Annotated in this window: 50 protein-coding genes, 3 tRNA genes and 1 pseudogene (1 of these 54 running past the window's edge); 35 read left to right on the top strand and 19 right to left on the bottom strand. The window is 53.3% G+C overall.

The features are described 5' to 3' along the window. Window positions 1-11: 11 nt before the first annotated feature. The 9 genes from Q4551_RS02845 to Q4551_RS02805 all read left to right on the top strand — a co-directional run bounded on the left by Q4551_RS02845 (window position 12) and on the right by Q4551_RS02805 (window position 10,920). A complete protein-coding gene (locus Q4551_RS02845) occupies window positions 12-266 on the top strand; it encodes a hypothetical protein (RefSeq protein WP_303431684.1) in 255 nt (84 codons plus the stop codon). 259 nt (window positions 267-525) lie between these two features. Next, window positions 526-2,103, top strand: coding sequence for a SulP family inorganic anion transporter (locus Q4551_RS02840; RefSeq protein ID WP_303431683.1), 1,578 nt, complete (start codon window positions 526-528; stop codon window positions 2,101-2,103). A 43-nt stretch (window positions 2,104-2,146) separates the two neighbouring features. Next, window positions 2,147-3,253 (top strand): YncE family protein, encoded by a 1,107-nt coding sequence (locus tag Q4551_RS02835; RefSeq protein WP_303431681.1) that lies wholly within the window; start codon window positions 2,147-2,149, stop codon window positions 3,251-3,253. A gap of 285 nt (window positions 3,254-3,538) precedes the next feature. Then, window positions 3,539-5,665: a TonB-dependent siderophore receptor gene (locus tag Q4551_RS02830; protein WP_303431679.1), complete on the top strand. Its 2,127-nt coding sequence runs from the start codon at window positions 3,539-3,541 to the stop codon at window positions 5,663-5,665. A gap of 135 nt (window positions 5,666-5,800) precedes the next feature. After that, window positions 5,801-6,934 carry an HmuY family protein gene (locus tag Q4551_RS02825; protein WP_303431678.1) on the top strand — a complete coding sequence of 378 codons (1,134 nt, stop codon included), beginning with the start codon at window positions 5,801-5,803 and terminating at the stop codon, window positions 6,932-6,934. 2 nt (window positions 6,935-6,936) lie between these two features. Then, window positions 6,937-8,043 (top strand): hemin-degrading factor, encoded by a 1,107-nt coding sequence (locus Q4551_RS02820; protein WP_303431677.1) that lies wholly within the window; start codon window positions 6,937-6,939, stop codon window positions 8,041-8,043. Then, on the top strand, window positions 8,043-9,026 hold the full coding sequence (locus tag Q4551_RS02815; protein ID WP_303431676.1) for a hemin ABC transporter substrate-binding protein: 984 nt from the start codon (window positions 8,043-8,045) through the stop codon (window positions 9,024-9,026). Before Q4551_RS02820 ends, Q4551_RS02815 begins: the two co-directional genes overlap by 1 nt. A 2-nt stretch (window positions 9,027-9,028) precedes the next feature. After that, window positions 9,029-10,141, top strand: a complete 1,113-nt coding sequence (locus tag Q4551_RS02810) for an iron ABC transporter permease (RefSeq protein WP_303431675.1) — start codon at window positions 9,029-9,031, stop codon at window positions 10,139-10,141. After that, the gene (locus Q4551_RS02805; protein ID WP_303431674.1) at window positions 10,138-10,920 is read left to right on the top strand and encodes a heme ABC transporter ATP-binding protein; all 783 of its coding nucleotides are present in this window, start codon (window positions 10,138-10,140) and stop codon (window positions 10,918-10,920) included. The genes Q4551_RS02810 and Q4551_RS02805 overlap by 4 nt, the downstream gene beginning before the upstream one ends. A 97-nt stretch (window positions 10,921-11,017) precedes the next feature. Here Q4551_RS02805 and Q4551_RS02800 read toward each other — a convergent pair. The 8 genes and pseudogenes from Q4551_RS02800 to Q4551_RS02765 form a co-directional block, all read right to left on the bottom strand. Then, window positions 11,018-11,233: pseudogene (locus Q4551_RS02800) on the bottom strand (integrase core domain-containing protein); the annotation flags it as partial. A gap of 6 nt (window positions 11,234-11,239) precedes the next feature. Continuing rightward, window positions 11,240-12,181, bottom strand: a complete 942-nt coding sequence (locus Q4551_RS02795; RefSeq protein ID WP_303431673.1) for a hypothetical protein — start codon at window positions 12,179-12,181, stop codon at window positions 11,240-11,242. Between the two features lie 118 nt (window positions 12,182-12,299). Next, a complete protein-coding gene (locus tag Q4551_RS02790) occupies window positions 12,300-12,713 on the bottom strand; it encodes a hypothetical protein (RefSeq protein ID WP_303431672.1) in 414 nt (137 codons plus the stop codon). Between the two features lie 148 nt (window positions 12,714-12,861). Next, window positions 12,862-13,842 carry a DUF4917 family protein gene (locus tag Q4551_RS02785; protein ID WP_303431670.1) on the bottom strand — a complete coding sequence of 327 codons (981 nt, stop codon included), beginning with the start codon at window positions 13,840-13,842 and terminating at the stop codon, window positions 12,862-12,864. Between the two features lie 123 nt (window positions 13,843-13,965). Further along, window positions 13,966-14,400 (bottom strand): 4-fold beta flower protein, encoded by a 435-nt coding sequence (locus Q4551_RS02780; RefSeq protein ID WP_303431669.1) that lies wholly within the window; start codon window positions 14,398-14,400, stop codon window positions 13,966-13,968. A gap of 69 nt (window positions 14,401-14,469) precedes the next feature. Next, a complete protein-coding gene (locus Q4551_RS02775; RefSeq protein WP_303431667.1) occupies window positions 14,470-14,886 on the bottom strand; it encodes a hypothetical protein in 417 nt (138 codons plus the stop codon). A 113-nt stretch (window positions 14,887-14,999) separates the two neighbouring features. Continuing rightward, window positions 15,000-15,398, bottom strand: coding sequence for a GFA family protein (locus Q4551_RS02770; RefSeq protein ID WP_303431666.1), 399 nt, complete (start codon window positions 15,396-15,398; stop codon window positions 15,000-15,002). 326 nt (window positions 15,399-15,724) lie between these two features. Further along, window positions 15,725-16,168: a transposase gene (locus Q4551_RS02765; RefSeq protein WP_303431665.1), complete on the bottom strand. Its 444-nt coding sequence runs from the start codon at window positions 16,166-16,168 to the stop codon at window positions 15,725-15,727. Between the two features lie 370 nt (window positions 16,169-16,538). On the opposite strand from Q4551_RS02765, the gene Q4551_RS02760 reads away from it, so the two are divergent. Beyond that, entirely contained in the window at window positions 16,539-18,716 is a 2,178-nt protein-coding gene (locus Q4551_RS02760; RefSeq protein WP_303431664.1) for a malate synthase G, read from the top strand. Between the two features lie 634 nt (window positions 18,717-19,350). Further along, window positions 19,351-20,280, top strand: coding sequence for an SDR family NAD(P)-dependent oxidoreductase (locus Q4551_RS02755; protein ID WP_303431662.1), 930 nt, complete (start codon window positions 19,351-19,353; stop codon window positions 20,278-20,280). Between the two features lie 230 nt (window positions 20,281-20,510). Here the strand turns inward: Q4551_RS02755 and katG are convergent, their stop codons facing one another. Further along, entirely contained in the window at window positions 20,511-22,697 is a 2,187-nt protein-coding gene (gene katG / locus Q4551_RS02750; RefSeq protein ID WP_303431660.1) for a catalase/peroxidase HPI, read from the bottom strand. A gap of 316 nt (window positions 22,698-23,013) precedes the next feature. On the opposite strand from katG, the gene Q4551_RS02745 reads away from it, so the two are divergent. Continuing rightward, the gene (locus tag Q4551_RS02745; protein WP_303431659.1) at window positions 23,014-23,952 is read left to right on the top strand and encodes a 2-dehydropantoate 2-reductase; all 939 of its coding nucleotides are present in this window, start codon (window positions 23,014-23,016) and stop codon (window positions 23,950-23,952) included. Window positions 23,953-24,152: 200 nt separating this feature from the next. After that, window positions 24,153-25,265: a hypothetical protein gene (locus Q4551_RS02740; RefSeq protein WP_303431658.1), complete on the top strand. Its 1,113-nt coding sequence runs from the start codon at window positions 24,153-24,155 to the stop codon at window positions 25,263-25,265. An 11-nt stretch (window positions 25,266-25,276) separates the two neighbouring features. Here Q4551_RS02740 and Q4551_RS02735 read toward each other — a convergent pair whose 3' ends face one another. Next, entirely contained in the window at window positions 25,277-27,103 is a 1,827-nt protein-coding gene (locus Q4551_RS02735; RefSeq protein ID WP_303431657.1) for a sodium:proton antiporter, read from the bottom strand. 270 nt (window positions 27,104-27,373) lie between these two features. Then, window positions 27,374-27,565: a hypothetical protein gene (locus Q4551_RS02730; RefSeq protein ID WP_303431656.1), complete on the bottom strand. Its 192-nt coding sequence runs from the start codon at window positions 27,563-27,565 to the stop codon at window positions 27,374-27,376. Between the two features lie 299 nt (window positions 27,566-27,864). On the opposite strand from Q4551_RS02730, the gene Q4551_RS02725 reads away from it, so the two are divergent. Genes Q4551_RS02725 through dinG form a run of 3 tightly spaced genes read left to right on the top strand, consistent with a single transcriptional unit; the run spans window position 27,865 to window position 32,465 of the window. Then, complete coding sequence (locus Q4551_RS02725; RefSeq protein ID WP_303431655.1) at window positions 27,865-29,511, top strand: ExeA family protein; 1,647 nt, start codon at window positions 27,865-27,867, stop codon at window positions 29,509-29,511. After that, entirely contained in the window at window positions 29,511-30,368 is an 858-nt protein-coding gene (locus Q4551_RS02720; protein ID WP_303431653.1) for a general secretion pathway protein GspB, read from the top strand. Before Q4551_RS02725 ends, Q4551_RS02720 begins: the two co-directional genes overlap by 1 nt. 6 nt (window positions 30,369-30,374) lie before the next feature. Next, on the top strand, window positions 30,375-32,465 hold the full coding sequence (dinG, locus tag Q4551_RS02715) for an ATP-dependent DNA helicase DinG (protein WP_303431652.1): 2,091 nt from the start codon (window positions 30,375-30,377) through the stop codon (window positions 32,463-32,465). A gap of 59 nt (window positions 32,466-32,524) precedes the next feature. On the opposite strand, the gene Q4551_RS02710 is transcribed toward dinG, so the two are convergent. The 4 genes from Q4551_RS02710 to Q4551_RS02695 form a co-directional block, all read right to left on the bottom strand. Then, complete coding sequence (locus tag Q4551_RS02710; RefSeq protein WP_303431651.1) at window positions 32,525-33,202, bottom strand: hypothetical protein; 678 nt, start codon at window positions 33,200-33,202, stop codon at window positions 32,525-32,527. 142 nt (window positions 33,203-33,344) lie between these two features. Beyond that, window positions 33,345-33,977, bottom strand: coding sequence for a histidine phosphatase family protein (locus tag Q4551_RS02705; protein ID WP_303431649.1), 633 nt, complete (start codon window positions 33,975-33,977; stop codon window positions 33,345-33,347). A 69-nt stretch (window positions 33,978-34,046) separates the two neighbouring features. After that, entirely contained in the window at window positions 34,047-34,949 is a 903-nt protein-coding gene (locus Q4551_RS02700; protein ID WP_303431648.1) for a carbon-nitrogen hydrolase, read from the bottom strand. After that, a complete protein-coding gene (locus tag Q4551_RS02695; protein ID WP_303431647.1) occupies window positions 34,942-35,964 on the bottom strand; it encodes an agmatine deiminase family protein in 1,023 nt (340 codons plus the stop codon). The genes Q4551_RS02700 and Q4551_RS02695 overlap by 8 nt, the downstream gene beginning before the upstream one ends. A 215-nt stretch (window positions 35,965-36,179) precedes the next feature. Here Q4551_RS02695 and Q4551_RS02690 point away from each other — a divergent pair, with 215 nt between their 5' ends. Further along, on the top strand, window positions 36,180-37,430 hold the full coding sequence (locus Q4551_RS02690; RefSeq protein ID WP_303431646.1) for a lipoprotein-releasing ABC transporter permease subunit: 1,251 nt from the start codon (window positions 36,180-36,182) through the stop codon (window positions 37,428-37,430). Continuing rightward, complete coding sequence (locus Q4551_RS02685; protein ID WP_303431645.1) at window positions 37,423-38,118, top strand: ABC transporter ATP-binding protein; 696 nt, start codon at window positions 37,423-37,425, stop codon at window positions 38,116-38,118. The genes Q4551_RS02690 and Q4551_RS02685 overlap by 8 nt, the downstream gene beginning before the upstream one ends. 2 nt (window positions 38,119-38,120) lie before the next feature. Here the strand turns inward: Q4551_RS02685 and Q4551_RS02680 are convergent, their stop codons facing one another. Then, window positions 38,121-38,732, bottom strand: a complete 612-nt coding sequence (locus Q4551_RS02680) for a DUF2062 domain-containing protein (RefSeq protein WP_303431644.1) — start codon at window positions 38,730-38,732, stop codon at window positions 38,121-38,123. Between the two features lie 57 nt (window positions 38,733-38,789). Here Q4551_RS02680 and Q4551_RS02675 point away from each other — a divergent pair, with 57 nt between their 5' ends. From Q4551_RS02675 to murB, 8 genes are all read left to right on the top strand, one after another. Next, window positions 38,790-41,267: a DNA internalization-related competence protein ComEC/Rec2 gene (locus tag Q4551_RS02675; RefSeq protein ID WP_368501355.1), complete on the top strand. Its 2,478-nt coding sequence runs from the start codon at window positions 38,790-38,792 to the stop codon at window positions 41,265-41,267. A gap of 181 nt (window positions 41,268-41,448) precedes the next feature. Then, window positions 41,449-42,084: a MotA/TolQ/ExbB proton channel family protein gene (locus Q4551_RS02670; RefSeq protein ID WP_303431643.1), complete on the top strand. Its 636-nt coding sequence runs from the start codon at window positions 41,449-41,451 to the stop codon at window positions 42,082-42,084. Next, window positions 42,081-42,503 (top strand): biopolymer transporter ExbD, encoded by a 423-nt coding sequence (locus Q4551_RS02665; RefSeq protein ID WP_303431641.1) that lies wholly within the window; start codon window positions 42,081-42,083, stop codon window positions 42,501-42,503. The genes Q4551_RS02670 and Q4551_RS02665 overlap by 4 nt, the downstream gene beginning before the upstream one ends. After that, a complete protein-coding gene (msbA, locus tag Q4551_RS02660; RefSeq protein WP_303431640.1) occupies window positions 42,493-44,283 on the top strand; it encodes a lipid A export permease/ATP-binding protein MsbA in 1,791 nt (596 codons plus the stop codon). The genes Q4551_RS02665 and msbA overlap by 11 nt, the downstream gene beginning before the upstream one ends. Beyond that, a complete protein-coding gene (lpxK, locus tag Q4551_RS02655; protein WP_303431638.1) occupies window positions 44,276-45,268 on the top strand; it encodes a tetraacyldisaccharide 4'-kinase in 993 nt (330 codons plus the stop codon). Before msbA ends, lpxK begins: the two co-directional genes overlap by 8 nt. Next, window positions 45,261-45,473 (top strand): Trm112 family protein, encoded by a 213-nt coding sequence (locus Q4551_RS02650; protein WP_303431637.1) that lies wholly within the window; start codon window positions 45,261-45,263, stop codon window positions 45,471-45,473. Before lpxK ends, Q4551_RS02650 begins: the two co-directional genes overlap by 8 nt. Continuing rightward, a complete protein-coding gene (locus Q4551_RS02645) occupies window positions 45,473-46,000 on the top strand; it encodes a low molecular weight protein-tyrosine-phosphatase (RefSeq protein WP_303431636.1) in 528 nt (175 codons plus the stop codon). Before Q4551_RS02650 ends, Q4551_RS02645 begins: the two co-directional genes overlap by 1 nt. Before the next feature lie 17 nt (window positions 46,001-46,017). Further along, window positions 46,018-47,022 carry a UDP-N-acetylmuramate dehydrogenase gene (gene murB, locus Q4551_RS02640; protein WP_303431721.1) on the top strand — a complete coding sequence of 335 codons (1,005 nt, stop codon included), beginning with the start codon at window positions 46,018-46,020 and terminating at the stop codon, window positions 47,020-47,022. Window positions 47,023-47,064: 42 nt separating this feature from the next. Here murB and Q4551_RS02635 read toward each other — a convergent pair whose 3' ends face one another. Then, window positions 47,065-47,805, bottom strand: a complete 741-nt coding sequence (locus tag Q4551_RS02635) for a UDP-2,3-diacylglucosamine diphosphatase (protein ID WP_303431635.1) — start codon at window positions 47,803-47,805, stop codon at window positions 47,065-47,067. After that, on the bottom strand, window positions 47,805-48,302 hold the full coding sequence (locus Q4551_RS02630; protein WP_303431634.1) for a peptidylprolyl isomerase: 498 nt from the start codon (window positions 48,300-48,302) through the stop codon (window positions 47,805-47,807). Before Q4551_RS02630 ends, Q4551_RS02635 begins: the two co-directional genes overlap by 1 nt. Before the next feature lie 194 nt (window positions 48,303-48,496). Between Q4551_RS02630 and Q4551_RS02625 the strand changes: the two genes are divergently transcribed. Both Q4551_RS02625 and cysS read left to right on the top strand, forming a co-directional pair. Then, entirely contained in the window at window positions 48,497-50,167 is a 1,671-nt protein-coding gene (locus Q4551_RS02625) for a glutamine--tRNA ligase/YqeY domain fusion protein (protein WP_303431633.1), read from the top strand. Between the two features lie 7 nt (window positions 50,168-50,174). After that, entirely contained in the window at window positions 50,175-51,545 is a 1,371-nt protein-coding gene (gene cysS / locus Q4551_RS02620; protein WP_303431632.1) for a cysteine--tRNA ligase, read from the top strand. 132 nt (window positions 51,546-51,677) lie between these two features. Here cysS and folD read toward each other — a convergent pair whose 3' ends face one another. After that, a complete protein-coding gene (gene folD / locus Q4551_RS02615; RefSeq protein WP_303431631.1) occupies window positions 51,678-52,532 on the bottom strand; it encodes a bifunctional methylenetetrahydrofolate dehydrogenase/methenyltetrahydrofolate cyclohydrolase FolD in 855 nt (284 codons plus the stop codon). A 236-nt stretch (window positions 52,533-52,768) separates the two neighbouring features. Here folD and Q4551_RS02610 point away from each other — a divergent pair. From Q4551_RS02610 to lon, 7 genes are all read left to right on the top strand, one after another. Further along, window positions 52,769-52,845: transfer RNA gene (locus Q4551_RS02610), tRNA-Pro, on the top strand. A gap of 26 nt (window positions 52,846-52,871) precedes the next feature. Continuing rightward, window positions 52,872-52,948 (top strand) — tRNA-Arg (locus Q4551_RS02605). Window positions 52,949-52,970: 22 nt separating this feature from the next. Next, window positions 52,971-53,046: transfer RNA gene (locus Q4551_RS02600), tRNA-His, on the top strand. Between the two features lie 280 nt (window positions 53,047-53,326). Then, window positions 53,327-54,637: a trigger factor gene (gene tig / locus Q4551_RS02595; protein WP_303431630.1), complete on the top strand. Its 1,311-nt coding sequence runs from the start codon at window positions 53,327-53,329 to the stop codon at window positions 54,635-54,637. A gap of 119 nt (window positions 54,638-54,756) precedes the next feature. Continuing rightward, window positions 54,757-55,383, top strand: coding sequence for an ATP-dependent Clp endopeptidase proteolytic subunit ClpP (clpP, locus tag Q4551_RS02590; RefSeq protein ID WP_303431627.1), 627 nt, complete (start codon window positions 54,757-54,759; stop codon window positions 55,381-55,383). A gap of 86 nt (window positions 55,384-55,469) precedes the next feature. Next, entirely contained in the window at window positions 55,470-56,768 is a 1,299-nt protein-coding gene (gene clpX, locus Q4551_RS02585) for an ATP-dependent Clp protease ATP-binding subunit ClpX (protein WP_303431625.1), read from the top strand. Between the two features lie 119 nt (window positions 56,769-56,887). Next, window positions 56,888-57,671: the beginning of an endopeptidase La gene (lon, locus tag Q4551_RS02580; RefSeq protein WP_303431623.1), read on the top strand. It continues 1,607 nt past the right edge of the window; only the first 784 of its 2,391 coding nucleotides appear in the window; it begins with the start codon at window positions 56,888-56,890; its stop codon lies beyond the right edge, outside the window.

Genomic DNA, 57,671 nt, shown 5'->3' with positions numbered 1-57,671 from the left:
TGGTTTGGAATATGGAACTCGTTGAACGGATCAATCTTGTTATAAAACAAGAGGGGTACACTCGTCCGATGCTTGAAAAAGCGACTGGGATCAAGGCAAAGCGTTGGGAAAACATGAGTAGCAAGATAGCCAAGCCCTATGCGGAAGAGCTGGAAGCCTTGGGAAAATTATGGCCAGAATACGCTTATTGGCTGATTACTGGTTCAGAAATACCGGAAGCCGGGCAGATCAGTCCCATGACCAAAAGATCCACCACCCAGGGGTAAATAGGTATCACTCCGTTTCGTCGGCTTTGGTGAACTTTGGTGAAGGGGAGTAACGAATGGGGTTGTTGCCTTTTGATGGATTGTGTTGGATATATTGGATTGTATGGCGATTGATGCGCATATTACCTTTGGAGTGACACTCTTTGTTTGGCGACGATGGCTGAATGGATATGAGCGCATTGCTGTCGATCGATCCTGAATTTGGCGCCTTGTGCTGGTATAGTGCGCGGCTTTCCGGTTCCTGGGGGTATCCAATACCATGTCTTTCTTTCGTGAGTTTGCTGAAACATTCTCTCCCAACATCAAAACGGATGTGTTATCCGGTCTGACGGTGGCTTTGGCGCTGGTGCCTGAAGCGGTGGCGTTTGCTTTTGTTGCCGGTGTTCATCCTCTGGTGGGGTTGTACGCCGCGTTTATGGTGGGTCTGATTACGGCTTGTATCGGTGGTCGTCCCGGGATGATTTCCGGTGCAACCGGTGCCTTGGCGGTGGTGATGGTGGCGCTGGTGGCCGATGCCGAACGCATGTATGGCGATGGCATGGGGCTGCAGTATTTGCTGGCAGCGGTGGTGCTGATGGGGGTTATCCAGATCGCGGCCGGGGCGTTGCGACTGGGCAAGTTTATCCGCCTGGTGCCTCATCCTGTCATGCTGGGGTTTGTGAATGGCCTGGCGATTGTGATTTTTCTGGCGCAGTTGCCACAGTTGCAAATCAGCACCCCCGAAGGTAAATGGGGCTGGTTAAGCGGTGAATGGTTCAGTGGCATGCAGTTGTACGTGATGCTTGGCCTGATTGCGCTGACCATGTTTATCACCATCAACCTGCCCAAGTTGACCAAGGCCGTACCGTCGGCGTTGGCCGGTATTCTGGTGGCCAGCCTGCTGGCGTTTGGTCTGGATCTGGATACCCGTACAGTGGGTGATCTGGCCAGTATTGCCGGGGGCTTGCCGCCGATCGGTGTACCGGATGTGCCGTTCAATCTGGAAACCCTGATGTTTATCCTGCCGTATTCGGCCATTTTTGCGGCCATTGGTTTGATTGAGTCGCTGCTGACCGTCACAGTGATCGATGAGATGACCAACACTCGCGGCCGGGGCAACAAGGAGTGTGTTGCCCAAGGGACAGCCAATGTTGTGACTGGCTTTATTGGCGGCATGGGTGGTTGTGCCATGATTGGCCAGTCGATTATCAATGTCAGCTCGGGTGGTCGTGGTCGTTTGTCGGGTATTGCGGCGGCGCTGTTTTTGCTGAGTTTTATCCTGTTCGCTTCTCCGCTGATCGAGCAAATTCCGATCGCCGCGCTGGTAGGGGTCATGTTTATGGTGGTGATTGGCACGTTCGAGTGGGCCAGTTTCCGTATGGTCGGCAAGATCCCAAAACACGACCTGTTTGTGCTGGTGCTGGTGACCGTGGTGACGGTACTGACGGATCTGGCCATTGCGGTGATTATTGGTGTCGTGGTGTCGGCGCTGGTGTTTGCCTGGCAGGGTGCCAAGCGTATCCATGTGCTCAGCCAGAAGCAGGAGGATGGCTCCAAGGTCTACAAGCTGTATGGGCCGCTGTTTTTTGGATCGGTGGCCTCGTTCAAGGATCTGTTCGACGTAAGCAATGATCCGACCAAGGTGATTATCGATTTTGCCGATAGTCGGGTCATGGATCATTCTGCGCTGGAAGCCATTGATACACTGGCGGAGCGTTATATTGCCGAGGGCAAGGAAATCCATTTGCTGCACTTGAGTCAGGAATGTCGCACCTTGCTGAAACAGGCTGGCAGCTTGTGTGAGGTCAACGTGATCGAAGACCCCAATTACAAGGTAGCGGTTGACGAGCTGGCTTAACCACCAGGGTAACTTGCACAAGCTGATCAGACGAGGCTGCCTCATGACGCTATCGCGACGTAATTTGCTTGGCTGGTTGGCAGCGGTGCCGGCCATGTCCTTGTCTGTCTCGGCCTTGTCTGTGATGGCCACCGGCTGCAGTCAGCGCCAAGGCGATTTGCTGCTGGGCGGTGGTCGTTTTATGAATCCGGATGGCAGCGGCCAGCGCTACGTGCTGGCGCTGGTGGATCTGCAGCAACAGCAGACGGATCTGATCGATCTGGATTTTTTCCCACACGGTATTCACTGGCACCCTGACGCCCCTGACCGGCTGGCGGTGTTTGAGAAAAAAGGTCCACATGCCGCCGAGGTAGATCTGGGGGCGCGGCGTCTGAGCCGTAAAATCGATGCTCGTCCCGGGCGCTATTTTTACGGGCACGGGGCTTATTCCGCTGACAATCAGCAGCTGTTCAGTACAGAAACCCGTCTGGATGGCCTGGAGGGTGTTATTGCGGTGCGTGATGCAGACTCGCTGGCGTATCTCGGGGAATTCCCCAGCTATGGCAAAGAGCCTCATGAGTGCACCCTGATTGATAATGGTAAAACACTGGTGATCACCAATGCCGGTGGGCCAATGGGGGGAGCAATACCTTGCGTCTGTTATGTGGATGTGGCCAGCCAGCAATTGCTTGAACGGGTGGTGTTGACCCGCACGGACCTCAATACCGGCCATGTGGCGATTGCGGAAGATGGCAGTCTGGTGGTGGTGTCAGCGCCACGTACTGGCATGAGCCTCCGTGCAAACGGCGGTGTCAGTATTCGTCCGCAAGGGTTGCCGATGGCCTCGATGACACAACCGGAAGCCATTGTTAAACGCATGACAGGTGAAGCCCTCAGTGTCGCGATTGCCAACGGCATGGCGCTGGTAACACACCCTGATGCCGACCTGGTGACCTTCTGGTCGATTGCCGAACAGCGCATGGTGCATTCATTGACGCTGGTACGGCCGCGGGGAGTGACCTTGACGAAAGATGGTCGCTATTTTCTGGTGACGTATGATCGGGTACCCAAAATCCTCAAAATTGCCGTTGCCGATGTGTTTGCTACTCCGGAAGTCGTGGTGGCAAGCACCTATGTTTCCGGCTCACACCTGTTTGCTTGGCCTGCCTGATATCGCCTGATATCGCCTGATGTCCACAATCATTGACGCCTGACTCTTCCTTGTGACTGATTGGCCGATGGCCAGGCCGGTTGTTCTGAAGCGCTTTGTCGCATTGCGGCAAGGCGTTTTTTTAATGTCATTATTGATACTGATTCGTATTAGCATTGTATTTTAATGAATGTTGTGGATAATGAGGCTCATTCCCATTTGGGTTTTTTATCTCTCTGATGTGTTGTTAAAGGTACGGTAAAGCAAATGCGATGCAGTTGTCTGGCGGTTGGCCTGTTGGTGGTTGTGACATATACGCCTGTTGTTATCGCGGAAGACGTTGCGGCAGAAACGCCGCTTCAGGAAGACGCCGATGTCTTTTATCTGGATACCCTGGTGGTAACGGCAACGCGTGGCCAGCGGCCCTTGGCCGATACCCCGGTCCGGACTCTGATTCTTGATGAAACCACGATCCAGCGCTTACACACCCGGGATATCCGTGATGCCTTGCGGGTGATACCGGGAGTGCAGATGCGGGAAATTCACGGCAAGACCGGTGAGTCGATTCAGGTGCAAGGGTTGGACGGCGAGCGGGTACTGATTCTGGTGGACGGTATGCCGGTATCGGCAACCACCGGTTCAATGGTGGATCTGTCGCAACTGTCTGCACTGGATATCGACCATATCGAAATGATACCGGGGGCTGCGTCGTCCCTGTATGGCAGTGCGGCAATGGGGGGTGTGGTGAATATCATCACTCGCGATATGACAGGCGAAACCCGTTACCGGTTGGCGATGGATGCTGGCAGTTATGGCGAGGAGCGGGAGTTGTCGGATGAGCTGTTGCCCCAGCGTCATTATCTGGCCACCGCCGATCTGGCCCTGAGCAGTCACCGTCAGCTGAGTCTGAGTGCCGATCAGCGCAAAAGCTCGGATATCGATCTGTACGACGACAGCTGGAGCAGTAACGGTTTTGACGGTACCAAAACCACGCTGGCGGCATCCTGGCAGGAACGCTGGGGGACTGCAGGGCCCGGAGCGGTGGATGGCCATGCGACGATACGACTAGAGCAATATAAAGAAGATCTGGTTAACCGACAGTTGACCAGCAGCAATCAAGAAGGCGCCAAGGAAGAGCAGCTGGAACGTTGGCGACTGGCCGCCAATGTTGATCAGGCGCTGCTGGCGGGGCGGCTGTCAGCCAGCGTGTTGTACGAACAGCAGACGGATGATACCGCCCAGCTGGTGGTGGATGACGCCATTCTGGCCGGTAATCTCTGGCGTTCAGCCGATTATAGCCAATACAAGTTGATGACCCAGTGGCAAGCGCCGCAATGGACGCTGGGAAGTACGTCACTGCAGATGGTGACCGGCCTTGAACATTTTGGCGAACAAATGGAACAGCAGAAGCAGGAGATCAAGCTGAGTTGCTCCGGTGTTGGCAGTACCTCGACCACCACCACTCTGGATAGTGGTTATTGCCTGGTGGATACCGTCGAAGTGCCGAACGAAACCCGCCACAGTGTCGAGGCTTTTATGCAGGGAACCTTGACGCAGCAATATTCAGGAAGCCAACAGGGTGCCGGTTTGGTTGAGATGGAGCTGTCGCCGGGATTGCGTTGGCAAAACGACAGTGATTTTGGCGGTTATCTGTCGCCGGCTTTGGCCAGTCGCCAGAAATGGCAATGGTCACTGGGAAAGGGTGACTGGCAGATCCAGACCCGACAATCGATCGGGATGGGTTACCGGGTGCCCAATCTGAAAAACCGCTATTACGTGTTTGATCACAGTGTGAACGGCTACAAGGTGCTGGGTGACGAAGACCTGCAGCCGGAGCAAAGCCGCAGTGTGCAACTGTCGGCGACAATAACGGATGGCAAACGGCTGCATCTGGAAGTGTCGGCATACCATAACCAGATCACGGATCTGATCGAAGCGGTTTCTACTGGCGAGACAGAACAGAGCGGCACCGTGGTGATTTATCGCTACAGCAATATTGCCAGTGCCATGACGCGAGGTGCTGATGTTGCCGTCCAGTGGCAGTTTTCCCCCCGTTTTCAGCAACGCCTGTCGTATTCCTTGCTGGATGCCCGCGATCTTGAGCTGGGCGTCGCACTGACAGAGCGTTCGCGGCATCACGCCAAAGGCTTGTGGATGTGGGATGTCAGCGACACGGTCGACCTGACGTTGATATCGGAGTACGTCGGTTCGTCTTATACCGAGGTGGAAGATGAAGACAGCGGCACGGAAAACCAGATGTCGGCGGGTTATTGGCAGTGGGATATCAAAGGCAACTGGCAGTTCAACCCGGCGTTACGCTGGTATGCCGGGGTCAATAATCTGACTGACAGCGTCCGCGACCCGAGTGACTCCTATGATCGCCGCCCGACAGAGGGCCGCTTTCCTTATGCCGGGTTTGAGCTGACCTTCTGATTCTGGTGGCTCAGGCCATGCCGGCAAGCTGTGCAGTTAATCCATGCAGTGAACGCATATCGATAATTTACATCGTGAACTTTCATAGCTGGTTCACATGTTTAACAACAATAACGCTATTCAACGGAGTGTTTTATGAAACAGCGATACCAATCTTTTTCAGTACTGATGGCTGCCATGTTGCTGGCCAGTTGTGGCAGCAGCGATGACAGCGACAGTGATGACAGCGATTCCGGTGCGGAGGATGTCAGCTATAGCAGCTTGCAAATCAACGCCGCGGATTACGATGCCTGGGTCTACGTCAGTCTGACAACCGGGGCAACGCTGGATCTGACTGATGAAGAAGCCGCTACCTCGACGGACTGGCAGCTGGCCTTTCGTCGTACGGCCATCAAGTTGAATGGTGGGGTATCTGGCAGTGGCAATGTGCAGGTGGCACTGGCGGATGCACAAGACGAATTCTACGATGACGACGGCGCAGCTGATGTCTCGGTCTTTACCAATGCGGTTGCCGATACCGAAGCAGCTGCTCTGGAGGTCAGTTACGACACCAGCGCCTTGACGTTCAGCACCGATGCCAACGAAGCGGCCTGGGCTGACTGGTATGAATACGATACCAGCACCCATCAGATTGCGGCCAATACGACGGTTGGATGGTTGTTGCGCCATGCCGATGGCGAGACCTACAGCAAGGTCTTCCTGGATGTGGCCAGTTACACCGATATCACCGCCCGTTTTACAACGCAGGCAGCGGATACTGCGCAGTTTGCCGGGACAGAACAGAGTGTCAGCGCCACTTTTGCAGACGATGCAACCATGTTATGTCTGGATCTGGATAGCGCCAGCGAAGTGGATTGTGACGAAAACAGTGCCGACTGGGACCTGCTTTATGAAGTCGATACCAGCAACCGGGCAATTAATATCTGGACCAATGGCGGAGTGTATGGCGATGGTGATGGTGCCGTCTTTGGTTCCATTGATGCGACCGAGTTGGCGGATTACACCAGTGCCACGCTGGTTGATAGCTATGATATTTCCAGCCACTACAGTGAAGACAGCAGCTCCAACCCATTCTCGGATGACAGCTGGTACGCCTATAACCTCAATGGCGGACATCTGCTGTGGCCCAACTTCCGTACCTATCTGATTGATACCGACAGCACTGATGACAGTGCCAGCTACTTCACGCTGCAAGTGTCGGACTATTACAGCCTGGGAGCATCCGGCAGCCCGGAAATCCGCTTTCAAACAATGTCGACAGGAGAGTAATAATGACGAACGTTACTGATATTCACGTGTTGGCGGAGCAATGGCAATCGTTGCGGCAGCAAGAACCCAAAATGCGGATTCGGGACGCCGCGTTACGGCTGGGCGCCAGTGAGGGGGAGCTGTTGGCGACCCGCTTGCTTGATGGTGAGTCCGGGGGCGGTCGCGTCGTGCGGCTTGGCGGTGATTTCAAGCGCTTGCTGCGGGATATCGAATTGCTCGGTGAGGTTATGGCATTGACGCGTAATAACGCCATGGTTCATGAAAAGACCGGTCAATACAAAGGCCTGACCGTTAACGGCAATATGGGCCTGGCGCTGGGCGTTATAGACCTGCGGATTTTCTTTAGTCGTTTTGTGTATGGCTTTGCGGTGGAAGAGCCACTGCCGGGTGCCGACGGCATGCGACGCAGCCTGCAATTCTTTAATGGCCGTGGAGAGGCCGTACACAAGATCTATCTGACCGAGGCTTCGGATCAGGAGCAATACACCCAGCTGCTGGCACGTTTTCAATCCGAGGACCAAACCCCGGGAATGGTACTGGAGCCTTTGCCAGAGACAACGCCTGAAACCGCACCCGAAACCACACCTGCCGATCTGGATGTGACGGCGTTGCGTCAGGACTGGTCGGCATTGAAGGATGTTCATCATTTTCAGGCGCTGCTGAAAAAGTACCACCTGAACCGGATAAATGCCTACGAAGTGATTGGTGAGGAATACGCGACCGAACTGGCTCCGGAGGTGTTTGTTGCCGCGCTGGAAGCGGCGCAGGCTTCGGGGTTGTCGATCATGCTGTTTGTTGGCAGTGAGGGCGTGATACAGATTCATACTGGCCCGATCAGCAACCTGGTACGTACCGGCGACTGGTTTAATATCATGGATAAAGGCTTCAACCTGCATGCCAAAACCACCCTGATTGATCGCGCCTGGCTGGTGCGGAAACCCACCGTGGATGGCGTGGTCAGTTCATTGGAACTGTACGACGGCGATGGCAATCAGCTGGTCTTGATGTTTGGTGAACGTAAAAACGGCCAGCCAGAACTGGAAGGCTGGCGGTTGATTCTGGAAAACTTGCAACAGCACTATGCGCTGGAGCAAGAAGGAGTTGCCTGATGGATAACCTGCACCGGTCGTCAGCGGCACGTGGTGCCGAGAGTCGGTCAATCGCGGCTGAACGCCCTGACCGGCTGGCGTCGTTGTTCGCCATATTCTCGCTGCTTGCCTTTATGTCGGCGGCGACGGTCTTTGCCGGTCTGTTGTTTCCCGTTACGGCGTGGGCGCAGGATGGGAAGGCGGCAGGGGCACCTCAGCGGGTGGTGAGTATCGACGGTTCGATTACTGAAATCATCTATCAGCTGGGTGCCCAGGATCGCCTGGTGGCGGTGGATACCACCAGCCGTTTTCCGCAAGCCGCGACTGAATTACCCGATGTCGGGTATATGCGGCAACTGTCCGCTGAAGGCATCTTGTCGATGCAACCCGATCTGGTGATCACGACCGAGGCCGCTGGGCCAGAGATGGTCTTTATCCAGCTGAAGCAGGCTGGCATACGGGTTGTGCGGGTAGCGAATCATTATTCGTTACAGGGGGTGCTCGATAAAATCACCGCCGTTGCCGGAGCGCTGGGTAAAGAGAGCGAAGGGCAGGCATTGGTTGAACGTATTCATCAGCGCAGCCAGGCACTGCTGCAGCAGATGCCGGCGGATGATGCCTCATCCGTTATGTTTCTGCTCGGCGCTGGTAGCCGGGGCATGATGGCGTCAGGCTCCGGTACGCAGGCCGATGCCATGCTGGCGCTGGTCGGAGCCAGCAATGCCATGGGTTACAGCGGCTATAAGCCGGTGAGCGCCGAAGGTGCCTTGCAGGCTGCACCGGACGTTGTGCTGGTGGCACAGCTTGATGATGAGGTGCCAGAATCACTGCAGCAGTCCCTGGCCATGACGCCTGCCAGTCAACAAGGTCGTATCCATACGGTGGATGTCAGCCTGATGTTGGGGTTTGGGCCGCGGTTACCCGATGCTATCCAGCAGTTACAGACCATTCTGTACCCCCAGACCAATGAGCCGGTGAGTAAGTCGCGGGCGACGGGGATGTAACAATGATGCGTGCTCTGTTGTTCTCCCGGCGTCTGAGTGATGTTGTTTATAGTTGGCGTGAGTCGATTGTGGCGCAGGGCGCGACCGGTCAGCGATTGGTGTTATTGCTGATGGCTGTGGTGCTGGTACTGGTATTCCTTCTGGGATTGACGATTGGACCGGTGTCGGTGGCCGTTAATGACGTCTGGTCGAGTTTGCAACGAGCGATCACCTTTGCCCCGATCGGGTCAGCCAACGACTGGGTAGTGCGTGAACTGCGGTTGCCGCGGGCCTTGCTGGCGATGATTGTCGGCGCAGGATTGGCGGTGGCAGGCGTTATTACTCAAGGAGTGTTTCGTAACCCGCTGGCAGATCCTGGCCTCATTGGGGTGTCCAGTGGCGCGGCGTTGGCCGCTGTGGCTGTTATTGTGCTGAACGAAACATTGCTCTCTGGCTGGGTGTCGCTGACCGGGCCATTGGCATTGCCACTGGCCGCCTTTATGGGTGGGCTGGGTGTGACGCTGGTGATCTATCGGCTGGGGACTCGTGGTGGCCAAACCCAGGTAGGAATGCTGCTGCTGGCGGGGGTCGCCATCAATGTACTGGCTGGCGCCGCAACCGGGGTGTTGACCTATGCCGCTGACGATCAGCAACTGCGGGATATGACGTTCTGGTCGATGGGCAGTCTGGCCAGTGGTCGCTGGCAGGATGTGGCCGCCCTGACCGGATTGATTGGTGTGCCGTTACTGCTGAGCCTGCGTTATCGACGGGTTCTGAACGCGCTGTTGATGGGCGAACAAGTGGCGATTCATCTGGGTTTTGATGTGCAGCGTTCGAAACGCTGGTTGCTGGCTTTCGCAGCCTTGATGGTAGGAGCCGGAGTCGCGGTAGCCGGTATTATCGGTTTTGTTGGCCTGGTGGTGCCGCATCTGTTGCGCATGGTAATGGGCTCTGATCATCGTGGCCTGATTCCGGCGGCGGCGATGGGCGGAGCATTGCTGTTGCTGTTGGCTGATTCGCTGGCCCGCACCTGGATGGCCCCGGCCGATTTACCGGTCGGGCTGGTCATGGCGCTCCTGGGTGGGCCGGTTTTCCTGCTGTTGTTGATGCAGCAGAATGGAGGGCAGTCACGATGATCCGGGCTGATGCGGTATCGGTCGTTAAGGGGCGAAGTACGCTGCTGGACTCGGCTTCCATGGTGTTATGCACTGGTGAGCGGCTGGCGGTACTGGGTGCGAACGGTGCCGGAAAATCAACCTTGCTATCCTGTTTGTGTGGCGAGAATACCGACTACGACGGGCAAGTGTGGCTGGGTGCCGATAGTCTGAAGGAGCTGTTGCCAGAACAACGGGCGCAGCGTATCGCCGTGATGCCACAGCAGGTGGAATTGGTGTTTCCGTTCCGGGTCTGGCAAGTGGTGGCGATGGGGCGTTCTCCCTGGGGAGACGAACAGCAGACCCTGGAATGGCAACAAGAGGTTATGAAAGCCACAGAAGTGCATCATTTGCAGCATCGTCTTTATCCGCAATTATCCGGCGGGGAAAAGCAACGGGTGCAATTGGCGCGGGTGCTGTTACAACTCTGGCATTACCAGTACCAAAGTAATGGCCAGCAGGCTTATATCCTGCTGGATGAATGCACCTCGGCGCTGGACCCGGCCCATCAGCATGAGGTGATGGATCTGGTCAGCTCTATGGTTGGCCCGGCCATCGGGGCTTTGGCCGTGATGCACGATGTGGCGCTGGCGGCATCCTGGGCTGACCGGGTGATGTTGTTACGGGACGGTCGGGTGATGGCGGCCGGAGAGGCCAGCTTGTTGTGTGACGCGGAGGTGCTGTCGGCCTGTTACGATATGTCTTCGGCCTTGTCGCGCCAATATGCCCGCGTTAATCAACAGTGGCTCGAAAGCCGTTAAAAGTCGTTAGTTAAAAGTCGTTAAGGTAGCAAGGGGTCAAAGGGCCAGGCGGTTTGCGTCAGCTGATTTTCTCTGGAGTATCGGCTGGTTGTAGTGGTCAACTAATCCCGGACAGTATTTTAAAGTTTTCCTCAGCTGCAACGGGCGAAATGCCGTCGTTGAATGTATGAGGTCGCTGCCGGTTGTAGTAGTCCATCAGATAACCACCAACATCCTTCTTGGCCTCGTCTAGGTTGCGATAGCCTAGGGCCGGTATCCACTCAGATTTCAGACTTCGGAACAGTCTTTCCATCGGTGCGTTATCCCAGCAGTTAGAGGGCTACTGCACTTCAAAGTATGCCGCAATAGGATCGATGACGATTTCATTTTTTTGTTTTCCAGAAATGGAATTTTCAATAGTCGTTAGGTGTTCAACAATATTCGTTAAAGCAGCCTTCATGTTAGAGAAGTCCTGGTCGTCATTAATCTCTGGCTCATTAGCAGAGAAGGCCTGTGAGATAATGCCAAATACAACAACTTCCTTTTCTGTTTTTCTTGAATATTTCTTTACCAGTAAATCTTCCTTTTCCCTTAAAAACTCTTTCTTTAGGCAAGAAGTAAAAATAACCTGACCACAAGTCTGTTGTATCTCAAATTGATCTGAGAAACCATACTTTGTAAGCAGGGCAAGGTTACTCATGAATTTTGGATCTTGATAAAGCCCCTGCTCTTTTGCTAATTTGGATATGTTTGTTAATTTTTTGTACTCCGCGTCCAATTTCGACTTTTTATTCCTATCATTGGTTTGCCCCTTAATATCATCAAGCTGCTGCTTTAAATTTTGAATATTTTCATGTGCTCCAATATGAGCTAGAGCTTCACCAATAGTATTAAACTCTGTAAACAGTTCTGTAATCTTATCTACATCACTAAAAATCGCTCTAGCTTTAACTTTGATAAATGAGTAGTCATTTATGGAGACTTTCAAATCATCCAAATCTATTGATGGTGCAGACAAATCAAGTATTCTTCCTTTATCCTCTAAATATCGTTCGAACACAGTCAGTGAATAATCATGTAGAAATTTCTTTTCAGTAGATTTGTTGGTATTTTTTATTACATCAGCTAATACTTTGCCGCTTCCTACTGGTCCTTTTTGAGTTTCAGACTCTTGATTTTCAGATCCGGATTCATTGAGAACATACTCTGTGATTCCCTCAAATATCTGAGATGACAGGGAGTACATTTTTTCTTCATCTAGATATATAAAACTCTTGATCATTTTCTCTTCCTTTTTATGTACTCATCAAAGTACTTTTTTCTCGTATCGAGAATTGACCACGCAACTACACCGACTCCAATAACACCGATAGTTGCTGTAACCACTATAATAAGAGTAGTCATTGGGCAACCTCCGATTTCTGAATATTTGATATTCTGTGGAATACGGAAAAACTAATAGAAAATGAAATCAATGCCAAGGCTATCACACATAACTTTATAACCTGGGAATCAACAAAGCCAGAAATGCCTTCACTTAACATCGTTAGACAAAAAAGCACGCTGTACAGGGCGATGAACAAAATAGACGTTCCATTTTGTATGGTTTTCCAAGATTTATCAGAATCACTCAAATGCTCTATTTCATTAATGTTGGATATATGCAGGATTAGCCCGAAAGCAATAACGTCAGATGCAGCTAATAAATTCACTATTCCAGATTGTGTTACTCCCCATACCAAAAATCTGGAAATAATAGGAATTAATCCAACTAGCACTGTATAAATCAGCCATTTAATTTTTTTATTTTCCATAGTTCACCATCGGTTCGATAGCCCTCTAACGCCTAGCTTAAGCGGGCAAAAATAGTTGGTTATAATTGTTGAGGTACGAAACAAAGCCAACTGTTTTTGTTCCGACTTGAAGCTCTTGTTAGCAAGTTTTATCTGTTAAACACTATGTTTAAGGCCAGATTGGTGCACTGGCAGCGTCATAGAATTCTATATTGATCTGCCTTGTATCAATGAAACGCCTAGCGTTAGCCATTGTTTCTCTATTTTGCTCCGTATGTTCATCACCAAAAATACTAATGAAGACCTTATCCACTCCACTTTTGTTTATTTGATTAAAAATATGTTGATCATTATCAGCCATTGAATGCCCATGTATAAACAGAGGCCCACTTAGCTTTTTCAATGCCCTGAAACAAGAGCTTAAATAAGGGTTATGCTCAATACGAGCAAGCTTTTTTTCACACGTTGGCTCCGAAACAAATAAAGGGAACTTTCCTTGGTTCAAATTATTTCTAACCTGATCAACTATGCTGATATCTGCATCACCTCTGAAGGCATGCTTCTTAATAAGAGTGTCATCATCATAAATGTGAAGACCTCCATGTAAAAAATAGACATTCTGATCTTCGGCATTTTCCCAAGTAGTGTGACGAAAGCCGTCATCTGTATGATAACCTTGTGGATCAATATCAAACTTATTAACAATCCAATAAAGTAGTAAATCATAATTCAGTGTAAAAATATTCTCAAACTGAATAATAAAAGGTTTTGCACTCTCATATTGTTGAGTTGTTATATTGCTTGATCTCAAGGGATGCGTTTGTGAAATAACCTGAATAAGCGAACTTTTTAATTGCTCTTGGTCATTCTTAATTTCATCAATTTTAACCTGATCGACTGCATAGCTATCACATACAATTTCTGTGGCCTCAAGCGCTCTCATTACTTTTTCAAAGTCAAAAGTATTAAAATTATTAAAGATATCTCTAATAGTCGCATCACGAACTCCAAAGTTTGCTTGTTGAAGTAAGTTTTGATAATTGAAAATGTTGTGATCCCATGCTTGAGAAAAGCCATTAGCTAATAAAACAGATGGTTTTTCTCCTTGTCCAAGTGCGTTAATTTTATCGTCGAATGTTTCTAATGGCATTATATGTTCTCATTTTTATATATAGATGATGGCTTTAACATACTAACTTAGGATGATTAACTGGCTTGCTAACGCCTCAATCAGCCGACGCGTTAGCGGTCGGCTGGATTGACTTGTTATAGGCTAGTTGGCAGAGCCAGACGCCAACAGAAAATTGCATGGTAATTGGCCAAAGTTGTTCGAAAAATAGGGGCGATATGGTGCATATTCTTTGTAGGCTTTATATGGCTTATATTGTTTATACGATTTATAAGGCTCATACTTCGTCGATTGCATTACTTCCTTTTTTCCGCACGCAGCGTCTCCTTTATGATCCCTTACTACGCCGCCAACAAACCAACCCAGATGTTTTCCATTAAACCCATAGACATGATAGCCGCCAGAGCTATCCTCAGTTAAATAAGCAACAGGCTCACCTGACCACAAATATATAGTTAGCTCCTCATTCAGTGCTATATAAGCCGATGCATCACCGCTAGCCGCAAAAAGCGTGATTTCACTTTCAGCAAAAACACTGGAAGCGTTTAGGAGCAATATTGCTAAAAGTATTTTTTTCACGGTAACCTCCATGGCCTATAACGCCAGCCATAAAACGCGCGAGGTACGAGCGTCGTTTTGATGGCATTGTTATGCATTCATGACCTCAATGAACCACTTGGGCTGCATTTCATCGAAGTCAGTCCTAATGTTGGAAGGCAGGTAACTTGCTGAATCCAAGACAAACTCTTGGCCTTTCAGACGCTTGAAAACAACCCAATGCCAGAAATTTTTACCACCTTCCTGATGATGCTTGATAGACAGTAGTGCCAGATCAGGCAGATCACTCCATGATTCAAAAGGAATTTCATCGGGAGATGTCTCGACTCCGGCACTGGACAACATCTTCCTGACATACTGAGTATCGGACCAAAGAGATTTATCTTCGGCATAGATACCCATAGCGTTCGCTAAGGCCTTTATTTCCGAGTAGGTTTTACCCAGAACATTGGCCACCGATGCAATTCCGCAGCCTGTAGTTTCTTCCTGTATTACTGGTTTTAGCACCATTTTCTCCTTATTGCATAACGTCGCAATAAACGGACCTAAAAGCGTAGCTTTTTGGGTCCGGTGGAGGCCCAAAGGGCCAGAACGAATTTCATTGCCTTGTTATCACGGCGTCAATCATATTCTGTGTATTGAGGTAAATCGTCTGTGATCTCAAACCAGGCGGCCTTACTACCTACAAATACATGGCGCTCAGCCTGCACGCCGGGGTCAGTATCCAGTGTCCCTAGCGGGAAACCATAAACCTCTGGGTGTGCATCGAATTTCGTGTAGAGGCTGGAACCACAGTTAGAGCAAAAGCCTTTATGCTCACCCGGTGATGATTCATAAAACTTTATCAACTCTTGGCCCTGTATGGTATGCCAATCCGAGGAGTTGACCCTAGCACGGGTTCTGAAGGCAGATGCATGAAGCTTCCTGCACATTGAGCAATGACAGTGCAGAACATCTGTCAATGGCCCGTTGATTTCGTATTGAACGCCCCCACAGAGGCAACTTCCTGTTTGTTTCATGGATTCATTCCCTTGATTGATAACAGTTTATTAGTGCGCATGCGCGGTTTCTGGGCAAGTCGGTTTCTGGGAAATTACCGTAACTACTTGAATAATAGGAAGTAAAATCCATTTCCAGATCAGTCCATTCTGTGAAAGTGAGCATGCGCATTAACTCCTGTGTGCCTTGCGCATTAATCTGTCAACCTGCGCAACAAATTTCCGTATATCAATACCTTAACGATAACAACGTCCGAGAAAGCGCGCAAGGCTTCTGAAAAAGCGCGCATTGATTTGGGCAACTTTCAATTATACTGGATATATATACACATCAGATCAAGGAGTGATCAATGACTTCCAGCCCCTTTCTCAATGGCATTCGCCACTTTATGTGCACCCGCGGCTACAGCCTGCGAACCGAGAAAACCTGTGTTTGCTGGATTCGGTTCTTTATTCGTTAGCAAAAGCGGAGACATCCCAAAGAGATGGGGCTTCATCAATGCTCCGGCCGACAAACCAGCGATAGAGCAGGTGTACTGAATCTGCTCGACCAGCTGCCGTTCGCTGCGAATACTGAAAAGGATTTGCAGCAGCAAGGCTCTCAATAAACGCTCCGGAGGAATGGATTCCCGCCCACGCTCGGAATAGATCAGGCTGAGTTTCCAATCGATGTGGGTGAGCGCCTGGTCGAACAGGGTTTTGATGGATCGTAAAGGATGATCGTCTGGAACCCGTTCATCTAGTCTGATGGTGGTGAACAAAGGCTCCTGAGTAATGTCAGCGCCACGCATGAGGAGTCCGGGAATTCATTGAAAAAGAGCATTTTACCGAAGCCAGTAGGCAGCAGGGATAAAATCAACAGCCTGCTGGATATAACATTGAAGCAACGATCAAAGGGATGCCCAGAGGAATGCTGATTGATCGTGAGGCGGTGGCTGCGCTGTTTTGGTCGCCCAATCTTAATTATACCGTTATCTTCTATTTGTTTGATGAATGGCAAGTATGTCCTTCATACCGGTTATCAGGGTGAGGGATGGACGGCTATACTGGCCGCTGTATTAATGATTAACATAAGCGGGCAATATAGCTCGCGAGTTCCTGAGTTACTCCGGTACCCAAGCTGTATTTTGCCGGAGCTATTATGACCATAGAGGCCCAAAAATGACTGGATACGTTCAGAAGGGTGGCATTCAGATTGCCCAAGCCCTGTATGACTTCGTAAATGAAAAAGCAATTCCTGGCACCGGCGTGGATGTCGATGCTTTCTGGGCCGGATTTGATGCAGTGGTCAACGACTTGGCCCCTAAAAACCGTCAGTTGCTGGCCAAGCGTGACGACCTGCAAGCCAGGATTGATCTGTACCACACCGAGCGTAAAGGTCAGCCTCACAACGCAGAAGAATACAAAGCATTCCTGCAAGAGATAGGCTATCTGCTGCCACAAGCGGATCAATTTGAAGCAGAAACCCAAAACGTCGAGCCGGAAATCGGCCAGATGGCAGGCCCGCAGCTGGTAGTTCCTGTGATGAACGCCCGCTTTGCGCTGAACGCCGCCAATGCCCGTTGGGGTTCGCTGTACGATGGGTTGTACGGCACCAATGTGATTGCTGAAGATGGTGGCGCCGAAAAAGGCAAAGGCTATAACGAAGTACGTGGTAACAAGGTAATTGCTTATGCCCGTGATTTCCTGAACCAGGCGATTCCGCTGGCGACCGGCTCACACGTTGGCAGCACCGCGTATACCATTGTTGACGGTCAGTTGCAGGTTACGCTGGCAGACGGTTCGACCACTGGTTTGGCCGATGCAGCGCAATTGCAAGGTTTCCTGGGCGATGCGGCGGCACCGACGGCGATTCTGTTTGTTAACAACGGCTTGCACTTTGAACTGCAAATCGACGCCAGCAGCATGGTTGGCGCCACTGATTCTGCCGGAGTCAAAGATATCCTGATGGAATCGGCTCTGACCACCATTATGGATTGTGAAGACTCGGTTGCGGCGGTAGACGCGGAAGATAAAGTCATCACCTATGGCAACTGGCTTGGTCTGATGCAAGGTAACCTGGAAGAACAGGTCACCAAAGGCGGCAAGACCTTTACCCGTCGTATGAATCCGGATCGTGAATACACCGGTCTGAATGGCGACAGCGTGAAGCTGAAAGGCCGCTCGATGTTGTTTATTCGTAACGTTGGCCATCTGATGACCAACCCGGCGATGCTCGACAAAGACGGTAACGAAGTGCCGGAAGGTATCATGGATGCCATGGTCACGACCTTGTGCGCCATGCATGACCTGAACGGCAATGCCCCGTTCCAGAACAGCACCACGGGTTCGGTCAATATCGTAAAACCGAAAATGCACGGCCCGGAAGAAGTGGCATTTGCCAACGAACTGTTTGGCCGGGTAGAAGATACTCTGGGTCTGCCACGGTTTACCGTGAAAATGGGCATCATGGACGAAGAGCGTCGCACCACGGTTAACCTGGCCGAATGTATTCGTTCTGCCAAAGACCGGGTTGTCTTTATCAACACTGGCTTCCTGGATCGCACCGGTGATGAAATCCACACGTCCATGCTGGCAGGGGCTTTTGTACCCAAAACCACCATGAAGCAGCAGTTGTGGATCAACAGCTATGAAAACTGGAACGTTGATACTGGTCTGAAATACGGTCTGCAAGGTCGTGCCCAGATCGGTAAAGGCATGTGGGCCATTCCGGATGAAATGGGCCAGATGATGGAGCAGAAGATCGGCCATCCAAAAGCCGGTGCCAACACCGCCTGGGTGCCTTCGCCAACAGCCGCTACCCTGCACGCGTTGCATTACCATCAAGTGGATGTCTTTGCGGTACAGGAAGAGCTGAAGAAACGTGATTTTGCATCGGTTGACGATATCCTGACCATCCCGTTGATGAGTGGAGAGCAGCAAGCTGCACTGACGGAAGAGCAGATCCAGCGTGAAATCGACAATAACTGTCAGGGTATTCTGGGTTATGTTGTGCGTTGGGTTAACCAGGGAGTTGGTTGTTCCAAAGTGCCTGATATCAATAACGTTGGCCTGATGGAAGACCGCGCAACCTTGCGTATCTCTTCCCAGCACGTTGCCAACTGGCTGGAACACGGCGTCTGTACCAAAGAGCAGGTTGAAGACAGCCTCAAGCGTATGGCCGCTATCGTGGATGGCCAGAACGCGGGTGATGCGGAATACACCGCCATGACTCCGGCGCTGGACGGCATTGCCTTCCAGGCTGCGTCTGACCTGATCTTCAAAGGTAAAGAGCAACCGAGCGGTTATACCGAGCCTTTGCTGCACGCTTACCGTCTGAAGTACAAGGCTGCCCTGTAGTCTGTAGTCTGTTGACCCGGAATGCCGGGTGATACGGTGACACAAACAAACCCCGATTGGCGTAGCTGATCGGGGTTTTGTTTTTTGGGGCTGTCCAGATGACTGGTAAAGCAAGCTCCATTGATCGAAACCCAAAGGACCTCTTGTGACCGATGATATCCGCATGGCATGGGGGTAGAGCACGCCCGCACGTGTAGACGTATCAATAATGCGTTGCCGGTTTTTGTGTCCGTCTGCGCGCAAGCTCATTTCGTCTTTCTCGTCTTTCTCGTCTTTCTCGTCTTTCCTCCGGTCCGTCGGATTACGTGATAATAGCCGCAGTCTCGCAGGATGGGATATGGATACAGGTAGTATGCAGGCGTAAAATATCACTGGACCTGACAGTTTTTACTGTGGTTTGGCTGCAGTTCCGACCTTGTTTGGAAAAACAGGGTCATGACGTGCCTTCAAGTAGAAAACACCGCGGCCGGCGATCCGGACCGTCGGTGCAAAGGCGCCGAGAACCGAGGTAAAACGTGCGGAAAGGGGAGTTCCAGGCCCTTGCGCTGCATGAGGCTTCCGGAACCTGATGAGGGTCAAGGTGGCCACACCGCCGCATGTATTTGCCAATATCTCAACCAAAGGAGTATTCAAGATGGGTAAGTTGACTGGCAAGGTTGTTGTGGTAACGGGGGCCGTTTCGGTCATTCCCGGGTTCGATTCCATCGGCTCGGCAACAGTCCGCGAAGCCTTGGCCGAAGGGGCCGAGGGAGTCGTCATTTCCGATATCAACGACGAGCTGGGCGAGGTGTTTGCCAAGACCCTGAACGAGGAATATGGCGCCGGGCATGCGCTCTACGTGCATACCGACGTGTCCAATCCAAAGGATGTCGAGCAGCTTTTCGAGATTACCGAGAATACCTATGGCCGGGTTGATGCCATCATGGCCAATGCCGGTGTGGCGACGGCCGAGGATTTTGACAAGGACCCCGAGGCGGTTCTGAAGTCGAAAAAATTCATCCAGAGCATCAACGAGGATGGGGTGTTCAATACCGCGCTCTACGGCTCACGGCTGATGATGAAGCACGGGATCAAGGGCTCAATCGTGCTGGTATCGAGCATCCACGGTGTCGCCGGCCGCCCGAAGGTGGTGAACGCAGAGACAGGCGAGGTGCTGATCGAACGCTTCAACCTGATCCAGTACACGATGGGAAAACACGGCGTTGTCGGCCTGTCGAAAGCTCTCGCACTGCAGTTTGCGGAATACGGGATTCGGGTGAATACCGTGAATCCGGGCTATATCATGACGCCGTTGTTCCAGGCTGCTGTCACGACCGACAAAGAGAAGTTGTCGCACGAGAAGACTTTGGAAACCGATGCCTTTGATTTCACCCAGCTGGCGGCACTGCACCCGCTGTGTAACGATCCGGTGAAAGATGCAGATATCGTCCCGCGCGGGAAATTCGGCGGTCGCATGGGGGTTCCGGCTGAAATCGCCAAGCCGGCGGTGTTCCTGATGTCGGACGAGGCTTCCTTTATTACTGGCCAGAAGCTGGTTATCGACGGCGGGTATACCGCAAGTTGAGGATTGGTGGATAGACCGCGTGCCCCGTCCTGCTGTGCAGGACGGGGCACGCGTAAAGCTCATCCGACCTTCTGGCGCATATCTCACCCTTCGGATGGGCCATATCCTGCTCACTGGCGAATACAAATGACCCAAGGTGATCAACCACCCTGGTGTAGGATTGACGCAGGATTCTGCGCTCTCTGGCATCAGAATCCTGTCTGGCTGCTTCGCCTGTTTCTAACCAGAGTTTACTTCAGATCATAGCGGTCGGCGTTCATGACCTTGACCCAGGCATTGGCGAAGTCTTTGACAAACTTCTGCTGGTTGTCGTCCTGGGCATACACTTCCGCGTAGGCACGCAGGATGGAGTTGGAGCCAAACACCAGATCGACGCGGGTGGCTGTCCATTTTACTTCGCCGGTTTCGCGATCCACCATGTGGTACAGGTTTTTACCGGCAGGTTTCCACTGGTATGCCATATCGGTCAGGTTAACAAAAAAGTCGTTGCTCAAGACGCCTTTGCGGTCGGTGAATACACCGTGGCTGGTGCCCGCGTAGTTGGTGTCCAGTACTCTCATGCCGCCAATCAATACCGTCATCTCCGGTGCTGTAAGCCCCATTAACTGGCTGCGGTCGAGCATCAGTTCTTCGACACTGACGGTGTAGTCTTTTTTCACCCAGTTACGGAAACCATCGTGGATCGGCTCCAGTACGTCGAACGATGCCGCGTCGGTCATGTCGTCGGTGGCATCACCACGACCTGGAGCAAAGGGTACCGAGATATCGACTCCGGCGTCCTGTGCTGCTTTTTCAACCGCTGCCGTGCCGCCCAGTACAATCAGGTCTGCCAGGCTGACGGGGTGGCTGAATTGCGCCTGAATGCCGGTCAGAACATCGAGGACTTTCTGTAAACGATCCGGTTCGTTACCTTCCCAGTCTTTTTGGGGGGCGAGGCGGATACGGGCACCGTTGGCTCCACCGCGGTAGTCAGATCCACGGTAGGTGCGGGCGCTGTCCCAGGCGGTTGCCACCAGCTCCGATACGCTCAGGCCACTGGCCAGAATCGTGGTTTTCAGTTCGGCGATGTCGGCATCTGACAAGATGTAGTCGGCGGCAGGAATCGGGTCTTGCCAGACCAGGTCTTCTGCCGGTACATCCGGGCCGATATAGCGGCTTTTGGGGCCCAGGTCGCGGTGCGTCAGCTTGAACCAGGCGCGGGCAAAGCAATCAGCGAAGTACTCTGGGTCTTGCATGAACTTCTGACAGATCTTGCGGTAAGTCGGGTCGACTTTCATGGCCATATCGGCATCGGTCATGATCGGGTTAAGACGAATGGAGGCATCTTCCACGTCAACCGGCATATCGGCGGTATCGATGGCGGAAGGTTCCCATTGCCAGGCACCTGCCGGGCTTTTTTTCAGTTCCCATTCATGGCCAAACAGCATTTCGAACCAGCCCATGTCCCATTGTGTCGGGTTGGCGGTCCAGGCACCTTCGATACCACTGACAACGGTATCCCGGCCAATGCCCCGGCCTTTGGTGTTCGTCCAGCCCATGCCCTGGGCTTCAATGTCGGAAGCTTCCGGGTCCGGGCTGAGGTCTTCGGCGCGGCCGTTACCGTGACACTTGCCAAGGGTGTGGCCACCGGCGGTAAGGGCGGCGGTTTCTTCGTCGTCCATGGCCATACGTGCGAAGGTTTCACGGATCTGGGCGGCGGTCTTGAGTGGATCGGGGTGGCCATTAACCCCTTCCGGGTTAACGTAGATCAGGCCCATTTGTACCGCGGCCAGCGGGTTTTCCATGGTGTCGGGCTGGTCGAGATCGGCATAACGGCCATCACTGGGGGCCAGCCATTCTTTTTCAGCACCCCAATAGGTGTCTTTTTCCGGGTGCCAGATGTCTTTGCGACCAAAGGCAAAACCATAGGTTTTTAGCCCGGCGACTTCGTAGGCAATGGTACCGGCCAGCAGCATCAGGTCGGCCCAGGAAATTTTGTTGCCGTATTTCTTTTTGATTGGCCACAACAAGCGGCGGCCCTTGTCTGTATTGACGTTGTCTGGCCAGGAGTTTAATGGCGCAAAACGCTGGTTGCCGGCGCCGCCGCCACCACGACCATCGGACAGGCGATAAGAACCGGCAGAGTGCCAGGCAACACGGGCAAACAAGCCGACGTAGCTGCCCCAGTCGGCGGGCCACCAGGGTTGGCTGTCGGTCATCAGTTTGCGCAAGTCGTTTTTCAGGGCATCAACGTCCAGTTGCTTGACCGCTTCGGCGTAATCGAAGTCGTCACCCAGTGGATTGGTCTTGCTGTCGTGCTGGTGGAGGATGTCGAGATTCAGGGCATTCGGCCACCAGTCGGTGTTGGTCTGACCACTGGATGTCATTGCGCCATGCATGACCGGGCATTTGCCCGCGGATGATTGCGTATTGTCCATGATGAAGCTCCGGTTCTGCTGGTGGGTGGTTGCAACGGTGTATGGCAACCACGCCGGATGAAAGAAATCAGGCTCACGACGATTGGTCTGTTGCTGCTCAGAAAGGTTCGCCGCAAAGGACGTTCTGGGCACAATAAATATCGGCTCGTTGCGCTTGCTGATGTCGTTACTATAGTTGAGCCATTTATAACTTCATTCAATTAAAATAAATTCACTTGATAGCTAATGCTAATCGGTTGGGCCTTTGCTGGTGTCGTGGCAGGGGGCCGGTATAGTGTGATGATATGTGATGGAATAACCGATTATTGGGATGACGATGAAAATACTGATCGTAGGAGCCGGGGCCGTTGGAGGCTTGTTCGGTGGGCTGTTGCAGCGCCAGGGTGTGGATGTAACGTATCTGGTTCGCCAGCAGCGTCAGCTGGAATTGGCCAGTGGTTTGACGGTACGACTGCCTGATCAGACCTTCGATTTTCAGCCGCGTGGCTGCACGGCGGCTCAATTGGCCACATCGGCGGCGACGTTCGATCTGATTGTGCTGACCAACAAGGCCTATTCGCTAGCGGAGGTGATTAAAGATATCCGACCGCTGGTCAGTGCGCAGACGATGATTTTGCCGTTGCTGAATGGCTTGCGGCAGCTGGACGATCTGGATGCCAGTTTTGGTGCCGGGCAGGTGCTGGGCGGGATCGCCAAAACCGTGGCGACATTGGCCGACACTCATACCGTTGTGGTGCGTAGTCCGGGCAGTCAGGTCACGGTTGGTGCCCGTACGGCAGCGCAAGACAAGGCGGTTACTGAGATTCGGGCCTTGTTTGCGGATGCCGGTATTACGCTGGGGGATGGTCATCATATCCTGCAGTCCATGTGGGATAAATTCTGCCTGATGGCTCCGTTGGGAGCCTTGAACTGCCTGCTGCAAGGGTCGGTAGGTGACTATATGCAAAGTGAGGCCGGTGGCGCGATTGCGTTGGCGACCATCCGGGAGTGCACCGATACCGCAGCGGCCAGTGGTTATCCGTTGGCGGCGGAAGGCATTACGGCCATTGAGCGGATGCTGACCAATCCCAAGTCATCGTTTACGGCGTCGATGTACCGGGATATGCAACAAGGTTTGCCGATAGAAGGGGAGCACGTGGTGGGTGACATGCTACATCGGGCCGAGGCCATGGGCGTGGCGGCACCGAATCTGACTCTGGCTCATGCTGTCTTGCAGACCTACAGTTATAAAATCGCTGCACGGCAGGCAGGCTGAGTTGGTTATCGGTTGAGCACATCCTTGTAGCGATCGGACACAGAGGCAGACCTTGCAATTGGTTACTGCGACTGGTTACGGCGGAACGTTGTAAAACATCATGAAAGTACACGCTGTGTAAACGGCGTTTTCAAATCAGTCGCGGTTTGTTCCAATGAGCGGCTTTTCCTCTCCTTCCACGAATAGGGTTTGGTTCTTTCATGCGCGTTACCTCGTTTGTCCCGGTGGCTGTCTCGGTTTTGACCACAACGGGGCTGTTACTGGGCCCTTGCTTTGCTGTCGCCGATTCTGTGTATTCCTCTGTTGATCTGGTTTCCAGTTCGGAGCCGGTACCCGTGTTGGATATGGTGAACGGCTGGGATGGGCCATTTAGCGCCGGTGAATACGCTTATGCCGATGCCCGGGCGCAGGTCGGGGTGAGCTGGAGCTCTGGCCAGAGTGAAGCCGACCTCGGTGTGCAGCGTTATTTTGTCGAATGGCAGCAGCGCTGGCATTACGACTTGTCTTTCTCCAAGGGGATGTCCCGTTATTATTATTCGCTGGAGCAAGGGAGTGATCTGGCGGCGGATGAAGTCTTGGCGCTTGATGCCCGAATGCTGGTGGCCCGCGGGATACGCAGTGGTGCGCAATGGCAGCTGGACAGTGCAGCACTGGGGCTGGCAGGGCAGTGGTCAGTGACTCCGGCACTCACCGTGTATCGGGTATCGGAATGGCAATTTGGCTCACTATCGGGGGTTGCCGAAGGCGGTGAGAGTGAAACCGCCTCGGCTTCTCTGGATTATCATTTCAGCGAAGACAAGATTCTGGATTATGACGTCGATCCCAACAATGGCTGGGGTATCAGCCTGGATCTGGCCAGTGAATGGAGTGATGGCGAATACTGGCGAGTGGCGGTACAGCTGCACGATATTCTGAACCGCTGGCAATTGGCGGACTCCGGTTATACCGATGCCTGCATTAACTTTAATTCACCATCGCAGCAGGTTTGCAGCAGCACGGCGACAGCATCGGGCAAGTCGGGGCAGGAAGATTATGTTGCCCGGTTACGTTCGACTGTCGAAGTAGCGGTAGAGTATCTGCCCTGGCAGGGGCAGATACTGGCCTATCACCATGGCGACTATGATCGGCTCGGGCTTGAGAAACGCTGGCAGCCGCTGGCGGGTATTGAACTCGGGGCGGCGGTTTACAGCACCGCGCAAGTGGGCGTTTCGCTAAACAGCCGCTGGATGCGACTGGCCGTGGCGACTGATGATATTCGCTCCAGCCTGGCCCGGGATATGGATGTTTCCCTGGGTTGGCAGTTCCACTGGTAATCTCTGGTGACTCAAGCCATTGTCGCTGGTTCAGAAGGCGGCAGGCAGAGGCTGACAATTCGCCAGCCGGGTTTGGGACGCAAGGTTTTACCGGCCAGTTTCATACGTACTTTGCCTTCCGGAGTGATTGCCAGCAAAACATGAGACCGGTCGGCATGATTCGCTTTGAAATCCGCATAGGTAAAACGTTGGCTCAGCCGGGTGGTTTTTAATCGGGCTCCCTTGGCCAGCAGGTTGATAAACTGGCTGTAACTCAGGTCGGCATCAAACAGCGGCAGGCCGCGCTGGTCTTCACCGCTGTAATGTTTGGTTTTATGGCGCCGCTTGCTGGAGCTGATTTCCTTGTGCGCCAATATCCGGCTGTGCAGGGCAAAGACCCGATCAAGGCCAAACTCATCGCGAAAGTGCATGCAGGCAATGGTGTTCAGATGGTTGTCGGTCGACAGCGCCATCAGTTTGCCAAGCCCGGTGAGTGGGAGGCGGGAGCTGGCATAGTCCGACATTGGACTGCCGTAAAATATCGGTAACCCCGCCATACGGGCGCGGCGAACATTGTCGTAAACGGAATCCGCCAGCAAAACCTGGATATTCTGCCGGGCCAGTTCTTTGGCAATGGCACAGGCTACCGGATTGGCTCCCAGTATCAGGATGCCATCCGGTGGCGGTTCGACCACTCCCAGCCAACGGGCAACCGGGCGCGCCGTCGCACTCTGGAAAATCACCGTACCGAAGATTACACAAAACATCAGCGGAACAAGCATGGCAGCCCCTTCCGCACCTTGTTGTTGCAGCTTGATGGCAAACAACGCAGAAACCGCCGCGGCAACAATCCCTCGTGGTGCGATCCAGGCCAGCAGGGCTTTGTCTTTCCAGCTCAGGTCACTGCCAAAAGCGGACACCCAGATAGTGAGTGGTCGGGCGACAAATTGCATCAGGGCCAGCAATATCAATGGTGCCCAGCCCAATTGGGTGACTTCTGCCAGATCCAGTCGTGCCGCCAGCAGAATAAATAATCCACTGATCAACAGCAGCGAAAGGTCTTCCTTGAAATGCAGGATTTCTGCCAGTCGCAAATGTTTCTGGTTGGCGAGCCACATGCCCATCAGAGTGACTGCCAATAGTCCGGATTCATGGGCCAGGTAATTGGCAACAGAGAACGCCAGCAGTACCGCGGCCAATACCGCCAGGTTCTGTAAATACTCCGGGAGCCAGCGGCGGGCAAGGGCAATGCCGGTCAGCCAGCCTGCCAACAGGCCCAGACTGGTGCCGGAAACCAGCACCTTGATAAAGGTCAGTGCGACGCTGGTGGCCTGATTCTGGGCGGTAATAAATTCATACACCACCACCACGAGCAAGGCTCCGATCGGATCAATCAGGATGCCTTCCCAGCGCAAGATCTTGCCCAGTTCAGCCTTGGGTCTGACAGTGCGCAGCATGGGAGCAATAACGGTGGGGCCTGTTACTACCGTCAGGGCACCAAACAGCACCGCAAGCGACCAGTCGAGGGCAAACAGCCAGCGGCTGGCGCAGGCGACCAAAATCCAGGTGACCAGTGCGCCAAGAGTAATCAGGCGGCGGACGACCGTGCGTTGGGAGCGTATTTCAGCCAGATCGAGGGTCAGGCTGCCTTCAAACAGGATGATGGCGACACAGACCGAAACCAGTGGAAACAGCAATTCGCCAAACATGGCGTCCGGTACCAGCACGCCACTCACCGGGCCTGCAAACAACCCCGCCAGCAACAGAAACAGAATGGCGGGCAGATTGCTGCGCCAGGCGAGCCATTGGCATGCCAGAGCCGTCAGTGCAATCAGCGCCAGTATCAGGCTGGTACCCATGGAAGACTCCTTGTGCGGCTCTGATAACACCGTCCATATTGGGGAAAAGAAAAGTCTTATGGTGCCTGCGGGGCAGGGTAAGTGCCATGATTAATCGCAGCATTGGCGAGTAATCTTTTATGGGTGTTGGCCGTATCTTTTATACCGTTATCTTTTGATAAATTATGGCAATCTTTGCTGTAACCGCATTACATCATCAAAAGAGAAACAGGTTGTGTCTGCACTGGGGCCGTCGTGATTATCTGAATGAACAAGAGCTGATTATTATTGTTAGTTGTCGGTAGAGGTCAGGTTTGAGGAGGATTTTTTCTGGGCGTTTTTTTCAGACTTTTCAGACATGAAGCTGGCTTCTGCCTGGGATTGGTTCACGGCTTCTGATTCTTGTGCCTGGGTGGATACGTTCAGATACGCGGCAGAAATAAACAGGAAAGAGTTGATGGCAATTTTGAACTTGGGGGTCATGGTGTCCTCGTTATTTGGCCAGTGGGTTGATTGTCAGTATTGAGTTATCAACCGTTGCGACAGGGTTACTGAGTGCCTGGCGTGAAAAAAGTTTACGACTATCGGGAAGATAAGCGGATTGTCTTGTTTTTGCTTGGATGTCTTTTGTTTTTCTTTTAATTGATTTCAATTATGGAACTATAATGCACGAATCCGGCTGATTAATCAAACCGCGTCAAGATTGGGTCATGGCTGACGCTGGTACGCTTGTTGGGGCGATTCCGGTATCATGCGCGCTTTTATTGTTCCTCGGGCGTTGCATGTACCTTGACCATTTCAGCCTAGATCGTTTCCCGTTCACCATTGCCCCAGACCCGGCTTTTCTGTTCCCGTCGGCCGGGCATCAGGAGGCGCTGGCGCATTTGCATTATGCGCTGACCGGGCACGGCGGACTGATCTGTCTGACCGGGGATGTAGGAACCGGAAAAACAACCTTGTGTCGCGCATTTCTGGAACAGACTCCCGACAATATCAAAACGGCTTATCTGTTTAATCCGCAGTTGTCTCAACGGGAGTTGTTGCAGGCCTTGTGCGACGAGCTGGACATTACTTATGCCGCCGAAGCCAGTCAGCAGGCCCTGTACCAACAGCTGAATCATTCGTTGCTGGCCTGGTACGCCGAGGGCAAGCGGGTTATCTGTGTTGTTGATGAGGCACAGGCCATGCCGGTGCCATCGCTGGAGCAGATTCGGTTGTTAACCAATCTGGAAACCAGCGACAACAAATTACTGACGCTGATTCTGGTAGGGCAGCCGGAGTTGCGCGACGTCTTGCAGCGACATGAATTGCGACAGCTGAACCAGCGAATTACCGCCCGTTATCACCTCAAGCATCTGAGTCAGACCGAAACCTATGCTTATCTGCGCCATCGGCTGGCAACGGCGGGGTGTGAGCGTCAGGTGTTTGATGAAGCCGCGGCGAGCATTATCTGCCGGGGTTGCGGCGGTATTCCTCGTCTGATCAACAGTGTTGCTGACCGCGCTTTGCTGGGAGCCTATGCCCGGGGTGATAACGACGTTCATGCTCCGGTTGCACGTCAGGCGCTGGTCGAGGTGTTGGGGGATACAAGCCAAGCCGCGATACCCAAAGTCCGTACCCGCAGATTGCCCGGTGCTGCGCTGGCAGGGGCTCTGGGTGTGATGATCGTGCTCCTGATTGCTATCGGATTACTGGTTGTTGAGCCGTCCTGGCGTGCCACGCTGGCGCGTTGGATAACCCCGGTCGGGACAGCGGATGGAACACGGGATTCGGCCGGTAACGGCAACAATAGCGATAAAACACTTGAAGCAGCGCCTGTGCTGGCCAAGTCGGTTGCAGATCCAAATGCATCAGAGAGCACGGTCGCTCCGCTTCCGTTGATCGATAATCCCCCGATTGATCCGCGCCAGGCCGCAGCCGAACATCTGAGTCAGGCGATGGGACTGGAGGCCGGAAACTGCGATCAGTTACAAGGTCGCGGCTGGCAATGTTTATGGGTCGCCTGGCCTTACTCCCAGTTACAGCCATTGCAGTATCAGGTGGCGGTGTCTTATGACGATCAATGGCAGTTGTTGACCGACCTTGAAAGCGCCCGGATACGCCCGGACCGGGTACTGAAGGCCTTGCTGATCTGGCAGGCACCGGCGGGTTATCATGGCTTGGTCCGTCAGGGCACTAGCGCCGAGGTGGTTGCCTGGGTGAGAGCGCAGCTGGGGGTGGAATGGCACGGTGACTGGCAAAGAATTGGCCCGTCAGGCAGTGATACCCAGGCCGCTGGGCCGGACAAAACTTTTTATGATCCTCTGTTGGGTCACGCGGTCGCCCGGTTTCAGGCATCCCAAGGGCTGACGGCCGACCGGATTATTGGCCCACAAACCCTGCTGTATCTGCAACGGCGAGCTTATCAGGCTCAGCAGGAGGCGCAATAATGTCGTACATTCTGGATGCGCTGAAAAAATCACAGCAGCAGCGCGCCGACAGTATCGACGATGCCATGCTGGCGCCGTTGTTGGTAACGCCCGAGGCGACGCCGGTTGTTGAGGCCCGTTTGCCCTTGAGTCTGGTGCTGATTGTTCTGTTGGCCGTAGTGGGCGCGTTTGCCCTGTATTTTATGGGTGCAGAGCCTGTGCCAGCTCCCGGAATGGAGCCTGTGGTGGCGGAGATTAACGTTAAGGAAAACGTTGAGGAAAGCGTTGCCGTGCCTGCGACTGCGGAAGCAACAGGCTCTGTATCGGAACCCAGCGTCGTAGCCGCTATCAATAATGAGACGCCGTTGGCAGTTCCTCCAGTGGAATCAGCGCAACAATTACGCCCGGAAGTCATTCGTGCCACCGATTTTGTTCCGGCAAAAGCCAGAGAGACGGCTGAAACAACCACTGTTAGTGTCACACCACAGCCACCACCGGTCGTGGTAGAAGCGGCGACACCGCCAGAGAAGGCTTCGCTGCAGAGTGCAGCACCAGAATCCACGCAAGTCAGTACGCAGGCCAATACCCCGGAGCCACCGGCAGTGGCAGCGGCAGACTCCTCAGCGCTTGAACGCCGCCATTTGCCGCCGCTGTCATCGCTACGCAAAGTCCCTGATCTGGTGATTACCGGGCATATTTACAGTCAGGATGGCAGCACTCGCACGGTATCGATGAACGGTCGGCAGTGGTACGAAGGCGACATGATTGTGCCAGGGGTGTTTTTGCAATCCATAACGTCATCCGGCCTGGTGCTCGATGTTGATGGTTATCCATTTCCGATTAACCGTAACAGCGGCTGGCAGTCCATTGGGGAGTAATACGCAGTGTTAAGCCAAGAAAGCAAAGAGCGTATTCAGGCCCTGTATCGCGAGTGCATCAAAAAGCTCGATCTGACCCCCCGTTATGGCCAGCGGGTGATGATTGCTGAAATTGCCAAGTCGTTGGGGGCAATCACCATCGATGACAAGGGCGAGCGTAACAACGAGTCTGGCATTGTGGTGGTGGAAGCGGGCACCGGCACCGGTAAAACCCTGGCGTATTTGCTGGCAACCTTGCCGGTAGCCATTGAGCAGGAAAAGAAACTGCTGATATCGACTGCCACCGTAGCGTTGCAGGAGCAGATTCTCGACAAGGATCTGCCCAATCTGAAAGAAACCATTTCCATGCCGTTTCAGTACGCCCTGGCCAAAGGGCGTGGTCGTTATCTGTGTTTGCTGAAACTTGATAAATCCCTGCAACAGCTGTCCGGCATTCTGTCGACGGTTGATCTGTTTGAACAAACCCCGGAAGAACAGGATCGCGAGCTGTACGAGCTGATGCTGAGCCAGTACGCCAGCGGTGGCTGGGATGGCGACCGGGATCGTTGGGATGACGAGGTGGCCGATAACCAATGGAGTCACCTCACTGCAACGCATCGTGAATGCTCCAACCGTCGTTGTCCGCACTTCGATAATTGCGCCTTTTTCAAAGCCCGGGGGGCGATGGAAGATGCCGATATTATTGTTGCCAACCACGATCTGGTGTTGTCCGACCTCAGCCTGGGTGGTGGTGCGGTGCTGCCAGCCCCGGAAAAAACCATTTATGTTTTTGATGAAGGCCATCACCTGGCCGACAAGGCCTTGAATCACTTCCGGCTGGAATTTGGTGTGCGCGCCCAGCGCCAATGGCTGAAGCAGCTGGAGCAGGGGATTGAGCAATTTGTGGCGGCCACCGGTTTGCCACCTTCGATCATGCATTCCTTGCAGGCTGCCCCGGAGCAGTGTCGTGAGTTGAACAACCATTTGAATCTGCTGTGGCCGCTGGCTTTTGATCTGTTGGGAGAACGGGACCGGCAGCGGTTTGAGTTCGGCCGTATACCGGACAACCTGCGGGACCTGCTGAATAACATCAAGGCACCCTTGCAGCCGCTGTTGCAAGGACTCGACAAGCTCAACGATATGTTGCAAGCCTCGCTGGATACCAAAGGTGAAGGTGAGTTCAGTCTGGATATTGCTGAAAGCTGGCAAGCGCCCATGGGTATGATGCTGGCGCGGGCGGAATCCTTATGGGAAGCCGTCACCTGGTTGGCGGCAGAAGAGAAGGAAGGCGAGATCCCGGTGGCGCGCTGGCTGTCGAAAACGCCGTTTGGGGAAGACTGGGATATCAAACTCAGTGCCTCACCGATTGCGGTGGCTGATCAGTTGCGCAAAAACCTCTGGTCTCGCTGCCATGGGGCTGTCGTTACGTCGGCGACGCTGACGGCGCTAAACAGCTTCGGCAAGTTGAGCTGGGAAACCGGCTTGCCGGACTGGGCCGGGTATCACCGGGTCGCCAGTCCGTTTGATTATCCGAATCTGGGCCAGCTGGAAGTGGTGCAGTTGGGGTCTGACCCCAAAAGTGATCAGTTTCAGACAGATATCGAGCAATGGATGAAAGCGCAACTGGATTTGGGGCAGGGGACGCTGGTGTTGTTCAGTTCCCGTGCCCAGCTCGAAGCCACGCGGGATACTTTTATTCGGGACTGGTATGAAACCTTGTTGTGTCAGGGTTTTTTACCCAAAAGCGAAATCGTACGCCGTCACAAGGAACGGCTCGACAAGGGCGAAGGCAGTATTATTTTTGGTTTGGCCAGCTTTGCCGAGGGCATCGATTTGCCCGGTCATTACGTGACCCATGTGGTGATTGTCAAAATTCCTTTTGCGGTGCCGGATGATCCGATTCAGGCGGCCACCAGTGAATGGCTGGAAAGCCGCGGCCGTAATCCGTTTATGGACCTGACCTTGCCTGCGGCGTCGATCCGGCTGGTGCAGGCCTGTGGCCGACTGATTCGCAAGGAAACCGACAGTGGCCGTATCAGTATTCTGGACCGACGCCTTACGACCACCCGTTATGGCAAGCTGTTGCTGGATTCGTTACCGCCGTTACGGCGAATGTGAGCCGCTGTGTCTGTTGGATCGATAGTGGGCTGATAATGGACTGATAAGCGAGCGAATGGTCAGTTGAGCGGCAAGCTGCCAACGTAGGTCAACTGGTCGCGGGTGTTGAAGTTCATCACCTGCATATGCTGCGGCTCAGGTATCTGGCCGCTGATTGCTGCCATGATATCGGGGTGCGTCACCAGAACCAGCAGGTTTTTGCGGTTGTACTCCAACCTGGTGATCCAGTTTTTCAGCTGGATCGTTTGCAGGGTGCTGATAACCTGGACGTCATCCGGAAATTCATTCAGCAACGCCAGCTCATGTACATAGCCCAGCCCCAGGCGTGTGGCGGTCTCCAATGCAGGGCACCATTGGCTCGAGTAGGTCAGCGCCTTGTGAATGCCGTTACGGCGCAGGGTGTTATAAAAACGTCGGGCAAGTACCTCGCCATGTTCAGTCAGATTAAAGCGCTGGTAACACTCGGCTGTATTTGTGCTGCCTGGGCGTTGATCGCCATGTGCTTCGGCCGTCGGTATCAGCAAAACAAATCCTGGTGACTGCTTCAGGCTGTCCCACAGCAGCTGGTTGATCAGCTTTTGTTCATATTGATCCGATGCTTCCACTTCTTCCGCCGCCGCTGCTTGTTGACTCAGGGCACCCCAAAGTACCAGAGCCAGCAATGCCAGCAGTGAGGCAAGGCGTTGCTGTGAATAAAAAGAAACGGATATAAACGGACAAATATGGCTCGGGGTCATAACGGACTTTTCGTTGCTCGGACAGTCCTGCTACTTTATGCGGATGCAGCGATGACGTCACCCGACTTTTTCATGTGTGGGCTATTAGCGATGACGCTGGCAACGATTGTTGGCCGTTATCCCACTGCCTGTGGGGTGTTGTTCAATGGATATACAGTTTGCCCGCCACTACCAGGCTGCCATTCGAATTTTTTCTGATAACAACCAGATCGCCAGAGCGAGTGTGTATGCCCGTTATGGCGGTGATATTAGCCTGATGTGTTACCAGCAGTACCGGCGTGGTGAGCGGCTGTTGCTGAATCCATTGCTCCAGAGCATCTGGTTGTGATGACTGGGCGTCGTGGCTGTGAGGGCGTTTGTCGAGTGCTGCCAACGGCGTGGGAGTGCCCAGATCAAGCAGCCGGGCGGTTTCCTGGGTCCGGCACCAGTGGCTGCTATAAAGCTGTACGTCGGTGATATGGTGCTGGCGCAAGGCGTCACCAATGCGGCGGGCATGATCTTTCCCCTCGTTGGAGAGGTTCCTTTGGGTGCTGCAATCGGTCAGGTCGAAGTTGGCTGGGTCACCAAATCCGGGGGCACGAGCGGAGCGCATCATCAACAGATAGCCGGGCTGCTGTAATTGCTGCCACAGTTGGTCGGGGCTCAAGGACGGTTCTGCCTGCAGTTTGAGCGGTAAGCAGAACAGTAGCACCAGTACCAGTATGGCGACTTGTGGTGTGCTGAGGTTGAGGTGTTGGCGCGGAGAGATACAGTAGAGTCTGTTCAGAAAGGTCATGGTTGATTCCTTGCCAGTGCAGCGTCAGTGAATAAGCCAACGACGCTGCCCGCAAGAACGTTGCGTTGATCAGCGGCGGTAGCGTTTGGTCAGATCGCCATAGGCATCTACTCGACGATCGCGAAAGTAGGGCCAAATGCGTCTGAGTTGTTCGGTACGATCCAGGTCGATGCTGGCCATCAATACTTGTTCGGTACTGGCGTCTGCCTGGGCCAGAAACTCCCCCTGGCCACCACAGATAAAGCTGTTGCCCCAGAACTGGATGCCATCGGTTACCGCTGTCGGATCGGCTTCGTGGCCAACCCGGTTAATTGCGACCACCGGCAGGTTGTTGGCCACCGCATGGCCGCGTTGTACCGTGATCCAGGCGTCGGTCTGACGGGTGTTTTCATCGGCCTGTTCCGTCGGGTCCCAGCCAATGGCCGTAGGGTAGATCAGGATGTCGGCATCGGCCAGAGCCATCAGTCGGGCCGCTTCCGGATACCATTGATCCCAACACACCAGTACTCCCAGTTTACCGATAGACGTTGCAATAGGATGAAAACCCGGTTCATCGGCATCGCCGGGGATAAAATAATATTTTTCGTAAAAGCCGGGGTCGTCGGGAATGTGCATCTTGCGGTAAAAACCAGCCAGCTCGGCCGAGCCATCAAAAACCAGTGCGGTGTTGTGGTAAACGCCCTTGCCACGGCGCTCAAAAATGGAGCCAACGATCACCAGTTGCAGTTCGGCTGCCAGAGCGCCGAGTCGTTGGGCGGTTGGGCCGTCGATGGTTTCTGCAAGGTCAAAGACGTCGGCGGCCTGGTGCTGGCAGAAATACGGCCCGGCATGCAGTTCTTGCAGGCACACCAGTTGTGCCTGTTGGGCGGCGGCGTCACGGATCAGTTGCTCGGTGCGGTCCAGGGTGGCGGCTTTGCTGCCGTGCCAGGCTTGCTGGATGGCAGCTACCGCGAGCAGGGATGAATCAGACATGGCTGGTCTCCTGATGAAGTTGCATGGTCAGGCAGTGTAACGAACCGTACTGCTCAACAATGGGACGACAGTTGATCGGGTGCACCCAATGATTGGGAAAAGCCTGCATGATACGTTCAACCGCGATAGTGTCTTCTGCGACGCCGTACACGGGCAGCAAAACAGCGTGGTTGATAATCAGGAAGTTGGCGTAGGTGGCGGGCAGGCGCTCGCCATCGGTGTTGCGTATCGGACTGGGGAGCGGCAAGGGAATCAGCTGGTAAGGCTTGCCATTGCGTTGGCGCAGAGCCTGCAGTTCCTGCTCCATGGCGTGCAGGGATTGATAATGGTCATCGGACTGCCGAGCCTGACAGTAGGCGATGCTGGAAGGGGTGCAGAAGCGTGCCAGGGTATCGATATGGGCATCGGTGTCATCACCCTCCAGGTGGCCATGCTTGAGCCACAATACCCGGTCAATGCCGAGATCTTCAGCCAGTCGTGACTCGATCATGCCTTTGGTCAGGGTCGGATTGCGGTTCGGGTTCAGCAGGCAGTTTTCTGTCGTCAGCAGAGTACCCAGACCATCGGTTTCGAGGCTGCCACCTTCCAGAATCCAGTCGCTGGCGGTCAGTGGTGTCTCGCCATAAGCGCCCAGTTGCTGCAGTGTGGCGCTGATCTGGTTGTCGTGGTGGTGGTCGTATTTGCCACCCCAGCCATTAAACAGGAAATCCACCAGCGTCAGCTGGTCATTGTGGTAGACGCTGACCGGGCCGTGGTCTCTTGCCCAGGTGTCGTTGTTGTCGGCTCGAAATACCTGTACTGGGGCGTGGTTCTGGTAAAGGTGGCGCAGGCGACTGGCATCCTGATCCGAGCCACAGCTGATGATGACCTGTTGCTGCTGGCTGATACAGGCCACCAGCGCGTGGAAAACCGGTTCAATACGGGGCAAAAAGGGTGCCCAGTCACTGCTTTTGGTGGGCCAGGTCAGTTGTACGGCAGATTGTGGTTCCCATTCGGCGGGCATGCGTTTCTTCAATGACGGATTCTCTTGGGTGACTGCCACGGCGGGCAACAAGCAAACAGGGCTGAACTCTGGCGGTTGGCCGGGTTCTCAGTGGCGCGATTATCGCAACTTTTGCGGTCGGGTACAGGGTGAGATTCGCCTTTGTCGCCGGTCTCGGGCAAACTTGCGCCTCTCTGAGTGGCAGCCGCGCCTTCAGATGTCTTTCGGGTTACAGGAACAGATTAATTATGTCGTTGTCTCCGGGCAGTTTGCCACTGGGCATTGGGTTGCGTTATTTGTCGGCCAAGCGCCGCAATCACTTTATTTCGTTTATTTCGGCGTCTTCCATGGTCGGTATGACCCTGGGGGTGGCGGTGTTGATTCTGGTGCTGTCGGTGATGAACGGTTTTGATCGGGAGTTACGGCAACGCATTCTGGGGATGGTGCCTCATGGCGTGCTGTATGAGGCCGGTGGTATTCAGGACTGGCAAGCGCTGGCGGCTCGGGTCGAGCAATTCCCCGGCGTTGAAGCGAGTGCACCGCTGACACGACTGCAGGGCATGATGGGAGTGAATGGTCGGGTCAAGGGGGTGATGGTCACGGGGGTCGCTCCAGAGGCTGAGTCACGAGTGTCGATTTTGCCTGATCATATGACCGCCGGCTCAATCACCGATTTGCAGCCCGGTGAGTATGGGGTGCTGCTGGGTGATTTGCTGGCTCGCAGCCTCGGTGTGGTGGTCGGTGACAAGCTGACCTTGATGCTGCCGGAAGCGACCTTTAGCCCGGCGGGGGTGATTCCACGGGTGCGGCGATTAACGGTCGTTGGTTTGTTTTCTGTGGGTGCGGAACTGGATTCCAATCTGGCGGTGGTGCATTTGCAGGATGCCGCCAAGCTGGGGCGTTTGGACGGTGAGGCCAAGTCGTTACGCATCAAGTTTACCAACTTGTTTGATGCCCCGGATTTGATTTGGCAGCTGGTCAATAATCTTGACGGCCGTTATTCCGGCAGTGACTGGACCCGCACCCAGGGAAATCTGTTTTCAGCCATCCGCATGGAAAAGACCATGATTGGTTTGCTGCTGCTGATTATTGTGGCAGTGGCCGCGTTTAATATTATTTCGACACTGGTGATGGTGGTGACTGACAAGCAAGCCGACATTGCCATTTTACGTACCATGGGTGCCAAGCCGCGTACCGTTATGGCGATCTTTATGGTGCAGGGGTTATCGATCGGTATTGTGGGGGTGTTGCTTGGCACCGTGTTGGGTGTGATGGCGGCGTTGTCTATTTCGGATCTGGTCGCTTGGGCAGAAAAATTATTTGGTTTTCAGATTCTCAGCTCCGATGTGTATTTCATCTCATATTTGCCGTCCCAGTTGCTGTTGAGTGATGTTGCGGTGGTGGTATCGGCATCGTTACTGTTGAGTTTTCTGGCCACTCTCTATCCATCCTGGCGCGCGTCCCGGATTCAGCCTGCGGAGGCGTTACGTTATGAATAATCCGATTCTGGTGGCGAAGGGGTTACGCAAGACTTACACCAGTGGCCCGCAGTCGGTCACCGTCTGGAAACAGGTGGATATTGAGCTGGCCGCCGGTGAAACCCTGGCGATTGTGGGGTCGTCCGGCTCTGGCAAAACCACCTTGTTGAATGTATTGGGTGGGCTGGATTCTCTGGATGAAGGGCAGGTACTGTTGGGGGGAGAAGATGTTCATGCGCTGGATGAAGCAGCCCGTACCCGTTTACGTAACCAGAGCATTGGTTTTGTGTATCAGTTTCACCACCTGTTGCCGGAGTTTTCGGCGCTGGAAAACGTGATGTTGCCGCAGCTGCTGGCTGGCGTGGCGACGGCGGCTGCGGAACAACGGGCGCGGGAGTGTCTGGAGCGTTTGGGAATGGCGTCGCGCTGTGATCACAAGCCATCGGAATTGTCCGGTGGTGAGCGACAGCGAACTGCTATTGCCCGGGCGATTGTCAATCGGCCAAAGCTGGTGCTAATGGATGAGCCGACAGGAAATCTTGATCAGCAAACCGCGGCCCAGGTTGAAGCTGTGATGTTGGAGTTGATTAAACAGGTGGATACCGCGTTTGTACTGGTAACCCACGACGAATCATTGGCGCGGCGTATGGACCGGTGTTTGCGGCTGAAAGAGCAGACGCTGGTATCCGTGGACCCGGTGATGGGCTGATATCAAGACTGATCGTTGCTGTTGCGGCGATCGTCGCTGTCCTGTTCCGGAGATTGGTTGTGATGCTCGTGGTGGCCGGTTACCACCTCTTTGACCACTTTTGGTACTCGGGCGGCGCGTTTTTTCCAGTTGTCCCAAACATGCTTGCGCCAACTCCAGTCAACAATAAAATAACTGGCGACACCCAGCACGATCCCGGTGGTCAGTGACCCAACGATCAGCGGTTCCCAGACCTGGGTCAGCTCAGTAAGCACCCAGTCCAGTGATAGCTCAATATGAAATTCTCGTGAGGGTGTGTTGAGAATCCAGGTGCCAAAGAGATAGGTCGTGTAAAAAATAGGGGGAATGGTCAGCGGATTACTGATCCACACCAGCCCCACAGAAATCGGCATATTGGCATTGGCATAAAAAGCAATCAGGGCGGCAATGCCCATTTGAAATGGTAACGGCAGAAACGCAGCAAACAGCCCGACCAAAAAAGCTCTGGCCACTGAACGACGATTCAGGTGCCATAAATTCGGTTTGGCGAATAGCGGGGACAGGAACTGCAGTGACTTGTTGGTCTGGACCTGTTCCGGTGTCGGAAAAATGCGTTTGAGAAGTTTCTTTGGCATGAGAGCCGCCGTTGCTTGAATGCGCGGCGATTATGCCGATTCTGCCAGGGAGTGGCAATGCAACATCTATGTGTCGCGGCGGGTGCCGGCATCATTCTTGGGGTTATGGTTCCCTGGAGTGGTCTTTTTTTCGCGATAATCTGGATTCTTCTATGGCTTCTGCAGCGGACGAGTCATTCGTGTCGTACTGGAATAACGGTTCGCTGGCTGGTTGCGCTGGCCGTGATGTCATTCGCCAGTATCTATGGCCAACTCTGGTTGTCTTTGCAGCTCCAGCACCGCTTGCCTGCGTCTTTGGATCGTACCGATGTCGAGCTGGTGCTGGAGGTGATCGCCCGGGAAGGCGATAGTCTGCAAGCGGTATCGAGCCATGCCTCCACGTCACCAGCCGCCGATAAAAACAGACATGACAAACCGGCTGATGGTTATCAGAAAGTTACCGTTGCTGTAATACAGCAGCATCCGCTGGATGGCTTGGCTGGAGATCAGCAGTTGCCGCCATTACGACGTCTGGTCCTGGGTTATTACCAGGCCGAACCTGTGTTGCAGGTGGGCGATACACTGCGCGCCCAGGTCCGTTTGCGAGCCATTCGGGGGTTTGCCAATGGCTTGCCCTTTGATTATGAAGCCTGGATGTTGCGCCAGGGCATTGATGGCCGTGGTTATATCCGCTCGATTGCGGCCTCTGGTATAGCGATAGATAACGCAGCACCAGAGGTGTCCTTGCTGACACAATGGCGGCAGTACGGTCTGGAGCGACTGCAGCATATTCCCTCAGCGTCTGGCCGCCGCTGGGTAGCAGGCCTGGTATTTGGTATTCAGGATGCGTTCAGTCCGCGACACTGGCAATTGGCCCGGGATAACGGCACCTTGCATCTGTTGGTGGTGAGTGGCCTGCACTTGGGTTTGGTCGCTGGCGTGTGTGGTTTGCTGATGGGTCTGGTTGTCCGCTTGTTGGCACCTGTGTATGAAATAAATGCCGGGCGACGCTTGTGGGGCAGCGGCATATGGATCGCTACGGTGTGTCTTGTGTATGCGCTGTTGGCCGGGGCGGGCATCGCGTTGCAGCGGGCCTGGATTATGTTGCTGGTTGTGTTGCTGGTGATGGGCTTGCGCCGTCGACTGGCACCGGTGGCCGCGCTGTCTTATGCCTTTGTCATTGTACTGCTGGTCAATCCCCTGATGTTTACCTCCGCAGGTTTCGGTTTTTCGATGATGGCAGTGGCGTCCTTGTTGTTATTTCTGGGCGGCCGACGGGTTAATCTGTGGCAGGGATTATGGCTGCCACAATGGCTGGTATTTCTGGGCTTGTTACCCTTGATGCTGTGGTGGGGGCAGGCGGTGGGGTGGGTGCATTTACTGTGTAACGCAATTGCTATCCCTGTACTGGGGCTGGTGATGTTGCCACTGTCATTTTTGTTGCTGGTTTGGCCTGTGGACTGGGCTGTCGCTGCAATGGAACAGCTGGATGCTATCTGGTGGCTCGGATTGGAGCAGGCGCTTGAGTGGCCCTTGCCGGTTGTAACGTTTCTGCCCGACACGATATTGGCTGCAGTGCTGTTGTTGATGCTGCTGGTGTATTTGGGGTTGCGGCCCGGGTTGTCCTTTCTGGTCATAAGTGTGGCGCTGGCGGTGGTGTTTTCTCCCCGGGGTTGGCATGCACCGGCCCCGCCGCAGGTACGCTTGCTGGATGTGGGGCAAGGGCAGAGCTTGGTGGTCAGTGCCGGCGGCAAGGCATTGGTGTATGACCTGGGTGCTTCATTTGGTCCTGAATTCAGTGCTGCCGAATTTATGCTGTTGCCATCTTTGCGGCGTCTGGGGAATCCTGCAGTAACCGACCTGGTGCTGAGTCACAGCGATTCGGATCATGCTGGCGGTCTGAATATCTGGTTACAACAGCGAGCCAACAACGTCAGTGGTTTTAATGGCCATAACGCGCGTATCTGGCTGGGTCAGCCGCCAGCCGCTTATCGTCCCTTGATTCGGGATGCCGGGCTGACGTGGCCCCTGGCGTCGGTGCAAACCTGTCATGGGGACGATCGCTGGCGTTTATGGTCTGTGGATGTTCCCACCACCGCGTCGACAGGTTTTGTCGAGCCGATGGCTGTGCGTTTTCGTTTCTTGCGTACGGCTGAACACCTTCACGATAACGACAATGATGCCTCTTGTGTGCTGCAGCTTGAGTGGTTCGGGCGGCGGGTTCTGGTACCCGGGGATATTTCCCGGCTGGCGGAGCAGGCATTGGTCGCACGTTATGGCAGCGAGTTGCGCTCCGATGTGCTGGTTGCGTCCCACCATGGCAGTGCCAGTTCCTCCTCCCGGTTGTTTTTGCAGCAGGTTGCGCCAGGGCAGGTGTGGATTTCTGCCGGATTCAACAACCGTTACCGGCATCCATCGACCAGCGTGATTGAGCGCCTGGAGCGTCTGGGTATCCCCTGGCTATCCACCATTGATCGTGGCGCAATCCGTATGGATCAGACCGGTACGGTGACGGCTGTCCGGGATGGCTGGGCACCGCCCTGGCGTCAACTCTGATGCCGGTGTTACCGGTGATATCCGCTGGTTGGATAAAAACTGTTCGATTCGGCTGTGGGCAATGCTCTGTCGGAGATGTGACAGGGGTTTCAGGCTGTTGTGATGGTGGTGGCGATGGTCTTATGCAAGCTCTGGGCTTGTGCTAGAGTAGCGCGCAAATTGACTTATGGAGAGACTGTGCATGTTTGAGATCATCCAGAGCGGTGGTTGGATGATGGTACCAATCATTCTGTGTTCGGTACTGGCATTAGGCATCAGCGTTGAGCGTTTCTGGACGCTGCGTGTAGTACAGGTTGCGCCTCCTGATTTGTTGGCCAAAATCTGGTCATGGATGAAAAACAAGCAGTTGAATGCCGAGCGTATTCGCGAACTGCAGGAGTCTTGCCCGCTGGGACGGGTGCTGGCTGCCGGGCTGGTAAATTCTCGCCATGGTCGTCAAATCATGAAAGAGAGCATCGAGGAAGTGGCTTCCCAGGAAATTCATATTCTGGAGCGCTATCTGAATGCCCTGGGCACCGTGGCCGCGGTTGCACCGCTGCTGGGTTTGCTGGGTACGGTGATCGGTATGATCAAGGTGTTTTCGGAAATCATGATCCAGGGCACCGGGCAAGCCAGTGTACTGGCCGGTGGTATCTCCGAGGCGCTGGTGACAACCGCGGCCGGGCTGATGATTGCGATACCCGCGCTGGTGTGTCATCGCATGTTGCAGCGTCGAATCGATGACATTGTGGTGTTTATGGAGCAGGAATCCATCAAGCTGGTCGATGTTCTTCATGGTGATCGGGAAGTGGTAGATAATTCAGAGGCCAGTCAGTGAATTTCAAACGCCAGCAGCGAGAAGAGGTGGCGGTTAACCTGACGCCTCTGATCGACATTGTTTTTTTGTTGCTGATCTTTTTTATGGTGTCGACCACCTTTACCCAGGAAAGCCACCTGAGTATCGATTTGCCTGAAGCCGCTGCCAGTGACAAGGCTGTACCAGCGGCATCGATCGAGGTCGTGGTCTCTGCCACCGGCGAATATTCCGTCAATGAACAGCAGCTGATCAATCAGCAGCTGGAAACCTTGAAACGGGCGATTTTCAAGGTGCTTGATGGCCGCAAGACCGCGCCACTGATTATTACTGCCGATGCCAACGCGACACATGCATCGGTCGTCAAGGCGATGGATGCAGCGGGGCAGTTGGGATTGGTTAATATCAGTATTACCACCAGGCAGCCAAGCAATGGCAGTTGATCCTGAGCGTAATCCGGCGGACAAGGCACTGAAACAGCAAGACGTCAAAACACTCTACAAGCGCCTGTTACGTTATGTCTGGCCTCACAAGGGCGCATTTCTGATCAGTGTGCTGGGGCTGGCATTATACGCCTCGGCACAACCGGTACTGGCACATTTGATGGGCCTGGTTGAAGAAACGTTACGTGACCCGACCGAGCAGAAAATCCTGCTGTTGATCGGCTTGCTGATGGGGACGTTCTTTTATCGGGGTGTCGGTACGTTTCTGGGCAAGTATTTTATCGCCATTGTCGGCCGTAACGTTGTTCACTCCTTGCGGGTTGAACTGTTTGGTAAAATGACGCGGCTGCCAAGTGCCTTTTATGATGGTGAATCCAGTGGCCGCCTGATCTCCAGGGTCACCTTTGATGTGGATCAGGTGTCGGGGGCTTCAACCAGAGCCCTGACGACATTGATCCAGGAAGGTCTGACGGTCATTTTCCTGATGGGCTACCTGATTTATCTGGATTACACCCTGACACTGGTGTTTCTGGTGCTGGTACCGTTTATTGTTGCGGTGGTCGGGCTGGCGAGCCGGTTTTTCCGCCGTTACAGCCGCCGGGTGCAGCAGTCGGTAGGGGATGTCACCCAGGTCACTAACGACAGCATCAAGGGCTATCGCGAAGTGCGTACCTTTGGTGGTGTTGACTATGAACGCAGCCGGTTTACTGCCGCCAGCGAATACAATCGCAAGCAGGCGCTCAAGTTTGAGCTGACCAATGCCATCAGTGTGCCACTGACCCAACAGATCGTATCAATCGGGTTGGGGGTGATGATTTTTGTCATGTTCCAGCGCGTGGCTGCCGGCTCCATGACCAGTGCAGACTTTTTCCAGTTTATTACTGCTGCTTCCCTGATTGCCAAGCCATTGCGGGCGTTGACCGATATCAATGCCATGGTGCAGCGCGGCCTGGCCGCCGCAGAGTCCATCTTCACGGTGCTGGATGCGGATGAAGAGCGCGATACCGGCACCCAGACAATCGATCGGGCCAATGGCACCATGTCGCTGGAAAACGTGGTCTTGCAATATGCCGGAGCGGCGGAACCTGCGGTTAAATCGGTGAGTCTCGATATCACAGCGGGCACCTCGGTGGCGATTGTTGGTAAATCGGGCAGTGGCAAAACCAGTTTGGTGAACATGCTGCCTCGTTTCTATGATGTCAGTGACGGCGTTATTCGTCTGGATGGTATTGATCTGCGGGATCTGACTCTGGACAGCTTGCGGCGGCAAATCGCCATTGTCGGCCAACAGGTCACTTTGTTTGACGGCTCGGTGCGTGACAATATTGCCTATGGCCGGGCCGGGCAGTATACCGATGAGCAGGTGCTGGCGGCGGCGCGAGCTGCCCATGCGGATGAGTTTATCGAGCAATTGCCCAACGGGTACGATACCCGCCTGGGTGAAAATGGCGTATTGCTGTCCGGCGGCCAGCGTCAACGTATTGCAATCGCCCGGGCGATTCTGAAGGATGCTCCCGTGCTGATTCTGGATGAAGCCACCTCGGCACTGGATACCGGTTCCGAGCGCCATATTCAGGCCGCCATGGAAGAGGTCATGAAAGGGCGCACCACCTTTGTTATTGCCCATCGCCTCAGTACGATTGAACATGTCGACCGGATTCTGGTAATGGACAGCGGGCGCGTGGTTGAAGACGGTACGCATCTGGAGCTGTTGGAGCAGGGCGGCATCTACTCGCAGCTGTATCTGATGCAGTTCGGCTCGGAAGGCAAGCATGTCTGACGGCGTAAAGCAGACCAATGGCCTGGCGCGCTGGATCGAGCGCCACTGGTACCGGTCGCCGTTATTCAATATCTGGCTGTTGCCACTGCAAGGGCTGTTCTGGCTGGCCGTTACGTTGCGGCGCTTTTTCTATGCGCTGTTGCCACCCCTGTCATCGGCGGTCCCTGTGATCGTGGTGGGCAATATCAGTGTGGGTGGTACTGGCAAAACCCCTCTGATCATCTGGTTGGCTAATCGCGCCCAGGAAATGAATATGCGTGTTGGCATTGTCAGTCGTGGTTATGGCGGTGAGACGGATAACTACCCTTTGGAAGTGCGGCAAGATACCTCTGCCAGTGAATGCGGCGATGAGCCAAAATTACTGTTTGAGCGCCTGGGATGCCCCGTGGTGGTTGATCCTCAGCGCAAACGGGCGGTTGACTATCTGGCTGGCAAGGTCGACCTGGTATTGAGTGATGATGGCCTGCAGCATTACGCCATGGCACGAGTCGCCGAGCTGGTTGTTGTTGATGGCGAACGGGGTTTTGGTAACGGCTGGTTATTACCTATCGGGCCATTACGTGAACCTGAAACCCGGCTCGACAGTGTCGATCGGGTGATTGTGAACGGCAAGGATTTCGTGCTGCAACCGTTGGCGATGATTAATGCGATCACGGCTGAGCGTATGGATCTGCTAACCTTGGCGAATGAAGAGGTTCACGCCGTCGCGGGGATTGGCCACCCGGAACGGTTTTTCAATACCTTGCGACAGCTGGGCCTGACACCCCTTGAACACCCGTTTGCGGATCATCATCCTTTTACTGCGAATGATCTGGCTTTTGACGATAACAAGCCGGTGGTGATGACCGAAAAGGACTGGGTAAAATGCCGGTCCTTTGTAACTGAAAATTGCTGGTACGTACCGGTGGATGCAGTGCCTGACCGTTCTACCCGGCAGGCTCTGGATACCTTGCTGACAACCTGGGGAGAGAAATACCATGGATAAACAACTACTGGCGATGCTGGTATGCCCACTGTGCAAGGGCAAGCTGAAATACGATGCTGAAGCACAAGAATTGTTATGCACTTTCGATGGCCTGGCTTTCCCTATTGTTGATGGTGTGCCGGTTATGCTGGAAGGTGAAGCTCGCCGTCTGTCGGTTGACGAAAAGCTCGACAAATCCCAATCAGCCACGACTGCCCAGCCATAATGACCGTGACGGCTACACCACAACTGTCGGTGTTATTTGTTTGCCTGGGTAATATTTGTCGTTCACCGACCGCTCACGGCGTTTTCCAGAAAATGGTGGATAACGCCGGATTATCCGATCGAGTGCGCATAGACTCAGCTGGTACGGCTGCCTGGCATATCGGCAAGTGTCCGGATTCGCGGGCAATCAGTGCCGCGGCTGGCCGCGGGTATAACCTGTCGGTACTGAAAGCACGGCAAGTGATCGCTGAAGACCTGCAGGTGTTTGACTATGTGTTAGCGATGGACAGTGCCAACCTGGTCGAATTGCAACAGCTCGCCAGGGAACAACAAGGCTTACAGACTGATGGCGCTATAGTGACAACGCCATCCCGGTTTTTACAGTTTGCGCACAATACTCCATTGCTGGATGTGCCGGATCCGTATTATGGCGGAGATGATGGCTTCGACCAGGTGCTGGACATGGTTGAAGATGGCTGTCGAGGCTTGCTGGCAGAGATTCGACGGCAGTCAGGGCTTGTCTCTTGATTTGCGCCAACGTGGATATGTCGGCCATGAACACCTTGGCTTTACCGGGGCGCAGCGAATTTTTTGCTCGTTTTGGCGATCTTTCCGATCTGTTGGAGCACATGGAATGGGCGGCTAGCCACCAGCTCCCCATTCGCATGATTGGCGGCGGCAGTAATGTACTGATGCCGGCTCAAGTTAATGGACTGGTATTACAATCGGCGATGACCGCTGTCACGGTTCGTACGTGTACTCAAGAGACACTGACCGTCGCCGTTGATGCTGGCATGAATTGGCATGACTGGGTATTAAACAGTACGACGTTTGGCCATGGGCTGGAAAATCTGGCACTGATTCCCGGTACTGTTGGTGCCGCGCCGGTACAGAATATTGGTGCTTATGGCGTGGAAGTCGCTGAATTGATCGAGCAGGTTGAAGGCTTTCAGATCAGTACGCGGCAGTGGCGTATTCTCTCCCGTCAGGCCTGCCGGTTTGATTATCGGGATTCCATTTTTCGCCATGAACTGGCCAATGATTTTATTGTTGTACGGGTGGTGTTTGCACTCAAGCGACAGTTTTCGCCCAACCTTTCTTATGCGCCGTTGGCCCAGTGGGCAGCAGAACAGGCTTGTGCTGCTGGTCGAATGACGCCAGAGAGCCTGATTGCTGCAGTATGTGCTATTCGGCAATCCCGCTTGCCCGACCCGGCGCAGCTACCCAATGCCGGATCTTTTTTCAAAAATCCACTGGTATCGACCGCTGTCGCTGATGGTCTGAAATCCCGTTACCCAGACTTGCCGGTTTATTCCGCTCGCTTGCCACAACAACGAAAACTGGCGGCGGGGTGGCTGGTTGATCAGTGTGGCTGGAGAGGGAAATCATTGGGGCCGGTCCGTATGCATCAGCAGCAAGCACTGGTATTGACTGCCCCGGAAACCGCCACCCTGGTACAGGTGCAGGCATTGCAACAGGCCGTGGTTGATTCGGTATGGCGGCGTTTTGGGGTCAGGTTGGAACCCGAGCCGCAGATCTTCGGCGCGTGAGACTTGGGCTGGGCAAAGTGTACCGCTGTTGGGTATGTTCCGTTACTGGATAGCAAGCCGTAGCGGAAACTGTTTTAGCACCAGGCCATCGTCCTCGCTCCAGCGGATCATCCAGCCATCTTGTTCACTCCAGTCTCCCAGTACCCAGCGTTGTCGCCATTTGCCCTGGTGTTGCCACTCATGGGTGGCGGGGCGGTGGGTATGGCCATGAATCATGATATCGACTCCGGCATCGTCCAGCGCTTTGTCTACTTCGGAGAGGGTGACATCCATAATGTCATTGTCTTTCATTTGGCCGCTTTTCTGGCTCTGCTCGCGCGCCTGGCGGGCGAAGGCGATACGCTCGTCGATGCTCTGGCTGAGGAATTGCTGTTGCCATTGCGGGTTGCGGAACATGTGCCGCACCTGTTGGTATTCCAGATCACGGGTACAGAGACTGTCACCATGAAGTAACAGGATGGGTGCATTGCCCAGTGTGATGGTGGCGTACTCATCCAGCAGCTGACTACCGGTGCGCTGGCAGAAGTCAGCACCAATGAGGAAGTCGCGATTACCATGCATGATATAAACGGCGCAATGGCGCTGGCTTAATGCCGCCAGCGCCTGCTCTACCTGGCGAGTCAGCCCGGTAGCAATATCATCCCCGATCCAGACCTCAAAAAAATCTCCCAGAATATACAAGGCCTCGGCATCGACCAACTGGTTGATAAACGACAAAAAACCGGCAGTAATGGCGGGTTTTTCTGATGTCAGATGCAGGTCGGAGATGAAATAGACAGCCATTAGTCGATAATTTCCATTTTCTCGATCAAAACGTCTTCGACTGGTACATCACCATGGCCCAGCTTGTTGGTGGTCTCAACCGCCTTGATACGGTTGACCACTTCCATGCCTTCGACGACTTCGCCGAATACGCAATAACCCCAGCCCTGCATGTTTTTGCCAGTATGGTTCAGGAAGTCATTGTCCTTGACGTTGATAAAGAACTGGCTGCTGGCGGAGTGAGGATCCATGGTACGAGCCATGGCCAGTGTGCCAGTGGTATTTTTCAGGCCGTTGTCTGCTTCGTTCTTGATTGGTTCCTTGCCTTCCGGTTTTTCGGTCATGCCGGGCGTAAAGCCACCGCCCTGAACCATAAAGTTATCGATGACACGGTGGAAAATCAGGCCGTCATAAAAACCGTCTTTGACATAGCTTTCAAAGTTGGCTGCTGTTATCGGGGCTTTTTCGTGGTTCAGCTCAATCTTGATATCGCCGAAGTTGGTTTTAAGCAGAATCATATAACTGTCTTCCGGTTGTTGAATCACTGGAGCGTGATACGTATGAATTCGTGTAACACATGCGTGTTCGGGTGCGTATAATAGCGCCTTTTTTACGGGCTTACAGCGTTGCAAATGCTTGTCTGGCATGAGGAAATGCCATTCTGGTGGCTGCAGCGCCCTGCGAGCCAATTATTTTTTGCTTTAAGGTGGTTATGACAGACGCTCCTGCTCGTGGTAACAACTTCGTTGCCAAAATCATTGAAGAAGATCTCGCCGGTGGCAAAGTACAACGGGTGGTTACCCGTTTTCCACCCGAGCCCAACGGCTATTTGCATGTTGGTCATGCAAAATCCATCTGCCTGAATTTCGGCGTAGCGGAGCAGTTTGGCGGTGGTTGCAATTTGCGTTTTGATGACACCAACCCGGAAAAGGAAAGCCAGGAGTTTATCGATGCCATCAAGGCTGATGTGCAATGGCTTGGCTTTCAATGGCAGGGCGACATCCACTACGCTTCAGATTATTTTGATCAGCTGCACGAGTGGGCGCTGCATCTGATTCGCACCGGCAATGCCTATGTGTGTGACTTGAGCGCAGAAGAGGCACGCCAGTACCGCGGCACCCTGACAGAGGCGGGTAAAAACAGCCCGTACCGGGAGCGCAGTGTGGATGAAAACCTGGCGCTGTTCGAAAAAATGCGGCTGGGTGAATTTGACGAAGGCGCCTGTGTGTTACGTGCCAAAATAGATATGGCCTCGGGCAATATGAACTTGCGCGACCCGATCATCTACCGTATTCGCAAGGTGTCCCATCATCAGACCGGGGACAAGTGGTGTATTTATCCGACCTACGACTTTACCCATGGTCAGTCGGACGCCATTGAAGGCGTAACGCATTCCGTCTGTACGCTGGAGTTTGAAGATCACCGGCCATTGTACGAGTGGTTTATTGCCCATCTGCCGGTACCGGTAGAGCCAAAACAGTATGAATTTGGTCGCCTGAATCTTGATTATACCGTTACCTCGAAGCGTAAACTGAAAGCACTTGTTGATAACCAGATCGTTAGTGGCTGGGATGACCCACGCATGCCAACCATTTCAGGTATGCGTCGCCGTGGCTTTACCCCGCGTTCCATCCGTAATTTCTGCGATATGATCGGTGTTACCCGCTCCGATGGTCTGGTCGACGTCGCCATGCTGGAACATGCCGTGCGTGATGACCTGAATCGTCATGCGCCGCGAGCCATGTGTGTGATCAATCCACTCAAGGTGGTAATTGAGAATCTTGCCGAAGATCATCTGGAAATGCTGAGTGCGGACTACCACCAGGAGCTGGATCTGGGCAGTCGCGCAATGCCCTTTACTCGTGAGTTGTTTATTGATCAAGACGACTTCAAGGAAGAGTACAGCAAGAAGTTCAAGAAGAAATTCACCCCCGGCAAGCGCATTCGCCTGCGTCATGGCTATGTAATTGAAGCCACGGATTACGAGAAAAACGACGCCGGACAGGTTGTATTGGTACGTGCCCAACTGATTGAAAACACCTTGGGTGTGGACCCTGAAGACGGCAACAAGCCCAAAGGGGTCGTGCACTGGGTCTCGGCGAGTCACGGCGTACAGGCTGAATTGCGCCTGTACCAGCGGCTGTTTACCCATGTAACGCCAGACAAGGCTGAAGGCGACCTGATGGAGTTGATCAATCCGGAATCACTGACGGTTGTGCATGGCTGGATTGAGCCGGCATTGGCATCCATTGCCCCTGAAACGCACTTCCAGTTTGAACGTGAAGGGTATTACGTTTCTGACCAGAAAGATCATACCGCTGCAGCGCCTGTGTTTAACTTGACGATTGGCCTGCGTGAAGACAAAGAACTGAAAAAGGATTAAACCTGTTATGGCATTGTCCGTTTACAACACCCTGACCCGTCAAAAAGAGGTGTTTACACCCCTGGTGCCCGGAAAGGTTGGCATGTACGTCTGTGGCATGACAGTTTACGACTACTGTCACCTGGGCCATGCCCGGGTGATGATTGCCTTTGATGTGATTGCGCGGTATTTGCGCCATCGTGGCTTTGAAGTCAACTATGTTCGCAACATCACCGACATCGATGACAAGATCATCACTCGGGCCAATGAAAATGGCGAAGCATTCAATGTGCTGACTGAGCGGTTTATTGATGAGATGCACAAGGACTCCGCATCACTCGGGATCGAAATGCCCGATGCGGAGCCACGTGCAACAGCCCATATCGACGATATTGTTGCCCTGATTGAGACCCTGATTGACAAAGGCTTTGCCTATCCTGCAGCCAATGGCGATGTGTATTACTCGGTACGCAAGTTCGACGGCTATGGCAAGTTGTCGGGCAAGGTACTGGATGAACTGGAAGCGGGTGCGCGGATCGGTGTTGACGAACACAAGCAGGATCCTCTCGACTTTGTGTTGTGGAAGTCAGCCAAACCGGACGAGCCACATTGGGAATCACCCTGGGGAATCGGCCGCCCTGGCTGGCATGTCGAGTGTTCTGCCATGTCCAAATGCTGCCTGGGGGATACTTTCGATATTCATGGTGGTGGGCCAGATCTGAAATTCCCACACCATGAAAACGAAATAGCCCAGTCCGAGGCCGCCAATGGGGCGCATTACGTCAATACCTGGATGCATGCCGGGGCGGTGCGGGTTGATGGTGAAAAGATGTCCAAGTCATTGGGTAACTTTTTTACCATCCGCGAAATTCTCGACAAGTACCCTGCTGAAGTTGTGCGTTTTTTGCTGCTGTCGAGCCAGTATCGCAGTGCGATCAACTACAGCGAAGAGAGCCTGAAGGAATCACACACTCGTCTGGAGCGTTTCTATAATGCCCTGGATGGAGTTGAGGTTGGTGCTATCGAAGATGTGGAAAATGATTTTTCTGCACGTTTTCATGCAGCAATGGATGATGACTTCAACACCCCGGAAGCAATTGCCGTGCTGTTTGAGTTGGCGCGGGCCATTAACAAGGCCGAGGGGGCAGAGCAGGCAACACTGGCCGGGCAATTACGTTATCTGGGGTCGGTTTTGGGGTGCTTGCAGTCGGAGCCGAAAGATTTTTTCCAGGCTGGTGCTGGAGATGAAGCCGACTGGATTGAAACCATGATCCAGCAGCGACTGGATGCCAAGAAAGCCAAGGACTTTGCCGCGGCTGATGCGGTGCGGGATACGCTGGCTGCCAAGGGAATTGTATTGAAAGATGGGCCGGAAGGAACGACCTGGATCAAGCAGTAGTCGACCACAGCCTGATCTGTTGATCCTTCACGTCTGATAGCGATCCTGATGAACACAACAGCCCGGCATGTCCGGGCTGTTGTGTTTCTTGTTGCTGTATGGGCTGTCTGGCGGGGAATGCCTGTAACGGCCTCAGGTATGCAGGTTTTCGCAGGCAAACAAGGTATTTTCCAGTAGTTTGGCGCGTGTCATTGGCCCCACACCGCCCGGAACCGGGGTGATGTATGACGCACGGCTGGCGGCCTCGGCAAATTCAATATCACCAATCAAGCGGCCTTCTGGTGTGCGATTGATGCCCACATCAATCACGATTGCCCCTTCCTTGATCCATTCGCTATCGACAATACCGGGCTTGCCAACGGCAACCACCAACAAGTCGGCCTGGCGTACGTGTTGCTCCAGGTTTTGGGTAAAGCGATGGCAAGTAGTGACGGTGCAGCCACGTAATAATAATTCAAGCCCCATTGGTCGCCCAACGATATTGGATGCCCCCACGACAACCGCGTGCATGCCCGCCAGTTTTTTGCCAGTGCTGTCGAGCAAGTCAATGATACCCGCTGGAGTACAAGGGCGGAGCAGGGGGATGCGCTGGGCAAGGCGACCCATATTAAACGGATGGAAGCCGTCGACATCCTTGGTTGGGTCGATGCGTTCAAGAATCTCGTCGGCTCGCAAACCATCGGGGAGGGGGAGTTGCACCAGAATGCCATCGATGGTGGCATCGTCATTCAGCTGCTCAATCAGTGTCAGCAGTTCCTGTTGCGTGGTGCTTGCTGGCAGGTCATAGGCCTTGCTGGCAATACCAACCTGCTCGCAGTCCCGGCGTTTGTGGGCGACATACACTTGAGAAGCGGGATCTTCTCCTACCAGGATAACAGCCAGCCCTGGCAGGCGTTTGCCTTGCTGTTGGCGCTCGGTAACCTGTTGCTGGATGTGCGTGCGGATAGCTTCCGCTCTGGCGTTACCGTCAATCAGTTGTGCGGTCATGAAATGAAAAACCTGTTGTAGAGATGTATCTGTTGCAATTTTCTCACGCCCACGAAGGAAAACAAAGCGACAGCTAAATGACTGATCAGTTATCAGGCAGTTTCTCGCCAAAAGCAGTGAAGTATTTGTTTTATCGAAATATTTTCAAATTCTGGTTGACCTGCTGGCAGGTCATCTATAATATGCGCAGCCACTTGGGAGGGTCAGCAAAACACTGACTGTTGCAAGTAGTGTGACGGGGTATAGCGCAGTCTGGTAGCGCGCCTGGTTTGGGACCAGGATGTCGGGAGTTCGAATCTCTCTACCCCGACCATTTAATCTCGAAGGTTAGATGGACATGCGCCCGTAGCTCAATTGGATAGAGCACCGGCCTTCTAAGCCGGGGGTTGCAGGTTCAAGCCCTGCCGGGTGCGCCAATAGCATCCCGAGCATGATATGGTGGCCGTAGCTCAGTTGGTAGAGTCCAGGATTGTGATTCCTGTTGTCGCGGGTTCGATCCCCGTCGGCCACCCCATTTTCAAGTCTTGTTTGTCTTTTCTTCTTCCTGTCAGCTTCTTCGTATCGACACCTTTGGGTCAGTTGCTCTTCGCTGCTTTCTGCCTTCAGGCTCTTTCTCTGTATTTTTATTGTCCCAGTACTCTTGCTGATTGCTTTTTTTGTTTCTGCAATTTGCAGTGGTTTGTTTTCTCTCGTTTATTCGTCCTCTGGCTTGCGTTATACTCCGCGGCTTTCTGAATCGGCGACCGGTATTTTCCGGTAGTGATCGTAAAAAACACTTTATCTGAGAGGCATCTATGCAAGTGTCCATCGAGACAACCAGTGGTCTTCAGCGTTGTATGACCATTGGCGTTCCTGCTGCGGAAGTAGAACCAAAAGTAACAGCAGAGCTGAAAAAGCTGGCCAAAGGTCGTCGCATTGATGGTTTTCGTCCGGGCAAGGTTCCTCTTGCAGTGATCAAACGTATGTTTGGTCAGCAAGCGCGTTATGAAGCTGTCTACCAGCAAATGCAGCAGTCTTTCTTTCAGGCTGTGCAGGAGCAAGCGCTCAAGCTGGCAGGAATGCCCAGTTTTGAACCTGTGGTAAACGAAGACGGCAAGGATCTTGAGTTCAAGGCAACCTTCGAAGTGTATCCAGAAGTTGCTCTGGGTGATTTTGCTGAGCTGTCCATTGAGCAAAAGACAGCCACCGTATCCGATGACGATATGGAAAAAATGGTGGAGACCCTGCGTCAACAAAACACCACCTGGACAGAAACCGATGCCGCTGCTGAAGATGGCGATCGTGTTGTTATCGATTTTGAAGGCTTTGTCGATGGTGAAGCATTCGAGGGTGGCAAAGCTGAAGGCCACACCCTGACTTTGGGATCTGGCTCCATGATTCCAGGTTTTGAGGCTGCAATTGTCGGCTTTGTCGCTGGCGATGAAAAAACCATTGATGTGAACTTCCCTGATGATTACCACAAGGAAGAGCTCAAGGGTAAGCCAGCACAATTCAAGATCACTGTGCAAAAAGTCGAGAAGGGCGAACTGCCTGAAATGAACGAAGCCTTCTTCAATACCTTCGGCGTAGAAACCGCTGATGAAGCCGAGTTCCGCGCTGAAATTCGCACCAATATGGATCGCGAATTGAAACGTGCCCTGCGTACTTTGACCAAGCAACAAGTGATCGATGCATTGGTTGCCAGCAACGAAGTTGAAGCACCAACCCCTCTGATTGACCAGGAAATTGATCGTCTGCGCCAGCAGGCAGTCAAGCAGTTTGGCGGTCAAATGGATGCCTCACAACTGCCTGCCGAGATTTTCAAAGGCCAGGCGGAGCAACGCGTCAAGGTTGGTCTGTTGATGAATGCTGCTATTGAGGCAGCCGACATGAAGCCATCCGATGAAAAAGTCGCTGAGCTGATTGAAGAAATTGCTTCTACTTACCAGGACCCTGAACAGGTTCGTGAGTATTACTCCAGCAATGCCGAACAAAAATCACAGATCCAATCATTGGCTCTGGAAGATCAATTGATCGAAAAAGTGTTAGCGGCTGCTACCGTTTCCGTGGTTGAAACCTCGTACGAAGACGTTATTCGCGCTGCCAATGCCAACCAAGCAATGTAATAGTTGGTATCTTGGGGACTGACAGATTCGTCTCCAATGGCTACACTCAAAAACAGCCGCTACATAGCGGCTGTTTTTGTAATGATGGTTCGATACTGGTTTTGTATGGGAGTAATTTTATGAATGACCAATTCACTCAGGGATCGGAAGTGATCCAGAATGCCCTGGTTCCTATGGTAGTAGAGCAGTCTGCTCGCGGTGAGCGCTCTTACGATATCTACTCCCGTTTGCTGAAGGAGCGGGTGATTTTTCTGGTAGGGCCTGTGGAAGATCACATGGCCAATCTGGTCGTGGCTCAACTGCTGTTTCTTGAGTCTGAAAATCCGGACAAAGATATTCACCTGTATATCAACTCACCGGGTGGTTCGGTTTCTGCTGGCATGTCGATTTATGACACCATGCAGTTTATCAAGCCGGACGTCAGTACCATGGTTATTGGCCAGGCCTGTAGCATGGGAGCCTTTCTGCTGGCTGCCGGGGCAGCAGGCAAGCGCTACAGTGTGCCGAACTCACGGGTAATGATTCACCAGCCAAGCGGTGGTGCCCAGGGGCAGGCAACGGATATTCAAATTCATGCTCGCAATATCCAGCATACCAAGGAACGTCTCAATAGCATTCTGGCGCATCATACTGGCCAGAAGTACGAGACAGTTGCGGCGGATACCGAGCGCGACAACTTTATGACTGCCGATATGGCACTTGAATATGGCCTTATTGACAAGGTTTTGACCCATCGAGGTCAATAAAATTGACCAAACGATGGCCGACAGGCTTGAAACTCGACCATTGTGCACCTATATATGAATGCTATGTACCAGAATGAGGCAGTCGAATGACCGACGATACTAAAGGCAAAGGCGAAGACGGCGGCAAGCTGCTCTACTGTTCGTTTTGCGGTAAGAGTCAGCATGAAGTGCGCAAGCTGATTGCCGGGCCTTCGGTGTTTATTTGCGATGAATGTGTTGATTTGTGTAATGACATTATTCGTGAAGAAGTCCAGGAGACCGATAACAAGGGCGGTTCTGACACCCTGCCTACGCCACAGGAAATTCGTCTGACTCTGGATGAATACGTTATTGGTCAAGATAAAGCCAAGGTGGTTTTGGCTGTGGCGGTTTACAATCACTACAAGCGTCTGCGCTTTGGTGAAGGTAAAGGCAAAGGGAAGGGCGATGTTGAGCTATCCAAGAGTAATATCCTGCTGATTGGCCCAACGGGCAGCGGCAAGACATTGCTGGCAGAAACACTGGCTCGCTTGCTGAATGTACCATTTACCATTGCTGATGCCACTACACTGACAGAAGCGGGTTATGTGGGCGAAGATGTAGAAAACATCATTCAGAAATTACTGCAGAAGTGTGACTACGATGTTGAGCGCGCCCAGCGAGGCATTGTGTATATCGATGAGATTGACAAGATTTCACGTAAATCCGACAACCCGTCAATCACACGTGATGTATCAGGCGAGGGGGTTCAGCAAGCATTACTGAAGCTCGTCGAGGGGACTGTTGCATCCGTGCCGCCACAAGGTGGTCGAAAACACCCGCAGCAAGAATTTCTACAGGTGGACACCTCCAATATCCTGTTTATTTGCGGAGGAGCCTTTGCCGGACTGGATCAAATTATTCGGGATCGGTCTGAGCGTAGTTCCATTGGCTTTGTGGCTACCGTTAAAGGCAAGGAAGACCAGAAATCAATTGGTGCAGCATTACGCGAAGTAGAACCCGTTGATCTGGTTAAATTTGGTTTGATTCCTGAGTTTATTGGCCGTTTGCCGGTTGTGGCAACGCTGGATGAACTCGACAAGGATGCCTTGATCCGGATTCTGACCGAACCAAAAAATTCACTGGTTCGTCAATTCCAGAAGTTGTTTGAGATGGAATCAGTAGAGCTTGATATTCGCGACTCGGCTCTCGATGCCATTGCCAATTGCGCAATGGAAAGAAAGACCGGCGCGCGAGGATTGCGCTCGATTCTGGAAGGAGCCTTGTTGCAGACCATGTATCGAGTGCCTTCTGAACCGGATATCAGCAAGATTGTTATCGAAGATAGCGTTATTAATGGTATCGCTGAACCCATCATGATTTATGAGAGTGGCGATGTCGCCATGGCCTCTTCAGAAAGCGATTAACACTTTCCTGAAAAACAATAAAAAGGAGCCATTGGCTCCTTTTTATTTGTTTGTTGCTTGTTTTTAACGGGCACAACCCCCACTCTCAGAATATTGCTTTGTAGCAGAGACCTAATCTGATGAATCAAGAAGTATTACCTCTCTTGCCACTGCGTGACGTAGTGGTCTTTCCCGCCATGGTTATTCCCTTGTTTGTGGGGCGGGAAAAATCAATCAATGCTCTGGAAGAAGCGATGGCGGGCGACAAACGCATCATGCTTATTGCCCAGAAGGACGCCTCTGATGATGCCCCTGGCATTGAAGGGCTCCATAGCGTTGGAACAGTAGCCACCATCCTGCAGCTACTTCGCCTCCCTGACGGCACTGTCAAAGTGCTGGTTGAAGGTGAAGAGCGTGCCTCACTGGAACGTCTGATCGATGAGAGTGACTTGTTCCGTGGCCAGGTTGTACCAGCCGGAACACGCATCCCGGATGAACGCGAGAACGAAGTACTGACCCGCTCCTTGACCGGGCACTTTGAGCAGTATGTACAGCTGTCCAAAAAAGTACCCAGTGAAGTGCTTTCCACCATTTCTGGTGTTGAGGATGTCAGCCGTCTGAGTGACACCATTGCCGCCCATATCTCTCTCAAACTGGAAGAGAAACAGGCTGTGCTGGAAATGTTCGACCCCAAAGAGCGGGTTGAGCACCTGATGGAATTGATGGAATCTGAAATCGACCTGCTCAAGGTCGAGAAGCGGATTCGTGGTCGCGTTAAAAAACAGATGGAAAAAAGCCAGCGCGAGTACTATCTGAATGAGCAAATGAAAGCCATCCAGAAAGAACTCGGTGATTTGGAAGACGGCAGCAATGAATTTGATGAGCTGACCGAAAAAATTGAAAAGGTTGGCTTGACCACAGAAG

Origin of the sequence: Oceanobacter sp. 5_MG-2023, assembly GCF_030548165.1 — a bacterium.
Classification (GTDB): Bacteria; Pseudomonadota; Gammaproteobacteria; order Pseudomonadales; family Oceanobacteraceae; genus Oceanobacter.
This window is presented reverse-complemented; position numbering and strand designations above follow the sequence as displayed.

What these genes read in the sequence shown, in the direction of transcription:
- tig (WP_303431630.1), top strand. Translation starts at nt 53,327, where the DNA reads ATGCAAGTGTCCATCGAGACAACCAGTGGTCTTCAGCGTTGTATGACC.
- Q4551_RS02845 (WP_303431684.1), top strand. Translation starts at nt 12, where the DNA reads ATGGAACTCGTTGAACGGATCAATCTTGTTATAAAACAAGAGGGGTAC.
- Q4551_RS02630 (WP_303431634.1), bottom strand. Translation starts at nt 48,302, where the DNA reads ATGATTCTGCTTAAAACCAACTTCGGCGATATCAAGATTGAGCTGAAC.
- Q4551_RS02730 (WP_303431656.1), bottom strand. Translation starts at nt 27,565, where the DNA reads ATGACCCCCAAGTTCAAAATTGCCATCAACTCTTTCCTGTTTATTTCT.
- Q4551_RS02755 (WP_303431662.1), top strand. Translation starts at nt 19,351, where the DNA reads ATGGGTAAGTTGACTGGCAAGGTTGTTGTGGTAACGGGGGCCGTTTCG.
- katG (WP_303431660.1), bottom strand. Translation starts at nt 22,697, where the DNA reads ATGGACAATACGCAATCATCCGCGGGCAAATGCCCGGTCATGCATGGC.
- Q4551_RS02810 (WP_303431675.1), top strand. Translation starts at nt 9,029, where the DNA reads ATGATGCGTGCTCTGTTGTTCTCCCGGCGTCTGAGTGATGTTGTTTAT.
- Q4551_RS02790 (WP_303431672.1), bottom strand. Translation starts at nt 12,713, where the DNA reads ATGGAAAATAAAAAAATTAAATGGCTGATTTATACAGTGCTAGTTGGA.
- Q4551_RS02815 (WP_303431676.1), top strand. Translation starts at nt 8,043, where the DNA reads ATGGATAACCTGCACCGGTCGTCAGCGGCACGTGGTGCCGAGAGTCGG.
- Q4551_RS02735 (WP_303431657.1), bottom strand. Translation starts at nt 27,103, where the DNA reads ATGGGTACCAGCCTGATACTGGCGCTGATTGCACTGACGGCTCTGGCA.
- Q4551_RS02675 (WP_368501355.1), top strand. Translation starts at nt 38,790, where the DNA reads ATGCAACATCTATGTGTCGCGGCGGGTGCCGGCATCATTCTTGGGGTT.
- Q4551_RS02650 (WP_303431637.1), top strand. Translation starts at nt 45,261, where the DNA reads ATGGATAAACAACTACTGGCGATGCTGGTATGCCCACTGTGCAAGGGC.
- folD (WP_303431631.1), bottom strand. Translation starts at nt 52,532, where the DNA reads ATGACCGCACAACTGATTGACGGTAACGCCAGAGCGGAAGCTATCCGC.
- Q4551_RS02770 (WP_303431666.1), bottom strand. Translation starts at nt 15,398, where the DNA reads ATGAAACAAACAGGAAGTTGCCTCTGTGGGGGCGTTCAATACGAAATC.
- Q4551_RS02825 (WP_303431678.1), top strand. Translation starts at nt 5,801, where the DNA reads ATGAAACAGCGATACCAATCTTTTTCAGTACTGATGGCTGCCATGTTG.
- Q4551_RS02670 (WP_303431643.1), top strand. Translation starts at nt 41,449, where the DNA reads ATGTTTGAGATCATCCAGAGCGGTGGTTGGATGATGGTACCAATCATT.
- Q4551_RS02680 (WP_303431644.1), bottom strand. Translation starts at nt 38,732, where the DNA reads ATGCCAAAGAAACTTCTCAAACGCATTTTTCCGACACCGGAACAGGTC.
- Q4551_RS02705 (WP_303431649.1), bottom strand. Translation starts at nt 33,977, where the DNA reads ATGACCTTTCTGAACAGACTCTACTGTATCTCTCCGCGCCAACACCTC.
- clpX (WP_303431625.1), top strand. Translation starts at nt 55,470, where the DNA reads ATGACCGACGATACTAAAGGCAAAGGCGAAGACGGCGGCAAGCTGCTC.
- Q4551_RS02710 (WP_303431651.1), bottom strand. Translation starts at nt 33,202, where the DNA reads ATGACCCCGAGCCATATTTGTCCGTTTATATCCGTTTCTTTTTATTCA.
- Q4551_RS02700 (WP_303431648.1), bottom strand. Translation starts at nt 34,949, where the DNA reads ATGTCTGATTCATCCCTGCTCGCGGTAGCTGCCATCCAGCAAGCCTGG.
- Q4551_RS02805 (WP_303431674.1), top strand. Translation starts at nt 10,138, where the DNA reads ATGATCCGGGCTGATGCGGTATCGGTCGTTAAGGGGCGAAGTACGCTG.
- Q4551_RS02720 (WP_303431653.1), top strand. Translation starts at nt 29,511, where the DNA reads ATGTCGTACATTCTGGATGCGCTGAAAAAATCACAGCAGCAGCGCGCC.
- Q4551_RS02820 (WP_303431677.1), top strand. Translation starts at nt 6,937, where the DNA reads ATGACGAACGTTACTGATATTCACGTGTTGGCGGAGCAATGGCAATCG.
- msbA (WP_303431640.1), top strand. Translation starts at nt 42,493, where the DNA reads ATGGCAGTTGATCCTGAGCGTAATCCGGCGGACAAGGCACTGAAACAG.
- Q4551_RS02745 (WP_303431659.1), top strand. Translation starts at nt 23,014, where the DNA reads ATGAAAATACTGATCGTAGGAGCCGGGGCCGTTGGAGGCTTGTTCGGT.
- Q4551_RS02760 (WP_303431664.1), top strand. Translation starts at nt 16,539, where the DNA reads ATGACTGGATACGTTCAGAAGGGTGGCATTCAGATTGCCCAAGCCCTG.
- clpP (WP_303431627.1), top strand. Translation starts at nt 54,757, where the DNA reads ATGAATGACCAATTCACTCAGGGATCGGAAGTGATCCAGAATGCCCTG.
- Q4551_RS02795 (WP_303431673.1), bottom strand. Translation starts at nt 12,181, where the DNA reads ATGATCAAGAGTTTTATATATCTAGATGAAGAAAAAATGTACTCCCTG.
- Q4551_RS02625 (WP_303431633.1), top strand. Translation starts at nt 48,497, where the DNA reads ATGACAGACGCTCCTGCTCGTGGTAACAACTTCGTTGCCAAAATCATT.
- Q4551_RS02690 (WP_303431646.1), top strand. Translation starts at nt 36,180, where the DNA reads ATGTCGTTGTCTCCGGGCAGTTTGCCACTGGGCATTGGGTTGCGTTAT.
- Q4551_RS02685 (WP_303431645.1), top strand. Translation starts at nt 37,423, where the DNA reads ATGAATAATCCGATTCTGGTGGCGAAGGGGTTACGCAAGACTTACACC.
- Q4551_RS02725 (WP_303431655.1), top strand. Translation starts at nt 27,865, where the DNA reads ATGTACCTTGACCATTTCAGCCTAGATCGTTTCCCGTTCACCATTGCC.
- cysS (WP_303431632.1), top strand. Translation starts at nt 50,175, where the DNA reads ATGGCATTGTCCGTTTACAACACCCTGACCCGTCAAAAAGAGGTGTTT.
- Q4551_RS02740 (WP_303431658.1), top strand. Translation starts at nt 24,153, where the DNA reads ATGCGCGTTACCTCGTTTGTCCCGGTGGCTGTCTCGGTTTTGACCACA.
- Q4551_RS02635 (WP_303431635.1), bottom strand. Translation starts at nt 47,805, where the DNA reads ATGGCTGTCTATTTCATCTCCGACCTGCATCTGACATCAGAAAAACCC.
- lpxK (WP_303431638.1), top strand. Translation starts at nt 44,276, where the DNA reads ATGTCTGACGGCGTAAAGCAGACCAATGGCCTGGCGCGCTGGATCGAG.
- Q4551_RS02645 (WP_303431636.1), top strand. Translation starts at nt 45,473, where the DNA reads ATGACCGTGACGGCTACACCACAACTGTCGGTGTTATTTGTTTGCCTG.
- Q4551_RS02785 (WP_303431670.1), bottom strand. Translation starts at nt 13,842, where the DNA reads ATGCCATTAGAAACATTCGACGATAAAATTAACGCACTTGGACAAGGA.
- Q4551_RS02765 (WP_303431665.1), bottom strand. Translation starts at nt 16,168, where the DNA reads ATGCGTGGCGCTGACATTACTCAGGAGCCTTTGTTCACCACCATCAGA.
- Q4551_RS02835 (WP_303431681.1), top strand. Translation starts at nt 2,147, where the DNA reads ATGACGCTATCGCGACGTAATTTGCTTGGCTGGTTGGCAGCGGTGCCG.
- murB (WP_303431721.1), top strand. Translation starts at nt 46,018, where the DNA reads ATGTCGGCCATGAACACCTTGGCTTTACCGGGGCGCAGCGAATTTTTT.
- Q4551_RS02840 (WP_303431683.1), top strand. Translation starts at nt 526, where the DNA reads ATGTCTTTCTTTCGTGAGTTTGCTGAAACATTCTCTCCCAACATCAAA.